This is a genomic window from Actinoplanes sp. NPDC049316 (genome assembly GCF_040677315.1).
GTDB lineage: Bacteria > Actinomycetota > Actinomycetes > Mycobacteriales > Micromonosporaceae > Actinoplanes.
Map to the genome: position 1 here is coordinate 338448 of NZ_JBFAQM010000004.1, position 57035 is coordinate 395482.

General features: G+C 72.7%; 54 protein-coding genes (2 of these 54 cut by a window edge). 19 read left to right on the plus strand and 35 right to left on the minus strand.

The genetic code is table 11. From position 1 onward, the window contains the following. Positions 1-788, plus strand: partial view of an MFS transporter gene (locus AB0K03_RS08905; RefSeq protein WP_364682279.1) — the 3' portion only. 586 nt of this gene lie to the left of the window's left edge; only the last 788 of its 1374 coding nucleotides appear in the window; its start codon lies beyond the left edge, outside the window; its stop codon occupies positions 786-788. Here the strand turns inward: AB0K03_RS08905 and AB0K03_RS08910 are convergent, their stop codons facing one another. From AB0K03_RS08910 to AB0K03_RS08930, 5 genes are all read right to left on the minus strand, one after another. Next, complete coding sequence (locus AB0K03_RS08910; RefSeq protein ID WP_364682281.1) at positions 789-1793, minus strand: branched-chain amino acid ABC transporter permease; 1005 nt, start codon at positions 1791-1793, stop codon at positions 789-791. Next, on the minus strand, positions 1790-2653 hold the full coding sequence (locus AB0K03_RS08915) for a branched-chain amino acid ABC transporter permease (protein ID WP_364682283.1): 864 nt from the start codon (positions 2651-2653) through the stop codon (positions 1790-1792). Before AB0K03_RS08915 ends, AB0K03_RS08910 begins: the two co-directional genes overlap by 4 nt. Next, complete coding sequence (locus tag AB0K03_RS08920; protein ID WP_364682285.1) at positions 2654-3358, minus strand: ATP-binding cassette domain-containing protein; 705 nt, start codon at positions 3356-3358, stop codon at positions 2654-2656. Further along, a complete protein-coding gene (locus AB0K03_RS08925) occupies positions 3355-4092 on the minus strand; it encodes an ABC transporter ATP-binding protein (protein ID WP_364682454.1) in 738 nt (245 codons plus the stop codon). The genes AB0K03_RS08920 and AB0K03_RS08925 overlap by 4 nt, the downstream gene beginning before the upstream one ends. Positions 4093-4170: 78 nt before the next feature. After that, entirely contained in the window at positions 4171-5373 is a 1203-nt protein-coding gene (locus AB0K03_RS08930; RefSeq protein ID WP_364682287.1) for a substrate-binding domain-containing protein, read from the minus strand. Positions 5374-5527: 154 nt separating this feature from the next. Between AB0K03_RS08930 and AB0K03_RS08935 the strand changes: the two genes are divergently transcribed. The 6 genes from AB0K03_RS08935 to AB0K03_RS08960 all read left to right on the plus strand — a co-directional run bounded on the left by AB0K03_RS08935 (position 5528) and on the right by AB0K03_RS08960 (position 13032). Continuing rightward, entirely contained in the window at positions 5528-6295 is a 768-nt protein-coding gene (locus tag AB0K03_RS08935) for a 3-hydroxybutyrate dehydrogenase (RefSeq protein ID WP_364682289.1), read from the plus strand. A gap of 24 nt (positions 6296-6319) precedes the next feature. Further along, on the plus strand, positions 6320-8242 hold the full coding sequence (locus tag AB0K03_RS08940) for a helix-turn-helix domain-containing protein (protein WP_364682291.1): 1923 nt from the start codon (positions 6320-6322) through the stop codon (positions 8240-8242). 75 nt (positions 8243-8317) lie between these two features. Then, positions 8318-9925, plus strand: a complete 1608-nt coding sequence (locus tag AB0K03_RS08945; protein ID WP_364682293.1) for a class I adenylate-forming enzyme family protein — start codon at positions 8318-8320, stop codon at positions 9923-9925. Beyond that, a complete protein-coding gene (locus AB0K03_RS08950) occupies positions 9922-10818 on the plus strand; it encodes an alpha/beta hydrolase (protein ID WP_364682294.1) in 897 nt (298 codons plus the stop codon). The genes AB0K03_RS08945 and AB0K03_RS08950 overlap by 4 nt, the downstream gene beginning before the upstream one ends. A 23-nt stretch (positions 10819-10841) precedes the next feature. After that, positions 10842-11792: a PHB depolymerase family esterase gene (locus tag AB0K03_RS08955; RefSeq protein ID WP_364682296.1), complete on the plus strand. Its 951-nt coding sequence runs from the start codon at positions 10842-10844 to the stop codon at positions 11790-11792. 31 nt (positions 11793-11823) lie between these two features. Next, the gene (locus tag AB0K03_RS08960; protein WP_364682298.1) at positions 11824-13032 is read left to right on the plus strand and encodes a pyridoxal phosphate-dependent aminotransferase; all 1209 of its coding nucleotides are present in this window, start codon (positions 11824-11826) and stop codon (positions 13030-13032) included. A 235-nt stretch (positions 13033-13267) separates the two neighbouring features. Here AB0K03_RS08960 and AB0K03_RS08965 read toward each other — a convergent pair whose 3' ends face one another. The 4 genes from AB0K03_RS08965 to AB0K03_RS08980 form a co-directional block, all read right to left on the minus strand. Continuing rightward, complete coding sequence (locus AB0K03_RS08965; protein ID WP_364682300.1) at positions 13268-14173, minus strand: hypothetical protein; 906 nt, start codon at positions 14171-14173, stop codon at positions 13268-13270. Further along, complete coding sequence (locus AB0K03_RS08970) at positions 14167-14484, minus strand: PadR family transcriptional regulator (RefSeq protein ID WP_364682301.1); 318 nt, start codon at positions 14482-14484, stop codon at positions 14167-14169. Before AB0K03_RS08970 ends, AB0K03_RS08965 begins: the two co-directional genes overlap by 7 nt. A gap of 828 nt (positions 14485-15312) precedes the next feature. Next, positions 15313-15651: a hypothetical protein gene (locus AB0K03_RS08975; protein ID WP_364682303.1), complete on the minus strand. Its 339-nt coding sequence runs from the start codon at positions 15649-15651 to the stop codon at positions 15313-15315. A gap of 63 nt (positions 15652-15714) precedes the next feature. After that, the gene (locus AB0K03_RS08980) at positions 15715-16608 is read right to left on the minus strand and encodes a phosphotransferase (RefSeq protein ID WP_364682305.1); all 894 of its coding nucleotides are present in this window, start codon (positions 16606-16608) and stop codon (positions 15715-15717) included. A gap of 122 nt (positions 16609-16730) precedes the next feature. On the opposite strand from AB0K03_RS08980, the gene AB0K03_RS08985 reads away from it, so the two are divergent. After that, positions 16731-17075 carry a barstar family protein gene (locus AB0K03_RS08985; RefSeq protein ID WP_364679599.1) on the plus strand — a complete coding sequence of 115 codons (345 nt, stop codon included), beginning with the start codon at positions 16731-16733 and terminating at the stop codon, positions 17073-17075. A 224-nt stretch (positions 17076-17299) separates the two neighbouring features. On the opposite strand, the gene AB0K03_RS08990 is transcribed toward AB0K03_RS08985, so the two are convergent. From AB0K03_RS08990 to AB0K03_RS09015, 6 genes are all read right to left on the minus strand, one after another. After that, entirely contained in the window at positions 17300-17596 is a 297-nt protein-coding gene (locus tag AB0K03_RS08990; RefSeq protein ID WP_364682307.1) for a hypothetical protein, read from the minus strand. 145 nt (positions 17597-17741) lie between these two features. Continuing rightward, entirely contained in the window at positions 17742-19046 is a 1305-nt protein-coding gene (locus tag AB0K03_RS08995) for a hypothetical protein (RefSeq protein WP_364682309.1), read from the minus strand. Positions 19047-19166: 120 nt separating this feature from the next. Beyond that, on the minus strand, positions 19167-19556 hold the full coding sequence (locus AB0K03_RS09000; protein ID WP_364682311.1) for a hypothetical protein: 390 nt from the start codon (positions 19554-19556) through the stop codon (positions 19167-19169). Between the two features lie 146 nt (positions 19557-19702). Beyond that, entirely contained in the window at positions 19703-20140 is a 438-nt protein-coding gene (locus AB0K03_RS09005) for a DUF7674 family protein (protein WP_364682312.1), read from the minus strand. A 101-nt stretch (positions 20141-20241) separates the two neighbouring features. After that, positions 20242-20661 (minus strand): hypothetical protein, encoded by a 420-nt coding sequence (locus tag AB0K03_RS09010; RefSeq protein ID WP_364682314.1) that lies wholly within the window; start codon positions 20659-20661, stop codon positions 20242-20244. Positions 20662-20684: 23 nt separating this feature from the next. Further along, positions 20685-20963 (minus strand): SCO0607 family lipoprotein, encoded by a 279-nt coding sequence (locus AB0K03_RS09015; RefSeq protein WP_364682316.1) that lies wholly within the window; start codon positions 20961-20963, stop codon positions 20685-20687. A 146-nt stretch (positions 20964-21109) separates the two neighbouring features. On the opposite strand from AB0K03_RS09015, the gene AB0K03_RS09020 reads away from it, so the two are divergent. Continuing rightward, complete coding sequence (locus tag AB0K03_RS09020; protein WP_364682318.1) at positions 21110-22876, plus strand: M4 family metallopeptidase; 1767 nt, start codon at positions 21110-21112, stop codon at positions 22874-22876. Between the two features lie 14 nt (positions 22877-22890). Here the strand turns inward: AB0K03_RS09020 and AB0K03_RS09025 are convergent, their stop codons facing one another. Genes AB0K03_RS09025 through AB0K03_RS09040 form a run of 4 tightly spaced genes read right to left on the minus strand, consistent with a single transcriptional unit; the run spans position 22891 to position 28070 of the window. Beyond that, the gene (locus tag AB0K03_RS09025; protein WP_364682320.1) at positions 22891-24567 is read right to left on the minus strand and encodes a glycoside hydrolase family 13 protein; all 1677 of its coding nucleotides are present in this window, start codon (positions 24565-24567) and stop codon (positions 22891-22893) included. A gap of 32 nt (positions 24568-24599) precedes the next feature. Next, positions 24600-25640: a LacI family DNA-binding transcriptional regulator gene (locus AB0K03_RS09030; RefSeq protein ID WP_364682322.1), complete on the minus strand. Its 1041-nt coding sequence runs from the start codon at positions 25638-25640 to the stop codon at positions 24600-24602. A 47-nt stretch (positions 25641-25687) separates the two neighbouring features. Then, complete coding sequence (locus tag AB0K03_RS09035) at positions 25688-27679, minus strand: ATP-binding protein (protein ID WP_364682324.1); 1992 nt, start codon at positions 27677-27679, stop codon at positions 25688-25690. Positions 27680-27695: 16 nt separating this feature from the next. Continuing rightward, positions 27696-28070 carry a response regulator gene (locus AB0K03_RS09040; RefSeq protein ID WP_364682456.1) on the minus strand — a complete coding sequence of 125 codons (375 nt, stop codon included), beginning with the start codon at positions 28068-28070 and terminating at the stop codon, positions 27696-27698. A gap of 164 nt (positions 28071-28234) precedes the next feature. Here AB0K03_RS09040 and AB0K03_RS09045 point away from each other — a divergent pair, with 164 nt between their 5' ends. The 4 genes from AB0K03_RS09045 (at position 28235) to AB0K03_RS09060 (ending at position 32311) form a co-directional block, all read left to right on the plus strand. Then, positions 28235-28474, plus strand: a complete 240-nt coding sequence (locus AB0K03_RS09045) for a hypothetical protein (RefSeq protein WP_364682326.1) — start codon at positions 28235-28237, stop codon at positions 28472-28474. Positions 28475-28535: 61 nt separating this feature from the next. Beyond that, entirely contained in the window at positions 28536-29156 is a 621-nt protein-coding gene (locus AB0K03_RS09050) for a hypothetical protein (protein WP_364682328.1), read from the plus strand. Positions 29157-29319: 163 nt separating this feature from the next. Further along, positions 29320-31125 (plus strand): anthranilate synthase family protein, encoded by a 1806-nt coding sequence (locus AB0K03_RS09055; protein ID WP_364682330.1) that lies wholly within the window; start codon positions 29320-29322, stop codon positions 31123-31125. Between the two features lie 865 nt (positions 31126-31990). Further along, positions 31991-32311 (plus strand): hypothetical protein, encoded by a 321-nt coding sequence (locus AB0K03_RS09060; RefSeq protein ID WP_364682332.1) that lies wholly within the window; start codon positions 31991-31993, stop codon positions 32309-32311. On the opposite strand, the gene AB0K03_RS09065 is transcribed toward AB0K03_RS09060, so the two are convergent. Next, the gene (locus tag AB0K03_RS09065) at positions 32308-33129 is read right to left on the minus strand and encodes a poly-gamma-glutamate hydrolase family protein (protein ID WP_364682334.1); all 822 of its coding nucleotides are present in this window, start codon (positions 33127-33129) and stop codon (positions 32308-32310) included. The genes AB0K03_RS09060 and AB0K03_RS09065 overlap by 4 nt on opposite strands. Positions 33130-33213: 84 nt before the next feature. On the opposite strand from AB0K03_RS09065, the gene AB0K03_RS09070 reads away from it, so the two are divergent. Continuing rightward, positions 33214-34236, plus strand: a complete 1023-nt coding sequence (locus AB0K03_RS09070) for an aldo/keto reductase (RefSeq protein WP_364682335.1) — start codon at positions 33214-33216, stop codon at positions 34234-34236. 3 nt (positions 34237-34239) lie between these two features. On the opposite strand, the gene AB0K03_RS09075 is transcribed toward AB0K03_RS09070, so the two are convergent. Further along, positions 34240-34581: a cytoplasmic protein gene (locus AB0K03_RS09075; protein WP_364682337.1), complete on the minus strand. Its 342-nt coding sequence runs from the start codon at positions 34579-34581 to the stop codon at positions 34240-34242. Between the two features lie 67 nt (positions 34582-34648). On the opposite strand from AB0K03_RS09075, the gene AB0K03_RS09080 reads away from it, so the two are divergent. The 3 genes from AB0K03_RS09080 (at position 34649) to AB0K03_RS09090 (ending at position 36215) form a co-directional block, all read left to right on the plus strand. Then, complete coding sequence (locus AB0K03_RS09080) at positions 34649-35287, plus strand: TetR family transcriptional regulator (protein ID WP_364682339.1); 639 nt, start codon at positions 34649-34651, stop codon at positions 35285-35287. 9 nt (positions 35288-35296) lie between these two features. Next, positions 35297-35875 (plus strand): DsbA family protein, encoded by a 579-nt coding sequence (locus tag AB0K03_RS09085; RefSeq protein ID WP_364682341.1) that lies wholly within the window; start codon positions 35297-35299, stop codon positions 35873-35875. A 70-nt stretch (positions 35876-35945) separates the two neighbouring features. Beyond that, entirely contained in the window at positions 35946-36215 is a 270-nt protein-coding gene (locus tag AB0K03_RS09090) for a hypothetical protein (protein WP_364682343.1), read from the plus strand. 3 nt (positions 36216-36218) lie between these two features. Here the strand turns inward: AB0K03_RS09090 and AB0K03_RS09095 are convergent, their stop codons facing one another. The 10 genes from AB0K03_RS09095 to AB0K03_RS09140 all read right to left on the minus strand — a co-directional run bounded on the left by AB0K03_RS09095 (position 36219) and on the right by AB0K03_RS09140 (position 49663). Continuing rightward, on the minus strand, positions 36219-39101 hold the full coding sequence (locus AB0K03_RS09095; protein WP_364682345.1) for an SCO7613 C-terminal domain-containing membrane protein: 2883 nt from the start codon (positions 39099-39101) through the stop codon (positions 36219-36221). A 58-nt stretch (positions 39102-39159) separates the two neighbouring features. Then, the gene (locus AB0K03_RS09100; RefSeq protein ID WP_364682347.1) at positions 39160-40752 is read right to left on the minus strand and encodes a glycoside hydrolase family 13 protein; all 1593 of its coding nucleotides are present in this window, start codon (positions 40750-40752) and stop codon (positions 39160-39162) included. A gap of 33 nt (positions 40753-40785) precedes the next feature. Then, positions 40786-41955: a sn-glycerol-3-phosphate ABC transporter ATP-binding protein UgpC gene (ugpC, locus tag AB0K03_RS09105; protein WP_364682349.1), complete on the minus strand. Its 1170-nt coding sequence runs from the start codon at positions 41953-41955 to the stop codon at positions 40786-40788. Between the two features lie 10 nt (positions 41956-41965). Then, complete coding sequence (locus AB0K03_RS09110; protein WP_364682458.1) at positions 41966-42769, minus strand: carbohydrate ABC transporter permease; 804 nt, start codon at positions 42767-42769, stop codon at positions 41966-41968. 32 nt (positions 42770-42801) lie between these two features. Beyond that, positions 42802-43713, minus strand: coding sequence for a sugar ABC transporter permease (locus tag AB0K03_RS09115; RefSeq protein WP_364682460.1), 912 nt, complete (start codon positions 43711-43713; stop codon positions 42802-42804). A 133-nt stretch (positions 43714-43846) separates the two neighbouring features. After that, positions 43847-45049 carry an ABC transporter substrate-binding protein gene (locus tag AB0K03_RS09120; protein ID WP_364682351.1) on the minus strand — a complete coding sequence of 401 codons (1203 nt, stop codon included), beginning with the start codon at positions 45047-45049 and terminating at the stop codon, positions 43847-43849. Between the two features lie 204 nt (positions 45050-45253). Continuing rightward, positions 45254-45643, minus strand: a complete 390-nt coding sequence (locus AB0K03_RS09125; RefSeq protein WP_364682353.1) for a TIGR03668 family PPOX class F420-dependent oxidoreductase — start codon at positions 45641-45643, stop codon at positions 45254-45256. Beyond that, the gene (locus AB0K03_RS09130; RefSeq protein ID WP_364682355.1) at positions 45640-48264 is read right to left on the minus strand and encodes an MGH1-like glycoside hydrolase domain-containing protein; all 2625 of its coding nucleotides are present in this window, start codon (positions 48262-48264) and stop codon (positions 45640-45642) included. Before AB0K03_RS09130 ends, AB0K03_RS09125 begins: the two co-directional genes overlap by 4 nt. A gap of 19 nt (positions 48265-48283) precedes the next feature. Next, positions 48284-49105 (minus strand): metal-dependent hydrolase, encoded by an 822-nt coding sequence (locus AB0K03_RS09135; protein WP_364682357.1) that lies wholly within the window; start codon positions 49103-49105, stop codon positions 48284-48286. Positions 49106-49198: 93 nt separating this feature from the next. Beyond that, complete coding sequence (locus AB0K03_RS09140) at positions 49199-49663, minus strand: DUF1707 domain-containing protein (protein ID WP_364682359.1); 465 nt, start codon at positions 49661-49663, stop codon at positions 49199-49201. A gap of 221 nt (positions 49664-49884) precedes the next feature. On the opposite strand from AB0K03_RS09140, the gene AB0K03_RS09145 reads away from it, so the two are divergent. Both AB0K03_RS09145 and AB0K03_RS09150 read left to right on the plus strand, forming a co-directional pair. Continuing rightward, positions 49885-51093, plus strand: a complete 1209-nt coding sequence (locus AB0K03_RS09145; RefSeq protein WP_364682462.1) for a sensor histidine kinase — start codon at positions 49885-49887, stop codon at positions 51091-51093. Beyond that, positions 51090-51776 carry a response regulator transcription factor gene (locus tag AB0K03_RS09150; RefSeq protein WP_364682361.1) on the plus strand — a complete coding sequence of 229 codons (687 nt, stop codon included), beginning with the start codon at positions 51090-51092 and terminating at the stop codon, positions 51774-51776. The genes AB0K03_RS09145 and AB0K03_RS09150 overlap by 4 nt, the downstream gene beginning before the upstream one ends. 8 nt (positions 51777-51784) lie before the next feature. Here AB0K03_RS09150 and AB0K03_RS09155 read toward each other — a convergent pair whose 3' ends face one another. The 4 genes from AB0K03_RS09155 to AB0K03_RS09170 all read right to left on the minus strand — a co-directional run. Further along, positions 51785-52327 (minus strand): NUDIX domain-containing protein, encoded by a 543-nt coding sequence (locus tag AB0K03_RS09155; protein WP_364682362.1) that lies wholly within the window; start codon positions 52325-52327, stop codon positions 51785-51787. Positions 52328-52350: 23 nt separating this feature from the next. Then, positions 52351-54261, minus strand: coding sequence for an amylo-alpha-1,6-glucosidase (locus AB0K03_RS09160; protein WP_364682364.1), 1911 nt, complete (start codon positions 54259-54261; stop codon positions 52351-52353). 160 nt (positions 54262-54421) lie between these two features. Continuing rightward, the gene (locus AB0K03_RS09165; protein ID WP_364682366.1) at positions 54422-56317 is read right to left on the minus strand and encodes a bifunctional 3'-5' exonuclease/DNA polymerase; all 1896 of its coding nucleotides are present in this window, start codon (positions 56315-56317) and stop codon (positions 54422-54424) included. An 84-nt stretch (positions 56318-56401) separates the two neighbouring features. Beyond that, positions 56402-57035, minus strand: the 3' portion of a protein-coding gene (locus tag AB0K03_RS09170) for a carbohydrate ABC transporter permease (RefSeq protein ID WP_364682368.1). It continues 299 nt past the right edge of the window; 634 of the gene's 933 nt are visible here — the last part of the coding sequence; the start codon falls outside the window, past its right edge; it ends in the stop codon at positions 56402-56404.

The window sequence follows — 57035 nt, forward strand, 5'->3', positions numbered from 1 at the left end:
AGTCCTGGGGCTGGCGCATCCCGTTCCTGCTCAGCGCGGTCCTCGTCGGCGTCGGCCTGTGGGTACGCCTGTCCATCGAGGAGTCTCCGGTCTTCCGGGAAGCCCGGGCGCAGCTCGCCGAGCAGGACGCCGCCGAACGGCACCAGCCGCTGCTCGAGGTCATCCGCCGGTACCCGCGCGAGGTGTTCATCGCGATGGGCATGCGCCTGGCGGAGAACATCTCGTACTACCTGTTCACCGTCATCTCGATCACCTTCCTCACCACGTACGCGGGCAGCACCGGCGACAAGAGCATGATCCTGACCGCGCTGCTGCTCGGCTCGGTCGTGCAGTTCCTGGTCATCCCCGCCTTCGGCGCGCTCTCCGACCGGGTGGGCCGCCGGCCGCTGTACCTGGTCGGCGCGGTCGGCGTGGCGGTGTGGTCGTTCGTCTTCTTCGACCTCGTCGGAAGCCGCAAGGAACCACTGATCATTCTCGCCGTCGTGGTCGGCCTCGTCCTGCACGCGCTGATGTACTCGCCGCAGGCGGCCTTCTTCTCGGAGCTGTTCGGCACGTCGGTGCGCTACACCGGCGCGTCGGTCGGCTACCAGCTCGCCTCGATCTTCGCCGGGGCGCTCGCCCCGATCATCGCGCTGAAGCTGCTGGGCACCGTCGAGGAGTCGAACACGACCGCGGTGGCGATCTACATGACGGTCGCCTCGGTCCTGACCATCATCGCGGTGGTGGCCGCCCGGGAGACCGCCCGGTCGTCGCTGCGCCACGACCGGGTCACCGCGCCGCGGCCCTAGTCACCGCCGGGCCGGCCGGCTTCTCCAGAAAACCGCCAGCCCGGCCAGGCCACCCGGGGCGAAGTACACCGCCAGGACGAACAACGTCCCCAGCACGAACAGCGGCTGACCCAGCGGCCCGCTCAGGCTTCCGCCGACCTGGGTGAGCCGCTGGTCCAGGTAGGCGTACACGACACCGCCGAGCACGGCGCCCCAGCGGGTGCCGGCGCCGCCCAGCACCGCCATGACGATCAGCGACAGCGTCAGATCGGCGGAGGCCAGATGCGGCGACGCCCCGCCGACGACCAGCCCGTGGACGGCGCCGCCGAGCGCCGCGAGGGCGCCGGCCAGGACGAAGGTGGCCAGCTTGAGCCGGTACGGCGACAGCCCCAGCACCGCGACCCGGCGCTCGTCGTCGCGCAGCCCGGTCAGCACCCGGCCCAGCGGCGCCCGGTCGATGCCCTGCACCACCACGACGACCACGAGCAGGAACCCGAGCGCCAGCCAGTACAGGTTCACCGTGTTCGCCACGCCCACGAGGGCCGGCGGCAGGGCGGCGCTCACCAGCGGGAGCCCCTCCTCGCCGCCGGTCAGGCCGCCCGGGTCGCGGTTCACGACGATCCAGCCCACCTGCGCGAAGGCCAGGGTCACCATCGCGAACCCGATGCCGGTCGTCCGCAATGCCACCGAGCCGAGCAGCGCCGAGAGGACGGCGACGGCCACCACGGTCACCGCCACGGCGGCACCCAGCGGCCAGTGCAGACGGCCGGTCAGGATGCCGGTGCCGTACGCACCCGCCGCGATGGGCAGCGCGTGCCCGAACGACAGCAGCCCCGCCCGGCCGAACAGCAGGTCGTAGCCGAGCGCCAGGCCACCGAAGACGAGGCACACCGCGAGCAGCTGCAACGTCCCCGGAGCGTTGAGCGGCCCCTCGAACAGGCCGGGGATCGCCGCGGTGGAGTACGGCAGCAGCACGAGGAGCACGAGCACGAGCACCGGCACCACCCGGAGGATCTTCTTGTTCATGCCGTCGCCGTCCCCACCAGTCCGGCCGGGCGCAGCAGCAGCACGGCCGCCAGCAGCACGACCACGCTGACGTCGCCCGCCCCGGCGGTGCCGTAGTAGTTGAGGAACTGCTGCAGCAGGCCGACCGCCACCGCGGCGACGGCCGAGCCGGTGACCGAGCCGAGCCCGCCGATGACCACCACGATGAACGCGAAGATCAGCAGCGAGGCGCCCTGCCCCGGCGACACCGAGCCGAAGTACATGCCGCCGAGCACGCCCGCCGTGCCGGCCAGCGCCCCGCCGATCGCGAAGACGAGCGTGAACGCCCGGCGGACGTCGATGCCCAGCGCGCTGACCATGGCCCGGTTCTCCACGCCGGCGCGGATCACCAGGCCGTACCGGGTGCGGTGCAGGAACAGCAGCAGGGCGAGCAGCACGGCCACCGCCGCGCCGATGAGCAGGAACCGGTCGTCGGGCACCTGGGCGCCTCCCACACTCGTGATCTCGGACGCCCAGGACGGGCGCGGGTACGGCAAAGCGTCGGCGCCCCACACCGACTGCAGCAGGGCGACGCCGGCCAGCGAGAGGCCGACGGTCACCAGCACCTGCTCGGTCGGGCGCCGGTACAGCGGGCGGATGAGGACGAGCTCGGTGAGCGCGCCGGTGAGCGCGCCGGCCGCGATGCCCACCGGTACGGCGGCGGCCAGGCCCCAGCGCGGCGCAGCCCACCAGGTCGCGTACGCGCCCACGGACAGGAACAGGCCGTGCGCGAAGTTCAGCACCCCGGCCAGCCCGAAGACCAGGGACAGACCCGAGGCGATCAGGAAGTACAGCGCGGCCAGGCCGAGGCCGGTGAGGGTCAGCAGGATGACGGTGGACATTCAGTGGCTCCTCGCGGTCGAGCCGACGCCGAGCAACGCCCGGGTCCGGCCGGCGTCCCCCAGCAGGTCGGCGGCCGTGCCCCGCCAGGCGACCCGGCCCGCGGCCAGCACGACGGCGTCGCGGGCCAGCCGCCGCACCACGGCCAGGTTCTGCTCGACCAGCAGCACCGGTACGCGCTCGGCGACGCGTTCCAGCACCGCCGCCACCGAGGAGACCACCGCGGGCGCCAGGCCCTTGGTCGGCTCGTCGACGAGCAGCAGCCGGTTGCGGTTGAGCAGCACCCGGGCCAGCGCCACCATTTGCTGCTGGCCGCCGGAGAGGGTGCCGGCGCGCTGCCCGGCCCGGTCGCGCAGCTCCGGGAAGAGCGTGTGCACGGTGTCGTAGTCGGGATCGGGATCGCGCTCGGCCAGCCGCAGGTTCTCCGCCACGGTCAGCCCGGCGAAGACGCAGCGATCCTCCGGCACGTACCCGAGGCCGGAGCGCACCAGCCGGTGGGTGGGGCGGCCCAGCACCGGTTCGCCGCCGAGCTCGACGGTCCCGGCCGCGGGCACCTCGCCGAGGATCGCCCGCAGGGTGGTCGTCTTGCCGACGCCGTTGCGGCCCAGCAGGGCCGTCACCCCGGTCTCCGGTACGCCGAAGCTGACGCCCTGCAGGATGTGCGAGCCACCCAGGCGTACGGACAGGTCGTGCAGCCGCAGGATCACAGCTCCTCCCCCAGGTACGCCTGCTGCACGGTCGGCTCGGCCATCACCGCGGCCGGCGTGTCGCAGGCGAGCACGGCGCCGTGGTGCAGCACCGCCACCCGGTCGGCCAGGTCGAGCACCACCTCGAGGTGGTGCTCGACCATGAGCACGCTGCGCGCGCCCTCGGCGGTCAGCTCGCGGATCACCTCGACCAGGGCGGGCACGTCCTCAGCGCTCACCCCCGCCATCGGCTCGTCGAGCAGCAGCACGCTCGGCGAGCCGGCCAGCACCAGGGCGAGTTCGAGCTTGCGTTTCTCGCCGTGGGCCAGCGCCCCGGCCGCGGCGTCCGCGCGGTCGCCGAGGCGTACCCGGGTGAGGATGTCGCCGGCCGCCCGGGCGACCTCGCGGTCACCGCGGCGCCGCCACGGGCGCATCGCCCCGCCGAGCCGGGCCTGCACCGCCAGCGCGACGTTCTCGGCCACCGTCAGCGAGCCGAAGACGGCCGAGGTCTGGAACGTCCGGCCCAGCCCGAGCCGCGCCCGCCGGTACGGGTCCAGCCGGGTCACCTCCGTCCCGCCCAGCACGACGCGCCCGGCGCTGGGCCGGCGCAGTCCGCTGACGAGGTTGAACAGCGACGTCTTGCCCGCACCGTTGGGCCCGATGAGGGCGAGGAACTCCCCCGGCCGCAGGTGCAGGCTCACGTCGTCGACGATCGGCACGGCTCCCACACGCCACGACACGCCCTCGATCGCCAGGGCGGCGGCCGGTCCACCGCGGTCCCCGCCCAGCTCGTCCACCGGCGTCGCGCCGCCCTCCGCAAGGCTGCGCACCGGTCAGCCCTTCATCGCCGCGACCGGCGGGGCCGCGTCGTCCGGAGCCACCGTGGCCACGACGGTCGCGGAGGTGGCGGCGCCGGAGCCGGTCAGCTTCGCCTGGAACATGGGCTGCAGCAGCGCGTGGTCCTGCGCCCGCACGGTCAGCCGCCCCTTGACCGAGTCGAAGCCGTACCCCTCCAGGGCGGTGACCATCTTCTCCACGTCGGAGCCGCCCGCCTGCAACGCGTGCACGATCATCTGCGCGGCGGCGAAGCCGTCGGGATGGAACAGGTCCGTCCGGCCGCCGGGCACCGCCTGCCGCAGCGCACGCACGGCGTCGTTGTCCACGGCCCCGTCGAAGTAGTGGGCCAGCAGGTGCAGCTTCGCGCCGGCCTTGCCGAACACCGGCCAGGCCGCGCGGATGTCCAGCCCGGTCACGACCGTGGTCGAGGACAGCACGCCCTGCTGGTCCAGGGACTGCCACAGGGCGGACGCGGTGGCCCCGGCCCAGGCGACGAAGACCAGGTCGGGACGGGCGGCCTTGACCTGCCCGGCGAACGGCGTGAAGTCGGTCGCCGTGGCCGGCACCGCGATGCTCGTGACGCTCGCCCCGGCCCCGCCGATCACCGCGGTCACGGCATCGACGTTGGAGCGGCCGAAGGCGGAGTCGGGCGCCAGCACCAGCACCTTGCGCCCGCTGCCCAGATAGGCCTTGGCCGTCTGCACGTCCTGGTAGGACTGCCGACCGGAACGGAACGTGTAGCGGTTGACACCGGTGATCGCATCCGTGGCGGCCGGCCCGGAGACGAACAGCACCTTGTTGCTCGCCGCGAGCGGCGCCACCTGCAGCGCCACCCCGGAGGCCGTGGAGCCCGCGAGCACCTTGTAGCCCTTGCCGATCAGATCCTTCGCCGCGGCGACCGCCTTGACCGGGTCTCCGGCGTCGTCGGCGTAGCTCACGTTCACGGCGCGCTCGCCGATCTTGCCGGTGCCGCCGGTCGCGTACGCGAGACCCGCCTTGAAGCCCTCGACGTACTGCTGGCCGTAGCTGGCGAGCGGGCCGCTCTGCGAGTAGACGACCCCGACGTTCAACGGCGCGGACGCGTCGTCGTCGCCGTTCGCCGCCTCCTGCGGGCTGCCGCAGCCCGCCGCCGCGACGGCCACCGCCGTCACCACCCAGCCGGCGAGCAGCGCCCGCCGGGATGTCGCCGATCCACTCATCGCCAACCCTCTCATCACATCGACGTTCCGCGTTGGCTCACGCTACGAACGGCGATGACGGCACAGCCATGTGCGCGGTCCCCACAGGACGCGCGGGGACTGTGTGACAGTCGCCCATGGGTACGCGCGGCCCGCGGCCCGTAGGTTCGGCGGTATGACGACGGCAGAGGTGGTCCGGCTGGACCTGTCGGGGCGTACGGCGCTGGTCACCGGCGCGGGGAGCGGTATCGGGCGGGCGTGCGCCGTCCGGCTGGCGGCCGCGGGCGCGCAAGTGATCGCGGTGGACGTCGACGAGCCGGCCGCCAAGGAGGTCGCGACGGCCGTCGGAGGCCGGGCCGTCGCCGCGGACCTGTCCGACCCGGACGCGGTCGACGGCCTGGACGCGGACGTCGACGTGCTCGTCAACAACGCCGGGCTGCAGTTCGTCGCGCCGCTGCCGGAATTCCCCGCCGACCGGTTCCGGCACCTGCAGGCGGTCATGCTGGAGGCGCCGTTCCGGCTGGTGCGCCGGGCGCTGCCGCACATGTACGACCGCGGCTGGGGCCGGGTCGTCAACATCTCCTCGGTGCACGGGCTGATCGCCTCGCCGTACAAGGCCGCGTACGTCGCCGCCAAGCACGGGCTCGAAGGGCTGTCGAAGGTCGTGGCGCTCGAGGGGGCCGGCCGCGGCGTCACCTCGAACTGCATCGACCCGGCGTTCGTCCGCACGCCGCTGGTCGACCGGCAGATCGCCGACCAGGCCGCGCTGCACGGCATCCCGGAGTCCGAGGTCGTCGAGACGATCATGCTGGAGCGGGCGGCGATCAAGCGCCTGGTGGAGCCCGAGGAGGTCGCGGAGCTCGCCGCGTACCTGTGCACGCCGGCGGCCGGCCTGATCACCGGGGCCTCGATCCCGATCGACGGCGGCTGGACCGCACACTGACGCCGGAGCGCCGGCGGCGGCACAATGCCTGACATGCCCTCCCCGCTGGAGTTCCTCGCCCTGCTGGCGCGCGAGGCCGCCCCGGTGGAGTTCGAGCGCCCGCTGATCGCGGCCCGCGACGCCGGGCTCTCCGGCGCGGAGCTCGCCGAGCTGGAACGCGCCAAGATCATCGCCCTGCGGGTCCGGGCGCTGCTGGAGCGGCGGCGCCGGCGGGAGGAGGAGCTGTCCGGGCTGTACGACACCGCCGGCGACCTGGCCGGGCTGCGCGACGTGGACGCGGTTTTGCGCGCCATCGTCCGGCGGGCGCGCACGCTGCTCAACGCGGACGTGTCGTACATGACGCTCAACGACGCCGACCGTGGCGACACGTACATGCGCATCACCGACGGCTCGGTGGCCGCCAGCTTCCAGGGCCTGCGCCTGCCGCCGGGCGCGGGGCTCGGCGGGCTGGTCGCGCTGACCGGCACGCCGTACGCGACCGCGAACTACGCCGCCGATCCCCGCTTCGAGCACACCGACGAGATCGACGCCGGGGTCACCGACGAGGGGCTCGTGGCGATCCTCGGGGTGCCGCTGCGGCTGGGGGCCGCGGTGATCGGCGTGCTGTTCGCGGCCAACCGTACGGAGCGGCCGTTCGCCCGCGAGGAGGTGGCGCTGCTGGTGTCGCTCGCCGCGCACGCCGCCGTCGCGATCGACGCCGCCCGGCTGCTCACCGAGACCCGGTCCGCGCTGGCCGAGCTGTCCGCCGCGAACGCCGTGATCCAGGCGCACAGCGAGTCGGTGGAACGGGCCGCCGCCGCGCACGACCGGATGACCGCGCTGGTGCTGCGCGGCGGCGGGGTGGACGACGTGGCCGGAGATCTGGTCGACGTGCTGGACGGCGCCCTGCTGGTGCTCGACGCGCACGGCCGGGAGCTGGCCACCGCCAAGTCGGCGTCGTGGGCCGCCGGCCTGCCGGTCCTGGACCCCACGGCGGTGGAGGAGGCGGTCGCCGCCTCCCGCGGCGAGGGGCGCAGCGTGCGCCGCGGCGAGCTGTACGTCGCCGCCGTGGTCGCCGGCGCGGACAACCTCGGCGCGCTGGTGTTCCATCCGGCCCGCGAGCTGGCCGGCGCGGACCAGCGCATCCTCGAACGGGCCGCGCAGATCACCGCGCTGCTGCTGCTCTTCCGCCGTACGGTGGCCGACGCCGAGGCGCAGGTCCGCGGCGAGCTGCTCGACGACCTGATCAGCCGCCCGGTCCGCGACCCGGACGCGCTGCGCTCCCGAGCCCGGCGCATCGGCGTGGACCTGGACGCCCCGCACATCGTGGTGGTCGCGGCCGACGACACCGGCGAGGGCTCCCGGCAGGCGGTGTCCTGGGCCCGGTCGTTCGCCGCCGCCCGCAGCGGGCTCACCATGACCCGGGACGGCCGCACCACGCTGCTGCTGCCCGGCGAGGACGCGGGCGCGGCGGCCCGGCTGGTCGCCCGCGAGCTCGGCCGCGTGCTGGGCCGGCCCGTCGTCGCCGGCGGTGGCGGCCCGGCCGGCGGACCCGAAACGGTGGTGGCGGCCCACCGCGAGGCGGAACGATGCGCGGCGGCGCTGCGCGCGCTCGGGCGTACGGGAACCGGCGCGGGCACCGCCGAACTCGGCTACGTCGGCCTCCTGCTCGGCGAACGGCACGACGTGACCGGCTTCGTCCGGCACATCCTCGGCGCCGTGCTCGACTACGACCAGCGCCGCGGCACCGCGCTGGTGCAGACGCTGGAGGCGTACTTCGGCACCGGCGGCAGCCTCGCTCGCGCCGCCGAGCAGCTGCACGTGCACGTCAACACGGTCACCCAGCGGCTGGACCGGATCACCCGACTGCTGGGCGTGGACTGGCACGACCCGGACCGGGCCCTCGACCTGCAGCTCGCCCTGCGCCTGCACCGGCTGCGCGGCCCGCTCGGCCCCGACATGGGCTGAACCACCACGCCGCGGCCCGCAACGGTGGGTCGCCGGCCCATCGGCACGCCGCCCGGTTCTTCCTACGCTGACCACGTGCCCACAGCTGATCCCCGCTCCCCCGTCGACGATCACCGCCCGCCGTGGCCGGACCTCGAGCAGTTCCTGCGCCACCGGCCCGCCCCGGCGCCGTACCTGACCGAGCTGTGCCACGCCCGTGGCACCCGTCGCGAGTGGACCACCGAGCGATGGCGGGCCTGGGTCGGCGCGGTCGCCGCGGACCTGCACGAACGGGGCGCCGGACCGGGTGCCGCCGTGGCGGCGCTGGCCGGCAACAGCGCGGAGGCGCTCGTCGTGGCGTACGCGTGCTGGTGGCTCGGCGCGTGCTACGTACCGCTCGGCCCGCAGGAGACGGCGGCCCGGCAGCGGTTCATCCTTGCCGACGCCGACGTGGTCCTGCTGGTGCACACCGGCGAGCAGAGCGTACGGGCGCAGGAGCTGGCCGCCGGCTCGCCCGTGGCGCTGTGCCGCACCGATGAGCTGCCGGAGCCCGGCCCCGGCCAGGTCCCGGCGGCGGCCGGCGTCGATCGGCCCGCGGTACGCCTCTACACCAGCGGCACCACCGGCGAGCCGAAGGGCGTGGTGCTCACCCTCGCCAACCTCTGGACCGACCTCGACGGCCTGCAACGCGTGTACGGCTGGGACGCCGGCACCCGGGTGCTGACCGTCCTGCCCGTGCACCACGCGAACGCGCTGGTCATCTCCAGCCTGCTGGCCTGGTCGTCGGGCGCCTCGACGGTCCTGTGCGACCGGTTCCGCGGCGACCGCTTCTGGGCCGACGCGGCGGCCGAGGGCGCGACCACCGCCAGCCTCGTGCCCACGCTGCTGGAGTTCCTGCTCGCCGCGGACGGGTCGCCGCCGCCGGGTTTCCGCGAGGTGCTCTGCGGGGCCGGGCCGCTGGCCGCGGACACCGCGCTGCGCTTCGAGGACCGCTTCGGCTTGCCCGTCCGGCACCTGTACGGCCTGTCCGAGACGACCTGCGTCGCGGCCGCCATGCCCGCGCTGGCCGCCGCGGACCGCCGGCACTGGCACACCGCGTACGGCTTCCCGAGCATCGGCGCCGCCCTGCCGCACGCCGAGCTGGCCGTGCTGGCCCCCGACGGCACGAGCCTGCCCGCCGGGGTCCGCGGCGAGATCGGCGTCCGCGGCGGCATGGTCATGCGCGAGTACGCCGGCCGCCCCGACGCCACCGCCGAGGCCTTCCGGCACGGCTGGTTCCACACCGGCGACGAGGGCTTCTGGCAGCCCGGCCCGCACGGCGAGCCCGCGTACTTCGTCACCGGCCGGCTCAAGGAGCTGATCATCCGGGGTGGGCACAACATCTCGCCCTTCGAGATCGACGAGGTGCTGCAGGGCCATCCCCGGGTCCGGTTCGGCCTGGCCGTGCCCTTCGAGCACCGCCTGTACGGCGACGAGGTGGCCGCCTACGTCGTGCCCGACGGCGAGGTCAGCGAGGGCGAGGTGCTCGCCTGGTGCGCCGAGCGCCTCGACTTCGCCCTGCAGCCGAAGGTGGTGGTGTTCGGCGAGGACGTGCCGTTCACCGCCACCGGCAAGGCGAAGCGGCTGGAACTCGCGGGCCGGCTGGCACCCGTGCTGGCAGCGCACCGCGAGACATCGTTCCGGCGGCCGAGGGCGGAGGCGTGAGCGCCGTGGCCGATCCGTTGCACCCCGAGGAGTTCGACGTGCCGGTGGCCGGTGGCGCCCTGCGCGTGTGCCGGTGGCCGGGCACCGGGCCGGTCGTGCTGGCGGCCCACGGGATCACCGCCAACGCGCTCGCGTTCGCCGGCCTGGCCGAGGCGCTGGACGGCCGGGTCCGCCTGGTCGCCCCGGACCTGCGCGGCCGCGCCGGCAGCAGCGGCCTGCCGGGCCCGTACGGCATGGCCGCGCACGCCGCCGATCTGATCGCGGTGGCCGACCACCTGGGGCTCGACCGGGTGCCGCTGGCCGGGCACTCCATGGGCGGGTTCGCGGTCGCCGCGACGGCCGCCGCGTACCCGGACCGGGTCAGCGCCGCGCTGCTGATCGACGGCGGGGTGGCGCTGCCGGTGCCGGACACCGTGGACGTGGACGAGGTGCTGACGGCGGTGATCGGGCCGGCGATGCGGCGGCTGTCCATGACCTTCGCCGGGCCCGAGGACTACCTGGCGTTCTTCCGCGAACACCCGGCGCTGGGGCCGTACTGGACGCCCGCGGTGGAGGCGTACGTCCTGCGCGACCTCACCGGGACGCCGCCGGAGCTGCGTTCGTCCTGTGCGCTGGCCGCGGTCCGGGCCGACGCTTCCGACACGCTGATCACCCGGGACACCGTCACCGCCGTGCACCGGCTGGGCTGCCCGGCCCGGCTGATGTGGGCGCCCCGTGGCCTGCTCGACGAGGACCAGGGCCTGTACGACCCCGACCGCCTCGCCGCGGCAGCGCTCGATCCCGCGCGGATCGCCGTCGAGCGGGTGCCCGGCGTCAACCACTACACGATCCTGTTCGACCCCGACGGCGTGCAACGCGTCGCCGAGCGAGTTCTGGAGTTGGTCACGACCTAGTTCCCCCATCTAGGAGGCAGGCCATGCGGATCCGAGCGGCACTGACAGTTCTGGCGGCGTGCGCCGCCCTCATCCCGGGGCTCGCCCCACCCGCGCAGGCCGCGGCCGGCCTGACCCAGGTCACCGGCTTCGGCAGCAACCCGGGCGCGCTGCGGATGTACAGCTACGTCCCGGCCGGGTTGCCCGCCGGCCGCCCGCTGATCGTGGCCCTGCACGGCTGCACCCAGAGCGCGTCGGCGTACTACGGCAACTCGGGCTGGTCCAAGTACGCCGACCTGTACGCCGCCGCCCTGGTCTTCCCCGAGCAGACGTCGGCGAACAACGCGCTGTCCTGCTTCAACTGGTTCAACGCCGGCGACATCGCCCGCGGCCGCGGCGAGGCGCTCTCGATCAAGCAGATGGTCGACTTCGCCGTCGCCCGATACGGCTCGGACCCGCGGCGGGTGTACGTGACCGGGCTGTCCGCGGGCGGCGCGATGACGACCGTGATGCTCGCCGCGTACCCGGATGTCTTCGCCGGCGGGGCGGTCGTCGCCGGGCTGCCGTACAACTGCGGGGTCATCTGCCAGTATCTGCCGCAGAGCAAGACCCCGGCGCAGTGGGGCCAGCTCGTGCGCGCCGCCAACCCCGGGTACACCGGCCCGTGGCCCCGCGTCGCGATCTGGCACGGCACCGCCGACACGACCGTGGTGCCGGCCAATGCGACCGAGCTGCGCGACCAGTGGACGAACGTCTGGGGCATCGGCCAGACCCCGGCGGCCACGACCACCCTGCCCGGCGGCACCGTACGCGAGAGCTACGCCACCGCGGACGGCCGGGTGGCCGTGGAGCTCGACCGGGTGCCGGGGCTCGGCCACGGCGCTCCCGTCGACCCGGGCGGCGCGACCGACCAGTGCGGGGCCACCGGCGCGTACTTCCTGGACTCGATCTGCTCGTCGTACCACATCGCCTCGTTCTGGGGCCTGAACGCCTGACGGACCGCTCGCCCGACCTATGCTCGACGGCATGGTGGCCCAGGCGAGCAGGCTCAAGAACGTCCGGTACGACATCCGCGGCCCGGTGCTGCGGCGGGCTCAGGAGCTCGAGAGCGCCGGGCACCGGATCCTCAAACTGAACCTCGGCAACCCCGCGCCCTGGGGGCTGGCCACGCCGGAGCCGATCGTCGCGGACATGGTGCACAACCTCGCCGACGCCGAGGGCTACAGCGACGCGCGGGGCATCTACTCGGCCCGGGTCGCCGTCGCGCAGTATTACCAGACCCTCGGCGTGGAGAGCGTCCAGCCCGACGACGTGTTCCTGGGCAACGGCGTCTCCGAGCTCATCGTGATGTCGCTGCAGGCGCTGCTCAACACCGGCGACGAGGTGCTCGTGCCGAGCCCGGACTACCCGCTCTGGACCGGCGCGGTGACGCTGTGCGGCGGCCGCCCGGTGCACTACCGCTGCGAGGAGTCGCTGGGCTGGGAGCCGGACCTGGAGCACGTCGCGGCGCAGATCACGCCGAACACCCGGGCCATCGTGATCATCAACCCGAACAACCCGACCGGCGCGGTCTACTCCCGCGAGACGCTGCTCGGCCTGCTCGACATCGCCCGCCGGCACGAGCTCCTCGTGCTGGCCGACGAGATCTACGACAAGATCCTGTACGACGACGCGCGCCACGAGTGCGCGGCGGCGCTCGCCCCGGACCTGCTGGTGCTGACCATGAGCGGGCTGTCGAAGACGTACCGTGCGGCGGGCTTCCGCTCGGGCTGGATGGCGCTCAGCGGCCCGCTGCACCGCGCAAGCGAGTACGTCGAGGGCCTGCAACTGCTGGCCAACATGCGGCTGTGCCCCAACGTCCCCGCGCAGCACGCCGTGCAGACGGCGCTCGGCGGCTTCCAGAGCATCAAAACGCTGATCCGGCCGGGCGGGCGCCTCTACGAACAGCGCAACCACGCCTGGCAGAAGATCAACGAGATCCCCGGCGTGGACTGCGTCAAGCCCGACGGCGCGCTCTACCTCTTCGCCCGCCTCGACCCCGAGGTCCACAAGATCCGCGACGACCAGCGCCTCATCATCGACCTGCTGGAGCAGCAACTGATGCTGCTCTCCCACGGCACCGGCTTCAACCTGCCCACCCCGGACCACATCCGGATGGTGTTCCTCGCGCCGGTGGACGTGCTCGACGACGCCACCGACCGCCTGCGCCGCTTCCTGGAGACGTACACCCAGTAGGGTCTCCGGTTCGGTCCTCGCCGGTCGGCGAGCGTTGCGGGCATGACCGTTTCGATCGCCCACGACACGTCGGCATCCCCCGACGCCGCCGCTTAGGTGAGCGAGCATGGCGCCTTAGGTGAGCGTGCATGGCGCCGCCACCGGGCGGCGCACCGCCTTCCCTACCGGCAACGTCGGCACGATCATCGAGCTCAGCGGGCCCGGGGTTGCATTGACCAGCCCGGGCATCGACGGATCAACCCTCCGTAGCCTGCCGGCCGGGTGCCGCGAGCGCCCGGCCGGCGCGCTTGTGCATGATCACGCCGAGGGCGAGCCCGCTGGAGAGCAAGAAGATCTGCGGGTCCAGCTCCGTCGCGTCGAGGACGGTGAAGATCTCCCACCCGGCCGGGCTCGGCAGGCCGAAGCCGCTGTTCGTGAACGCGGTGAACAGCCACACCGGCGCCGAGGCCGGATCCGGCGTGGCGGAGGCCAGGAACACCGGCACCGTCACCGCGACGTCGGCGAGGACCAGCGCGCCGAGCCCACCGATCCACCAGGCCCGGGTGCGGTTACCGGCGGCGGCCGCCCGGTCGACGGCGTACAGCAGCCCGGCCAGCCCGCCGAAGAAGGCCAGGTACGCCGGCGCGTGCACCGCCAGCTTCGAGGAACTGCTGGAGATCGCGTACTGCAGACAACCGAGCACGAAGCCGGGCACCGTGACGGCCAGCACCAGAGTGGTCGTCCCGGCACCGCCGACCGTCCACCAGCGACCGAGCCGGGCCAACCCGACGGCGCCGGCGACCAGCAGCACGGTCATGACCCCGTACTGCAGGTTCTCGGTCGCACTGGGCAGCAGCGCGCTGATCACAGTGACGACGATCAGGGCGGCGATGAACACGGCGACCGCGGCCAGCGGCGCGACGACGGTCAGGCGCAGGGCCCGCCACATCGCCGCGGCGCGTGCCACGGCGGTGACGGGTTCGCGCACCGGCCGGGCGGCGGCGAGGCTTGCGGCGTATTTCAGCATCGCCCAGGGGCGGCCCTCGGCGGCCAGGACGTGCAGCTCGGCGGCCCACTCCCGGTGGACCTGCTCTCGCAGGTGGGTGGGCCAGCGACGGCCGGCCAGGTGGAGCAGCGCCGCAGCGATCCGCCGGCTCACCATGCCGGACTCGCCTTGCCGGTCGCGGCCGGGACGGTGGTCTGCGTGCGCAGCTCGGCGAGGGCCTGCCGCGCCTGCACGACCCCGTCCGGGGTCAGCCGGTAGAACCGGCGGGCCGGTCGCCCTTCGGCCGCAGGGTCGATCTCTTCCCACCGCGCACTGAGCCAGCCCGCCTCCTGCAGCCGGTGCAGGATCGGGTAGAGGCTGCCGCTGCTCAGGCCGGTAGCCCGCATGAGGTCCAACCCGTACCGGTCGGCTTCCGGCTCGGTGAGCAGCACGGCGAGAACCCGGGCCGTCGTTACTGTCATCCGCATCGGCGCACTATATCTAAGGTCTACATAGGGTTCCAGTCCCTACCCGAACCACAACCGGCCCGACGCCGACTGCGCCAGCCGGTTTCACATCCATCGACGGTCGCGTGGCCTCCACCGGCCAGCGGCAGCACGAGCTTGCGACCGCCTGGTGGTCCATGTCACCGCTGTTCCCGGCGAACGACGACCGGCCGCGGGCATGCTGGCATCGCTGTTGACCGCAGTGGCCCGGGCGGTGGTTGGGGGAACCGCCGACCGAGGCGGGGGTTACGGTGGATCAATAGCAACCCGAGGATGAGGCTGCAGATGATTGACATGCAGGAGTTCGCGCGGCGGCTGAGCACTCTCGGAGCTGATGCGGTCACCAGCGACGACGTCGTGGACCTGGCGACCGCCGCCGATATCCGTATCAGCGCTGACCTCGAGATCGACGCCTCTATGGCCCAGCGCTTGCTCGACCAGATCTCGCCCCCGCCGCCCGTCACCGCAGCGCAGATCACGGCGTCGCAATGGCCACCACCTGCGTCGTCCCGGCCTGCGGCGCCGTCGGTGTCATTCTCCAGTCCGGGTGCCGTCGACGGCCCGGCTGATCAGCCGTCGCGACCCCGCAAGTCCGGACCCGGGCGTAGCAATCGGCGACCGGGACCTCGACGACCTGGAAGATGAAACCACCGGCCCGCTCCGGATGGCGGCGAGTGGCCGACACCGCACGAGTACCGATCTTGTGCTCGAAGCCGGCTGGACTGCACCTCGCTACGGCCGAGGTCACGGCGCTGCTTGTGCTGAGCGGCTGACGGTATGGCAGGCCAGCAGCGCGGATCGGCCGGGTGGTCAGTCTCCTACGAACCGAAGCGCCAGGTTACGGTCGGCGCGGCGCCGAACAGCCAGGCGATGCACCGCCTCGAGCACCTCGCGTTCCCGGTCGATGGAGGCTTCCAGCATCTGGTTCAGCTCGTCCAGAAGCTGTGCCATCTCGTCTGATGACAGTTCCAGCGTCCCGTAGAGGTCGATGCGGTCGAGCATCGGCGTCGACCCCATGTGTTGCGCACGTTCGACCGCCCCCGCGAACCGGAATCCCGTGTCGGCGACCACCGCCACCTCGACTGACTGCCGTCGCCGTGGGCACGTGCCCGTCTGCTCGATCCGCAATAGTTCAACGTCGAGGCCCACGGGTTGAGCCTATCGGGCACGCAGAACTGCCTCGAGCTCGCGGTGGATGGCCAGCCTGGCCACTTACTCAAGCATGGCCCGGCGGATCGTGTTGCGGTTCCGGGCGATCCACGAGGCGCTTCGCGCTCGCCAGGTGATGCCCCACAAGATCGGGTACCCGTCGTCGGCAATCGCCGCGGTGCTGTCGATGGTCACGCCTTGGGCGACCGCCTCGTGGCGTGCGTTGTGAATCGCGACGTCGGCAAGTCGATCGACGAGTTCGTCTCGTGCGGCTCGGGGCAGGCCGTAGCCGTCAACGATGGCTCGAGCGTGACGAGCCCTGGTCAGCGCGTCGGGTAGACCCTGCATTTCTGCGACGTCGTCGTCGGCGAGCTGAGCGTTCAGCCAAACCGTCTCGGCGAGTTCCCATAGGCGATCCACCGGGCCGGCGAACTCCCAGTCGATGAACGCGTCTGGTCGCCCGTGTTCGCCGACGATGTTCCACGGCCCAGGATCGCAATGACCGATCACGATGTCGTCGCCGCCAAGCTGGCGCAGCCAGTTCGCCTGCCACACGGCATCGCCGGGCGGCGTGAACGTCGCGGTGGCGTCGTGCAGTCCACGCAGCAGCGTGCCTACCGCGCTCACGGCCTCGTCTGACCAAGCGTGTGGATGCGGAGACTCGCCCGGAACGAAGCTGTACCCGTCGCCGACCACACGCGGCGCTCCGGCGAAACCGACCTGCTCAAGGTGCCTGAGCAAGGCGAACACCGCAGGTGTCCAAGGCCCGGCCGTCTTGCGTACGACTCCGCCGAGCAGAACCGCATCCGCAACGTGCGTGCCGGAGCCCCAAGAGCCGAGCTGCTCAGAAGATCCCACCACGTGCCCTTCGTCGCTCACCGGCCCCAGACAGAGGGCAAGCATCACCACGATGAAGTCGCGTCGCAAGCGAGTTTGGCCGACTGCGACCGCGCCCACGTGAGCCCCGCCACCAGCACGCACGAACGGCGGCAGATCCGGATATCGAGTTGGGGCCCCGCGCGCCGCTGCGTCATTGTGGACGCCATCAGTGAATCTCCAAGGTGAGGTGGGGTGGGAACGTGGCCGATGATCTCGTCGTCGACTTGAGGGGCAGGAGGATGGAGACGCTCGACGACTTCTGGGATGCGGTGTCTGTTCCTTGCGGCCTCCCAGCGTGGTTCGGGAGGAACATTGAGGCCTGGCGTGACACGATCCAGGTCAGAGGTATCTCGGATCTCATCGATCGCCACGATGCGGTCGTCGTTCATGTCGATCGAGTGGGTCTTTTCTCCCGGCGGAACCGCGAGGCTCGGGCGTTGAGAGAGACCTTCGCCGGCCGCGGCTCGCGACTCGTGGTCCATCAGCCGGCGCCGGAGGCGGGGAGAGATCCGAGCGGCGATGAGACGCGGCAAGCCCCGGACTGATCCATAGGAGTGCGCCCGCTCATCGGCGGATCCGCGCACTCGCTTCCCTAAGCGGCTTCATGATTCCTTGCACACAGCGTGAACGGGCTCGGGAGTGCCCGTCGGCGTCACCGGGTGGTCAAGATCCGCGAGTGGTGCCGGTACCCACGAACATCCATGGCGCGCGTTGCCGGCGAGCTGCACCTGCTCCGCCCGGAGGAGAACGAACGGCACGGCGGGCCGCGTCACCGAGCTCGTCGCTGATCCAGGCCACGTCGGCGCCGCCCGCGAAGGTCCACACCAGCCCCCCACAGCATCTGGATCGTCACCAGCGGCAGGAAGCTCGTGACCAGGCCGGCGGCCATCATGGCGACACCCATGAGCAGGTGGGAGACCACCACCGACCATTTGCGGCCGAGGATGTCGGCTACGACCCCGGCCCGGATCTCGGCCACGACCACGACGGCCGCCTGCGCGACGCCGATCAGCACCCGCCCGGACGCCGGCAACCGCGCATCGACCACCAGGTAGACGCTGGTCACCAGCCACCAGCCACCAGCCGCGGTGCAGCACCGCGCGGCATCCGACCCACCACACGTACGCGGTGCCGAGGGGCATTCGCCCGACCGTACGGATGCGCCAGCCGACCGCGCGAATAGCAACGCCGCGCGTGTCAGGATGACGTCGTCACGTCACCTTGGCCCGGATCCACGTCACGCAGGCCTTGTCGACCGTGTCGAACGACCGGCCATACGCGGCGCGCGCGGCCTTGTCAATTCTCTCCCCTCGCCGCAGCACACCGTCGGTGAAAGCGAAGAGCTTGCGTTGGCCGTACTTCTCGGCCATGCACGTGGCGGCGAAATGCCCCATGGCGTAGAGCCGGTCGACGGTACGGTCGTCGGCGGCGCCGGTGAGCGATGTCGTGGCGATCGTCACCGGGGCATCTCGGCGCCGGAATTCCGCTGCGACAACGTCCCAGTTGCCGGTGGTGGCGAGCTTCCGCGGGTACGCGCCGATGTATTCGGCGATGCCTTCGGACAGCCATTGGTGCTCGGAACGCTCCTTGGTGGTGCCGGACAGCGTGACCACGTGACCGAGTTCGTGCTGAACGGTGAAGGCGAGCTGGCGGCGGCTCTTGAGCACCTTGCCAGCCCGCAGCACCACGTCGGCGCCGGACGCGTTCAGCCGCAGCTGGTAGCCGATGAACCACGTCGGCCGGCGTCCGCCGTACCAGCTGTGCCAGGCCCGGTCGTCGGCGAGGTAGACGCGGTAATGCGGCTGCGGATTGTTCACGTACGCGGCAAAGCCGTCGGCGACAACTGCCGCCTTCTCGGCAGCCGCCAGCACCGTCCGCACGTTCTTCTTCTGGCTGCGCGGCGCAGCGACAGTGACCCGCTTGCCGCGCGCAATGATCAGTTCGTCGCCGTCCCACGGCGCCGCCTGCACCTTGTTGCCACCGGCGCCCATGCCGGCCGCCAGATCGGTGATCGTGTACCGGCCGCCGATCATCTCGAACGTGACCAGCTGTGTCGTCTTCGGCGGCCCCTGGTCGAACTCGCTGCGCCAGCCGGGACAGGCCCCGCCGCCGAGGCAGTAGCCCAGCACCGCATTGGCGGTCACCGCGCCGGGCTTGCCGTCCTGCCGCTCGAAGGCGTGGTACTCGACATGGCGCACGTCCAGCCCGCGCAGATTCCGGAAGATCCCCCGGTATCGCTTCAGCAGCGCTGGCCGCTTGGGGTCGACCGGGGCGAGCCAGCCCCTCTCGTCACCCGCGAGCAGGGCCGCCGCCTGGTGGTCCAGAATGGCGACGACCTGCGCGAACGGTGTCGGCGGCGGGCTAGCCGTGTCCTGCTGCAGGTGCACCACCGCCGCCGGCCGGCCGGACGGCCAGAACGCCACGGCACCCGCAGTGACCGCGACCACCGCCGCCGCCAGCCCGGCGACGACCGCAACCGCACGGCGGCGGCGCCGCGAAGCTGAAATATCTTTCACGATCGTGGATCCAAGCATCCCCACGCCGCCAAGACCAATTCGCGCAGCTCAGAAGGTCTCGTAGTCGCCGAGCATGTGGTCCAGCGTGGTCTTGGACGCGCGTCCGCGGACGAGCTCGGTTTAGTCGAGGTCGTCGAGCACCGCCTCTGCCGCCGCTTCCGGCATCGCCAGCAACCGGCGCCGCATCGCTCGAAGCGCCTTGTGACGCGGCAGGCCGCGGGCCTCGGCGCGTCTTTCGAGCCGCCATGTCGTCGTGACGAGGAATTCGCGCAGCCACAGCGGAAGGTTGTCCGCCGGCAAGCCCGACACCAGCTCCAGCATTTCCGTGAGCGCGCGCTCGCTGTCGTCCGACGGGATATCAAGCCGGTGTTCATATCTGACAGCCTGAAGCGCGACCAGACGCACCGCCGCGTCGATGTCGTTCGCCGGCTCGGCTCGTTCGAGGATCGGCTGCGCATCTTCCGATTTCCTCGAGCGCGTAGATATCCGTGCTTCACGTGCGGCACTCACATCGGCGGGATCCGTGGCTCGGACGGGATGCGGTTGTGCTGGCGCTGGCGCGCCCAAACCAGCCCGGCGCCGATCACGCCGCGTGCCTGCTCTCGGTGGCCGGCGCGCACGCTCGGCGGCATGACCGGACGTCGCATCCCAAACATTCAGCCAGGCTGAATGTTTGGGATGGGGGTACCGAGTTCCCAGAACCTGTTGATCGCTTCCCAGTACTTCGCCGACAGCGGGCGGAGCCAAGGCCGGAACGCCTCTGGGTCAACGCCACGCGAGGTGACGGTGTGCATCTGCATGCCTTCGAGATAGCCGATCACGCCCAGCTCAGAGACGTACGGGTCGCCATGAGAGATCAGATGCTCGATGTAGTCGAAGGCGGCATCGAACTCGCTCGTGTCGCCGGCTGCGAGGCGGTCGGCGAGGTGGCCGACCACCCATGCCGCGTCCAGGTAGCCAAGACGACCACCGGGAGAACCCGGGTCGGCGTTGTCGTCAGCAACCTCGCCCCACTCCTCCGACAGTGACGGAAGCGCAGCGAGCAAGAGCGCAGGAACCTGGTCGGCGGTGACGTGTGCTCCGGTAGACCCCACGCCGCCAGCCTAATTAAGGAGCCCTTCGCCCCTTGATCGGATATCCGTACATCGGCAAATCAGTGCGCTGCCCGTTCTGCGTCCGCCGGCGACCGCTCCCGTCAGAACCAAGTCCGCGGGCGGACCAGACGCCACAAACGACCACGCCAACGCGCACGCCGCGGATGCAGGAAGGTCTCGATGTCCTCAAGCGCGTTTCCGGCAGTTCCGCTCACATGTGGCCTGGCGCGTGCCCGGCGGAGCGCTGCGACAACCCGCCGTTCGTCGAGTCGGCCGTAAACTCGTGCCAGATGCCCCAGGCAGGTGGCCGACAGCGCCTGCACCTGGTGGTCATTGTGGTCGAGCAGCGTCAGGTAGAGCTCCTGCGATTCTTTCCAGTCCCCGTCGCCGTACAGCGCGCAGCCCACCATGGCATTCAAAGCGGCCACGATGTCGTCGCGGTCGAGTGCCGCCCGCACGTCGGACGGCGTCGCAGACGGCGGGTTGTGGAAGGTGTGGTGCCGGTGGTCCATGCCTTCCATCTTCGATCATCGGGGCCGCCTTCTCATTGGGCGATCTCGTTGCCCTTCTCGTCGAGCATGTGCTCCGACCAGTACTTGTCCCACTTGTCGTCCACGTGCTGGGGGACCTTGCCCGCGGGGTAGCGGACGTAGCCGGCCGGCGGCTCCTGACCGTCCGGCACGCATGCGCCGCCGGTCGTGCTGCGGACCGCTTTGACCGGGTACTCGCCCGAGGAGCACATCGCGTCCTGGGCGCAGCCGCCGAGCAGGAACAGCGCGGACAGGCCGGCCACGGACATCATCGCCATCATTCGGGTACGCATGCAGCAGAGTCTTGTCACCGTCACGGCGGCGGCCATCCGTACGCGTACTCATAAAGGTCTGGTGTCCGCTGCCCGACGCGGCGGTATCCGGGCGACCCCTTCGTGTTTCTCCCTGGCCGGCAGGACGACACGAGGAGTGGGTTCGCATGGCTGCTGCCCTGGAGGAGTTTCACTACCACGCCACCGACGACGCGGACACCGGCCGGGGGCCGGGCGCCCGGACACCGGCTTCGTTCGGGTCCGGCCCGCCGGAGGCCGCGGATCTGGACCTGGCGGCGCTGGGGCCCGCGTTCACCAGCAACGAGGCCGCCGCTCGCTTCTACCTGGACGCGCTGCTGAGCCGCGACGAGCGGACGGCGATGCAGTCGGTGGTCGCGCCCGAGCGCCCCGAGCGGGTCCCCGGGCTGGTGGTCAAGAAGGACGAGGAGCTGAAGTCGCTGGGTACGCAGCAGGTGCGTTTCGCGCAGACGCACCGCACCGTACCGATCTTCGGGGCCGGCGCAGTGGTCGAGCTGACCGGCGACCGTGACCTGGTCAGCGTCAGCGCCCAGCTGGACGAGGTCACCGGCGTCGACCCGGTGGAGTCGCTGAGCCGCGCCGACGCGCTGGCGCGGGTGGCGGCGTTCACGGGCGCCTCGATGCCGGCCGACGCCGCGGTCGGCGGCAAGCTCATGTACTACAAGGACGAGCGGAGCGGCGCCTGGCACCTGGTGTGGTTCTTCAAGGCGCTGCCCGCTGAGCCGCCCGCGCCGGCGGACAGCCCGCGCGGCCCGGACCGCGGGCACGGGCTGGGCCCCCGCCCGGTGCGCGCCAGCGTCAACTACCTGGTGGACGCGCACGACGGGGAGATTCTGTTCTTCTACAGCAACGTCGCCATGGCCGCGCCGCTCCCCCAGCCGACGAAGTGCACGGGCGTGGACGAGAACGACATGAAGCAGACGTTCTTCGGACTGCTGGATCCCGGCGGCGCCGCCTGTCAGATGGACGACCCGCTGCGGTCGGTGCGGACGTACGACATCCAGTTCGCCGACATCTTCGAGGATCCGCCGGTGCCCGAGCGTGCGGTCGTGGCCACCGGCAGCGACTACGGCACCACGAACCGGGCCGCGGTCTCCGCGCACCTCAACGCCTCGCGGGTGCAGGACTACTACAAGGCGGTGCTGCAGCGCGACGGCATCGACGGGCAGGGCATGGTGCTCGTGTCGATGGTCAACACGACGGCGAGCGGGTTCGGCGCTCCCCCGGTGCTCAAGAACGCCTTCTGGTCGCAGGGCCGCATGTGGTACGGCCAGGTCCGCGCGGCCGACGGCCGGCTGGTGAGCCTGTCGCGCTTCCTCGACGTCATCGGTCACGAGCTCACCCACGGCGTGATCGAGACGACGTCCAACCTGGTGTACGCGACCCAGTCCGGCGCGCTCAACGAGTCGTTCGCCGACATCGCGGGCGTGATCATCAACAACTGGTACACCGCGCCGGACCGCGACGACGTCGGCACCTGGACGTGGGAGATCGGCGCGGGCCTGGGTCCGGACGGGGAGCCGCTGCGCGACTTCGCCGACCCGAAACGCCTGGGCGACCCGGCGCACATGGACGACTTCCGCGCGCTGGGCCCGGGCGAGGCGCCGCACCCGCGGCTCAACGACTCCGGCTGGGTGCACGCGAACAGCAACATCCACAACAAGGCGGTGCACAACCTGCTGACGATGACCGAGGGCGGCCACCGGGTCTTCACCGTGCAGGACGTGGCCGTGCTGACGTACCTGGGCATGGCCCGGCTCGTTCCGCTCGCCACGTTCTCGCAGGCGTTGCAGGCGATCGTGGACGTGGCGCTGACGTACTTCGGCGGGAGCCCGGACCGCGACACGAAGGTGGCCGCGATCCGGAGCGCCTACGCCGCGGTCGGGATCAGCTGAGAGCTGCGGGCCCGCTAACGGGACCACCAGACGGTGGTGTCCGGCGGCAGGGTCACCGTGTCCGGGTCGGCGTCGATCGGGCCGCTCGCGAGCAGCACCTCGCCGGCTCGGTCGACGCGTACGGGCGCCGTGCCCATGTTGACCGTGCACCGGAAGCCGTCGCGGTCGAACGTCAGCACGCCGGCGGGCGCGTCCACCCAGCGCAGGTTGTCCGGCGCGCCGAGGCCCGGGTGCGACCGGCGGATCGCCAGCGCGGCCCGGTACAGCGACAGGGTCGAGCCGGGGGTGTTCTCCTGCGCCGCCACGCTGAGCTGGGCCCAGGTGTCCGGCTGCGGCAGCCAGCTCGGGCCGCCGTCGGGGCCGAAGCCGTACGGGGCCCGGTCGCCGTGCCACGGGATCGGGACGCGGCAGCCGTCGCGGTAGCCGTCCTGCCCGGTGGCCCGGTGGAACGCCGGGTCCTGGCGTACCTCCGGCGGCAGGTCGACGACCTCGGGCAGGCCCAGCTCCTCGCCCTGGTAGAGGTACGCCGAGCCGGGCAGCGCGAGCAGCAGCAGGGAGGCGGCGCGGGCCCGGCGCAGCCCGGAGACCGGGTCGACGGCGGTCGGACGGCGGCCGGCGACGTCGCCCTCGTTCTCCTGCAGCAGGCGGTTGGTGTGCCGGACCACGTCGTGGTTCGACAGCGTCCAGGTGGCGGGGGCGCCGACCGCGCGCATGGCCGCCAGCGAGGCGTCGATCATCCGGCGCTGGTCCTCGACGTCCCAGGCGGTGCCGAGGTAGCTGAAGTTGAACGCCTGGTGCAGCTCGTCGGGGCGCACGTACGCGGCCACCCGCTCCAGCGTCGGCGCCCACGCCTCGGCGACGGCGATGCGCTCGCCGGGGTACTCGTCGAGGATCCGCCGCCAGCTGCGGTAGATCTCGTGCACGCCGTCGCGGTCGAAGCAGGGGCTGACGCCGACGTCGAGCAGGTGCCACTGCGTCTCGACGCCGAGGTCCGGCAGGCCCTGGGCCTTGACGAGCCCGTGCGCGACGTCGATGCGGAAACCGTCGACGCCGAGGTCGAGCCAGAACCGCAGGATCGTGCGGAACTCGTCGGCGACCGCGGGGTGGTCCCAGTTGAAGTCGGGCTGCTCGGGGGCGAACAGGTGCAGGTACCACTCGCCCGGCGTGCCGTCGGGGTTCGTGGTCCGGGTCCAGGCCGGCCCGCCGAAGATGGACGGCCAGTCGTTGGGCGGCAGCTCGCCGCCGGCGCCGCGGCCGGGACGGAAGTGGTAGCGGTCCCGGAACGGCGAGCCGGGGCCCTCGGCGACGGCGCGCCGGAACCACTCGTGCCGGTCGGAGGAGTGGTTGGGGACGAGGTCGACGATGACCCGCAGCCCGAGGTCGTGGGCGTCGGCGATGAGCCCCTGAGCGTCGGCGAGGGTGCCGAACACCGGGTCGACGGTGCGGTAGTCCGCGACGTCGTAGCCGGCGTCCGCCTGCGGGGAGGCGTAGAAGGGCGACAGCCACACCGCGTCGACGCCGAGGTCCCGCAGGTACGGCAGCCGGCCGCGGATGCCGGGCAGGTCGCCGATGCCGTCGCCGTTCGAGTCGGCGAAGCTGCGCGGGTAGATCTGGTAGATGACCGCGTCCCGCCACCAGGAGACGGACGCGGCGACGGCGGAGTCCCGCCGGTCGATCAGCTGATCGGTCATGGCGGAGCACGCTAGCACGTTACTAACACGTGTTACATGGGTGTGGCCGTGGAATCCCGGACGACGAGCGACGTGCCCAGCACCTGATGCGGGTGCTGGTCCTCGCCCCGGATGGCGGAGATCAGGAAGTCGGCCGCGGTCCGGCCCTTGGTCACGATCGGCTGGCGTACGGTGGTCAGCCGCGGCCGGAACCACGCGGACTCGGCGAGGTCGTCGAAGCCCGTGACGGAGACCTGCCCCGGCACGTCGATGCCCAGCTCCTGGCAGGCGTCGATCGCGCCGTACGCGAGCACGTCGGACAGCGCCAGGATCGCCGTCGGCCGGGTCCCCTCCATCATCCGGCGGGCCGCGCGGTAGCCGTCCGTACGGGTCACCGGCACCTCGGCGAGCGTCACGTCGGCCATGCTCAGCCCGGCCTCCGCGAGGGCCTCGGCGATGCCGGACATCCGCCGCGCCAGCGGTCCCCGGTACCCGCGCTCGGCGGCGTCCGGGCCGGGATCCATGGAGAGCACGCCCAGCCGCCGGTGCCCCAGCTCCAGCAGGTGCCGGGTGACGTCGCGCGCGCCGGCGTGGTCGTCGACGTCCACACTGGGCGCGCCCTCGTACCGGTCGCTGTCGATGAGCACGAACGGGATGCCGCGTCGCTCCAGCTCGGCCACCTCGCCGCGGTCGGTCTCCAGCCCGCACACGACGAAGCCGTCGACCGCCGCGTACGGGATGGCCTTGAGCACCGAGTCCTGCAGCGGCGGGCTCAGCAGCAGCGTGTAGCCCTCCTGGTCGCAGATCTGCCCGACACCCATGAGGAATCGCGAGTAGTACGGGTTCTCGAGGATCCGCGCCAGCCGTTGCGGCAGCAGCACGCCGAGCGAGTTCGTCGTGCCCGCCTGCAGCATGCGCGCGAGGGTGTTCGGGGTGTAGCCGATCTCCTCGGCCACCGCGAGGATGCGCTCGCGGGTCGCGGCGGAGATGCGGTGCGGATTGTTGAACGCGAACGACACCGCGGAGCGGGAGACCCCGGCCGCGGCGGCGACATCGCTGGACGTCGGCTTGCCGCCGGCCCGTCTCGACGGCATGGGCTCACAAACCTCGCAGTCGTGGGTGGGCGCCTACGATATCCCAGCTACTCCGCGGGCAGCCGGACCGTGACGGTGGTTCCCTCGCCCACGGTGGACGCCACCTCGATGCGCCCGCCGTGGTTCTCCACGATGGTCCGGACGATCGCGAGGCCCAGGCCGGTGCCGGGGATGGCCTGGTGGATCGCGTTGCTGGCACGGAAGAAACGGGCGAACAGCGAGTGCTGCTCGCCGGGCGGGATGCCGATCCCGGTGTCGGCCACGGCGAGCCGGACCTCGTCGCCCTCCCGGCGGGCCGTCAGCGTGACGGCTCCCCCGGCCGGGGTGAACTTCACGGCGTTGGAGAGCAGGTTCATCAGGACCCGGTCGAGCTGTTCGGCGTCCGCGGACAGCTCCAGCGGCCGGTCCACCTCGGTACGCAGCTCGACCTGGGACTTCGCCGCCGCCGGGGCGACCGCGGCGAGCGCCTGCTCCGCGACGGCGACGAGGTCGACCGGGCCGCGCGTGGTCCGGAACGCGCCCGACTCGATCTTGGAGAGGATCAGCATGTCCTCGATGAGCTCGCGCAGCCGGCGGGTGTTGCGCCCGATGACCTCGAGCATCCGCCGCTGCGGCGGGCCGAGCTCGCCGGCCTCGGCGTCCAGCAGCAGCTCGACATAGCCGGCGATGCTGGTCAGTGGCGTGCGCAGCTCGTGCGACACGGTCGACATGAAGTCGTTCTTGGCGGTGTCGAGCTCCTGCAGCCGGGCCACGAGGTGCCGCTCGCGTTCGAACAGCCGGGCGTGGTGCACCCCGCGGCCCAGGTCCGCGGCGATGCTCTCGACCAGCCGGATGTCGACCGGCGTCCAGCCCGGCCCGGCGTCGCGGATCAGCGTGAGCGCACCGAGGCGTTCGTCGCCGCCGTTGACCGCGACGGTGAGCACCGGGCCGTCGCCGACCGCGGCCCAGGCCCGCTGCTCGGCCTCCGGCGGATGGACGTCCCGGCCCGGTGACGGGTCGTCGGTGGCCCACACGTCGCCGAGGTTCAGCCAGCCGGCGTCGCAGTCGGCGAGCTCCTTCAGGACCCCGCCGACGTGCTCGTCGTGCAGGCTGACCAGCGGCGGCACGTCGGTCTGCCCGGGCGCCATCCGTACCAGCACGTGATCGGCCCCGATGATCTGCGCCAGCCCCTGCACGGCCTCGCGGATCGCGTCCTCGACCTTGAGGTGCGCACGGATCCGGTAGCCGAGCCGGCGGACCTCCCCGCGCAGCCGGGCCACGTCCTGCTCGGCGCTGCGGATCAGGTCGCCCCGCTCGGCCATCTCGTTGACGGCCTGCGCGACGGCTCGGATCTCGGTGGGGCCCGCGCTCGCGTCGGCGCGCAGGTCGAGCTCGCCGGAGCGGCGCCGGTCGATGACCGAGACGACGCGCGCCAGCGGCCGGGTGATGCGCCCGGCGACGAGGACTGCCGCGAGGGCCGCGGTGATCGCCGCCAGCAGGGTCAGCGCCACCACCACCGCGGTCGTCACGACGCTCAGCCGGGAGCTGCGCTCCTGCAGGTCGGCCACCCGGCCGGCCAGGTCCGTGTCGAACGCCCGGTTCTGCGCCACGAACTCCTGGAACAGCTGCTTGCCCTCGGTCACGTACCCGGCCGCGGCCTCGCTGCGCGGCGGGGCGTCACGTTGCCGCTCGGCCAGCGCCCACCACGCGTCGGCGCGTTCCAGCTGGCGGTGGACCGCGTCGGCCTCCCGCTGCTCCGCGAGCTCGCGCAGCTTCCGGCCGGTGACCCCGAAGGCGCTGCGCGCGACGTGGTACGTGTCCAGCAGCTGCCCGTCACCGGTGAGCAGATATCCCCGCAGGCTGCGCTGCGCGTCGGCCAGCACGCTGTGCATCTCGGCGTTGGCCAGCTCGAGCGGCTGCACGTGCCTCGACAGCTCGTCCACCACGCGATGCTGCATGATCAGGGCGGTCGTCTCGGCGGCGCCGGAGAGCACGATCAACGCCACCAGCGCGGCGAAGGCCCGGGTGAGCAGGCGGCCGACGGACCGGTCGCGGCGCATCGGCGTCGGCCCGTTGTCAGGCCCGCGCCCGGCTGAGCAGCGCCTGGATCCGCGACACCAGCTCGCGCGGGCTGAACGGCTTGGTCACGTAGTCGTCGGCGCCCGCGCTGAAGCCGCCCTCGACGTCCTGCTCCTGCACCCGGGCAGTGAGCATGATGATCAGCATCCCGGCGGTGGCCGGGTCGGCCCGCAGCATCCGGCACACGTCGATGCCCGACAGGCCGGGCATGGAGACGTCCAGCACGGCGAGCACGGGCCGGTGCGCGCGGGCCTGCTCGAGGGCGGCCTGCCCGTCCTCCACCGCGACCACCTCGAGCCCGGCCTGTTCGAGCTTGAACGCGACCAGGTCACGGATGTCGGCGTCGTCGTCGGCGACCAGGACCACCGTCACGGCTGTTCCCCCCATGATTTGCAACTTCTACGAACAATATCCGGTTGATCCCCTCTGCGGCGGCGGCTCGGCGCAACCGCACGGCAACTGCCGCGCAGCTTTGCCTGCAGCCCCGGCCCGGTGTGCTGGTCACAGACGCCCGACCGGCACGACAGGAGGACTCCATGACCGCCGTGGAACCGGACGACATTCGCATCGAGGCCTTGTTCGTCTCGGAGTTGCAGCGCTCGGACCAGCCGACTCCGGAGCTCATCCGCGCCGTGGTGAACGAGACCGTCGAGCGCCTCGGTGCCGGCGGATGCGCGGCGCTGGTGGCGCAGGAGTTCGGCGAGCACCCCGACTGCGCGCTCGGCCGGATGCGCTGGGCCCGCCGGGCGGTACGGACGGCGTACGAGGCCGCCTGAACGTCTGACGTCGCACCCCCGCCAGGCGATTACCGTGGGTGAGGTTTCCGACCGGTAACCCATGCCCCAGGGAGGTGCGGCCGTCGTGGTCGAGCAGGTCACCGGTCGGCACAGGGCGCCCGGAACGATCCGGCTCAGCATCGGCACCACTACACCGCGTCACCTGTTCACCGCGTCGAGAGGCCGGCGCTGGCCCTGGGCCGTCGTCGCCGCGGCGCTGCTGGCACTGGCCGCCACGGTCCCCCCGCTGCTGCACGACGCCCCCGGTACGCCGCAGGCCGCCGTACCGTTGCCGGCGATCTCTCTCCCGCGGCTCGAACCCACCGCCGTACCGGATCCGTCGCCGACGGCGACCCGGCGGCCGCTGCGTGCCGTCGCCCAGGTCCGCAAGTCCTCGTCCCCCTCGGCGGAGCCGACGCCGAGCGCGGCTCCCGTCCTCCTCGGCCCGGCGGACCCCGCGCAGTTGCCCCAGCTGCTCACCGACTACTGCCGCGCGACCGTCGGCAGGCACACCCTCGCGGTCTCCACCGCCGGCGGCTGGGTCTGCGGGCGGCTGGCGCGTGAGCCCGTGCCGATCGACATGGACGCCATGTGCCGCCGGCGCTACGGCGCCGCCGCGTGGGCGGATCTGCCCGGCGGCGCGGGCCCGGGAGGGTGGCGCTGCTACCGCGACGGGCCGTAAGCTGCCTGCCATGCACGCGCGATTGAGCATGTGGTGGCGCGCCGACCCGGCGGCCACAACCTTCCGCGCGTAACCCACCCACCGCGGCCGCCTCCGACGAGGCGGCCTTCTTCGTGTGGCCCGGTTCCTCGGCAGGCGGTCCCAGCCCGAATCGGGGACCCGCATGACACCGTTCGCCCTGCTCCACCGCGACGGCGCCGACCACGTCGAGATCCTGCACGGCGATGTCGTCACCGCCGCGACGCTCGCCGACATCCCGCTCCCAGCCGGCGCCGGCCCGCGGACCCTCGCGCTGGTCCCGTACCGGCAGGTCGCCGAGCGCGGCTTCGCCTGCGTGGACGACGCCGCCCCGCTGGAATGCCTGCGGATCGCCTCCTGCGAGACCGTGCCGCTCGCCGAGATGATCGCCTCCTTGCCCACGACGCCGCTGCGGCTGCGCGACGCCGGTTTCGACATCTCCGACGAGGCGTACGGGGAGGTGGTCGGCGACGTGCTGCGCGACGAGATCGGCCACGGTGAGGGCGCCAACTTCGTCATCCACCGCGTCTTCGAGGCCACCGTCGAGGGCGATCCGGTCGAGGCGGCGCGTGCGGCGTTCCGCAATCTGCTCACCGGCGAGCGCGGCGCGTACTGGACGTTCCTGGTGCACACCGGCACCCGTACGCTCGTCGGCGCCACCCCGGAACGGCACGTCAGCGTCGACGACGGGCTCACCATGATGAACCCGATCAGCGGCACGTTCCGCCACGACGGCGACCGCGACCTCGCCGAGTTCCTCGCCGACCGCAAGGAGACCGAAGAGCTCTACATGGTGCTGGACGAGGAGCTCAAGATGATGGCCGCGGTGGCCGAGCACGGCGGGCAGGTCGTCGGCCCGTACCTCAAGCAGATGGCCCACCTGACCCACACCGAGTACCTGCTCGCCGGGCGCGGCTCCCTGGACGTGCGCGACGTGCTGCGCGAGACGATGTTCGCGCCCACGGTCACCGGCAGCCCGATCGAGAACGCCTGCCGGGTCATCGCCCGCCACGAGCGCCGCGGCCGCGGCTACTACGCCGGCGTGCTGGCCCTGCTCGGCCACGACGACGCCGGACGGCAGACGCTCGACGCGCCGATCCTCATCCGGACCGCGGAGATCTCCGCCGCCGGCGCGCTGCGGGTGCCGGTCGGCGCGACCCTGGTGCGGCACTCGACCGCCGAGGGCGAGGTCGCCGAGACCCACACCAAGGCGGCGGGCGTGCTGGCCGCGCTGGGCGCGTCCCCGGCCCGGCCCGCACCGGTACGCCCGCAGCACACGGGCCCGCACATCGAGGCCGCCCTCGCCGCCCGCAACGACGGCCTCGCCCGCTTCTGGCTCGACCAGCGCCGCCCCGGCGCCCTGACCGTGCCGGCGCTCGACGGGCGCACCGCGGTGATCGTGGACGCCGAGGACACCTTCACCGCCATGCTGGCGCACCAGCTGCGCGCCCTCGGCCTGCGGGTGAGCGTGGTGTCCTGGACGATGTCCGCCGTGCCGGAGGCGGACCTCGTGATCGCGGGGCCCGGCCCGGGCGACCCGGCGTCCGCCGACCCGAAGATGGTGCTGCTGCGCGGGCTGGTCGCCGACCGTCTCGCCGCGCGCAGGCCGGTGCTGGGCGTGTGCCTCGGGCATCAGATCCTCTGCGCGGCGCTCGGGCTGCGCCTGCACCGGCGGGACGCGCCGTACCAGGGGGTCGCGCGGGACATCGACCTGTTCGGCACGACCCGGCGGGTGGGTTTCTACTCCAGCTTCACCGCCCTGGCCGCCCCGATCGACGGTGTGCAGATCGCCGCCGACGCGGACGGGACCGTCCACGCCGTACGCGGGCCGGGCTTCGCCGGGGTGCAGTTCCACCCCGAATCGGTGCTCAGCGCGGACGGCGTCACCGTGCTCGCGGAACTTCTCCCGCCTCTTCTCGATCCGGTGATTAGCCCGGCGATGAGGGGGTAGCGAAAGGGACGTCGGTGGTTCAAGCGGATCGAGAGCCTCCGCTTGGACCACCGGCCCTTTCCCCCGTCTCGTAGACTCTGCGCCGGTGGCAGCGTGTCCCGAGCAGGCCGCCGGATCGCCGACGGTCTCTCCGGGGCACCCCCGTGGGCGAGCACCATGAGCCACGCAGCGCATCGCCGGCGCGCCGCCGCGCTCCGCGCGAGACAGCGCAGGCACGACCGGGCATCGTCGGGGCACGCTGTTCCACCGGTACGCGTCAGCGCCGCGCTGGCCGACGCCTTCCTGACCTGCCGCTGGCGCCGTACCCACCTGATGCGCACGGGACGCCGGGTCCTCGGTGCCCGGCCGCCGTGGCTGCCGCCCGCGGTGGCCGCCGTGCTGCGGGCGTACCGGAATCCCCCGGCCGACCGGCCCCGCGAGCTCGCCGCCTTCCTCGCGGCCCTGCCCGGCACCGGCGGATGGCCGCTCGTCCACCGGCACCGGATCCGGGTCCGCCTCGCGACCGCCGTCCGCGTCGTACGGATGCGCTGGGACACGCCGCGCCTCGACGACCTCACCGCGCTGGCGGACTTCCTCGGGCTCGACGGCGACGAGCTCGACTGGTACGCCGACCGCAAGGAGTTCAACCGCCACGCGCGCGACGAAAGCCTGCGCCACTACCGCTACACCTGGCTGCCCCGCCGCCTCATCGAAGCCCCGCCGCGCACCCACCTCGCCGGCGCTGGCCAACCTGCTCGCGTACCGGCTGGACCGCAGGCTGACCGGCCTCGCCGAACGCTTCGGCGCCGCGTACTCCCGCTACGCCGACGACCTGGCGTTCTCGGGCCCGCTGTCCGGTGGCACGGCCGGCCGCCTCGTGGCGGCGGTGACCACTGTGGTCACCGCGGAGGGCTTCCGCGTGCATCCGGGCAAGACCCGGGTCCGGGGCCGCGCCGACCGGCAGCTGCTCACCGGTCTGGTCGTCAACGACCACCCGGCGGTGCCCCGCGCCGAGTACGACCACCTGCGCGCCGTCCTGCACGACGCCGCCCGCAACGGGTTGGCCGCCGCCGACCGCGAGGGGCACCGGGACTTCGCCGCGTACCTGAGGGGCCGGGTCGCCTGGGTCGCGCACGGCCACCCGTCCCGGGCCGGGAAACTGCACCGCCTGCTCGAAGCCGCCCTGGCCGGCGCCTCCGGGCCCTAGGCGAGCGCCTGCCGCACCGCCGTCACGAAGCTCCAGAACAGCGGCGTGGTGGTGTTCTTGCGCTGAGCCGCGGTGTTGGTGCCGAACATCGCCGCGCGCAGCGGCGTGGTCAGCTCCAGCTGGGCGCCGCCGTTGCTGTAGGTGCGGTTCACGATGTTGGCGGGGTCGTCGCCGTCGAGCGCGGGCCGGGTGGCGCCGTCGACGACCGCGACCGGCACCTCGCGGCCGCCGGCGGTCACCGTCAGCCCGGCAGCGGCGATGGTGGCCGTCAGCCGGGCCTTGAGCGCGGTGTCGCGGCCGCCGACCACCACGCCCGGGGCGTCGCCGGAGGGCAGGCCGGCCTGCGCCGGCGTGCACCCGTGCAGGGAGACCGCCCGCCGCGCGCCCGCCACGAGCAGCTCGGCCACCGGGTCGTCGCAGTGGACGGAGGTGACGTGCAGCTCGGCGTTGCCCTGGGCGCGCAGGCCCTCGAACATCCAGTAGTCGTGCAGCGACGCCGTGCCGGCCATCGTCGCCGGGTGGTAGCCGGCGACGGCCAGGCACAACTCGGACGTGCCCGGCTCGATGCCGCCGCCGTGCAGCGCCATGATCACCGTCTCGGGCAGCGCGACCGCGGCTGCCTGGCTGTCGTCGAACGCGGCATGGCGCCGGTAGCGCCGGCCGTAGTCGACACCTTCCGTCTCCGCCGCGTAGAGCTCAGTGTTCGATCCGTACGTATCCGCCGCCGCGGCCGGGCGCGGCCGCGTCTCCAGCAGACCGAGCACCGCCGCCGATCCGCCCAGAGCCACCAATGCCTGCCGCCGTGAGATAGCACCCATGGCAGTCATCCTGGTCCATGCGCCCCGATCCCGTTGTCCCTTCGTCGCCCAGCGGACGGCACCGACCCGGCGTACGTTGCGGAGATGGAATACCGGACCCTGGGGCGCAGCGGCTGCGCCGTCTCGAATCTCTGCTTGGGCACCATGACGTTCGGCGCCGAGTCCGACGAACAGGTGTCGCATGCGCAGCTGGACCGCTTCGTCGAGGCGGGCGGCACCTTCGTCGACACCGCCGACGTGTACGCGAAGGGCGAGTCCGAGCGCATCATCGGGCGGTGGTTCGCCGCGCGCGGGTCCGAGGTCACCGACCGGGTCGTGCTCGCCACGAAGGGCCGCTTCCCGATGGCCGGCGACCCGAATGGGCTGGGGCTGTCGGCGCGGCACCTGACCCGCGCCCTCGACGACTCGCTGGGCCGGCTCGGACTGGACAGCGTGGACCTGTACCAGGCGCACTCCTGGGATCCGGTGACGCCGATCGAGGAGACGCTGCTGACCCTCGACGGGTTCGTCAAGGCCGGGAAGATCCGCTACTACGGCTTCTCCAACTTCACCGGATGGCAGCTCACGAAGGCCGTCCACGTGGCACGCGAGCTGCGGGTCGCCGCGCCGGTCACCCTGCAGCCGCAGTACAGCCTGCTGGTCCGGGAGATCGAGTGGGAGATCGTGCCCGCCGCGCGGGACGCCGGGATGGGGCTGCTGCCGTGGAGCCCGCTGGGCGGTGGCTGGCTGTCCGGCAAGTACAAGCGCGACCAGCGCCCGTCCGGCGCGACCCGGCTGGGCGAGGACCCGGGCCGGGGCATGGAGGCGTGGGAGCGGCGCGGCACGCAACGTACGTGGGACGTGATCGACGCGGTCCAGCGCATCGCCGAGGCGCGCGGGGTGTCGATGGCCGAGGTGGCGCTGGCCTGGGTCACCGACCGGCCCGCCGTCACGTCGACGATCCTCGGCGCCCGTACGGTCGAGCAGCTCGAGACCAACCTGCGGGCCGCGGACCTGCACCTCGACGAGGCGGAGACCGCGGCCCTCGACGAGGCGAGCGACCTGCAGGCGAGCGACTACCCGTACGGCCCGCTGGGGGTGGATCAGCGCAGCCGCACCCTCGGCTGACGGTCACGCCGCGCTGGGGCCGAGTGCCGGTCCGGACGACGGCCCCGGCTCCTTCAGCTCGATGAAGACGGAGTGCGTACGGCTGTCGCCGATGTTCTCCCCGACGTGCTGCTGCGCGCCCAGCCACCGGGCCTCCCCCGCGCGCAGCTCGACGTCCACGCTCTGATCGCCGGCGGTGACCCGCCGCCGGAAATCGGTGAGCGTCACCATCACGCTGTCCGGGTGCCGGTGCATGTGCGTCCGGTCGCCGGGCTCGTCGCGGTACTGCAGAACGCGCACGCGCTCGTTCTCGAAGAGGACCGAGTAGAGGTCCGGGTCTGTCACGGTCGGGTCGTCGTGGCTCATGGCGGACACCCCCTGACGGGCTTCATGGGACTGAAGTCCCATAATGAAACGACGGTACCATGAAAGGGTGAGCGTGCCCTACGAGTCGAGCGGCCGGACCGCGCAGAAGTCGCGAACCCGTCAGGCGCTGCTCGCCGCCGCCCGCGAGCTCCTGCTCGCCGGCCTCAGCCCGAAGGTCGAGGACGCCGCGGAGCACGCCGGCATCTCCCGGACCACGGCGTACCGGTATTTCCCCAGCCAACGCAGCCTGCTCCTGGCCGCGCAGCCCACCATCGCGCCCGAGACGCTGCTGCCGGCCGACGCGCCCACCGATCTCCGGGGCCGCCTCGACGCGCTCATGACCGCGTTCACGGACTACAACTTCACCTGGGAGCCCCAGCTGCGTACCGCTCTGCGGCTCTCCCTGGAACCGGGCGCCGACCGGCCGGTGCTCCGCCGGGGCCGGGCGATCGGCTGGATCGCGCAAGCCCTGACGCCACTGCGGGAGACCCGTCCGGACCTCGACGTCGAGCGGCTCGCGACCGCGATCCGCTCCGCGACCGGCATCGAGACGCTGATCTGGCTCGTCGACATCGCCGGCTACACCCGGGAAGAAGCCGCCGCCACCGTACGCGCCACCGCCCGGGCGCTGCTGGACGCCGCGCTGACCGGCGCGGCCGAGGCGGGCGTGGCGAGCGACCGGCGGCGGGGGCGGAGATCGGCATAGGATCGCCGCATGGAGGCCACCTATTTCTTCGATCCGGCCTGCCCGTTCACCTGGCGCACCTCGCGGTGGCTGGTGAGCGTGGCCCCGGAGCGCGACGTGACGCTGCGCTGGCGCGCGTTCAGCCTGTCCATCCTCAGCGGCGGCAACGCCCCCGAGCAGTACAAGCCGATGATGGCCGCGTCCAGCAAGGCGCTGCGACTGGTGGAGGCGCTGCGGGCCGATCGCCGCGACGGCGACATCGCCGCGTTCTACACCGAGCTGGGCAACCGGACGCACGAGGCCGGCGTGCCGCTGAGTGACGACATCGTGGTGCAGGCGGCCGAGGCCGCCGGGGTGGTGGATCCCAAGACCATTCTGGACGACGCCTCCTGGGACGAGGCGGTCCGCGAGTCGCACGAGCTGGCGTTCGGCTCGGCCGGCCCGGACATCGGCTCACCCGTGCTGATGGTGGAGGGCGCCGGGCGGGGCGTGCACGGGCCGATCATCGGCGAGGTGCCCGGCCGCGACGAGGCCCTGGCCATCTGGGACGCGGTGGTGCCGCTCGCCCGCAGCGGCACCTTCTTCGAGCTCAAGCGTGGACGGTCTTGATTCCTCGGTTTGCGGTGACGGCGCGACGGGGTAAAGGCGTCGCGCCGTCAGCCGTCACAGGGAGCCCGTCATGAACGAACCGCACGTCACTCTGGACCCGACCACCCTGAGCCCGGTGACGGAGAAGCTTCGCGGGCCGCTCGAGCAGCAACTGACCTCCGCGCTGCAGGCGGCGACCGAGCGCGTCGCGCACGACTACTCCGGCGAGCCCGCTGAGGAGGTCGCGCACGAGCTGCTCGACGAGACGAAGGCCGGCCTGCACCAGGACATCGCCGCCGGCTTCGTCCCGGACCAGGGCGAGCTGCGCCGGGTCGCGGAGGCCATCGTCCACGAGAACTGACGGTCAGCTCATCCGGTGGAGCGCCGACCGCAGCCGGGCCACGTCGCGGCGGCGGCGCTCCAGGGTGGTCGCCAGGCCGAGCAGCAGTAGCCCGGCGACCGCGAGCGGGATCCACCGCGGCAGCAGGTCCCAGACCAGGATTCCCTCGTGCAGGGCGACCAGGATCAGCACCGAGCCGCCCGCCACGACGGGCGCCTGCAGCCGGGCGTGCGCCCCGGCGACGACCACGGCGAGCGCCGCGACGCCGAGCAGCAGCCGGCGGATCGGTTCGCCGTCGCCCGTCAGCACCGAGGCGAGCGTGGGCAGCAGCGCCGCGGCCAGCGCCGGGCCGTAGGCGGCCCAGCTCGACAACCCGGCCCGGTGCCGGCGGGCCAGCCATCCGGCCAGCACCGCGACGGCCGCCGCCGGGATCGTGTACGCCTCGACGACCGCGACCTGCTCCGCGGCGAGCAGCAGCCACCAGCCGCCCACCTCCGCCGCCGCGGCCGCCACCACATGGGTCCGGCGGCCGGCCGCGTCGCGGATCAGCGCGCGCAGGCCGAGCGCGACGCCCCACAGGGTGCAGACGGCTGCGGCGTACCGCGGGGAGCCGGCGGTCAGCAGCAGGGCGACGATCGCGCCACCGTGGGCGGCGGCCTGCAGCATCCAGCCTTCGGCCGTACGCCGCCGCAGGAGCACACCGGTCGCGAGGACCACGGCCGCCGCGCCGAGCACCACGAAGGCCGTACCGGTCAGCGGCAGGCCGGCCGTTCGCCCGGCGGTGGCGGCGACCACGTACGCCGACGCCGCCGCACCGAGCCATCCCGCGATCCGCACCGCGGCCGCGCGACCACCGGCGCCGATCACCACACCCGCGACGAGCGTCGCGCCGAAGGCCACCAACGTGGTCACGTCCGTGGCGGGCGACGCCGCGAGCGCCGCGCCGAGCAGCGCGGCCGAGACGACCGCCAGTGCGGCGGACCGGAGGGCGTCGCCGCGCAGTGCGGCGATGAGCAGGCCGGCCAGGCCGGCGACGAGGCTCGCCGCCCCCGTCCACGGCCAGGGCGCGCCGGCCGCCGCGGTGGTGAGGACGGCGGTGAGCGCGACGACCGGGGCGGCCGCCCAGAACGCGTTCCGGCGGGCGTGGATCCCGGCGGCGACCGCGAGGATCCCCATCGCGACCACGTTCGCGACCGGCACGTCAGCGGTCCACCGGGCGCCCGAGTGCAGCCACGGCCCGGCGAGGACGAGCAGGAGGCTCTCGGCCGAGGCGGCGAGGAAGGCGAGCCCGAGAACCGCGGCGGCGGCGCCGGCGAGGACGCGGTGCATCGGGGCGGTGAGCGCGACGAGCAGCAGCCCGGCCGCCGCGTAGACGGCCGCGGAGTCGCCGGCGGCCTGCGCCCACACCGGCGTGGTCACGAGCACGGCCAGCGCCACGCCCGCGGGGAAGCCACGACCGATCCGGTACGCCGCCACGACCAGCACCGCCGCCACGCCCAGGATCACGCGGCTCTGCACCACCGGCGACCAGGGCAGGGCCGCCGGGGCCGCCAGCGTCAGCAGCCCCACCGAGACCATCGTCACGGGCAGCCACGGCAGCAGGGCCGCAGCCCCCGCCGCGAGGATCACGATCATCGTGGGCAGCCGCCAGTCGGCGTCCCCGTTCACCCTCGCCACCAAGGTGGCCAGCACGGCGACCACGGCCGGCACGCCGAGAGACGCCAGCGCGGCGAGCCGCGGTCCCCGCCGTACCGTTGCCGGCAGCAGCCGGACCCCGCCGGCCAGGACCGCCACGACCAGCGCGATCAGCACCGGTGAGAGGCGCTCACCACCGGCGACCGCGGCGAACCGCCCGGCCACGATCGCGACCGCCACCACGACGATCGCCGACGCCCACCCGGTCGCGGTACGCGCGAGCACCGCCGCCGCCAGCAGCACACCCGCCGCGGCGACGAGCGACGTCCCCGCCGTCGCCACCCGGGCCGGATCGTCCGTCAGCACCAGGCCGGCCAGCGCGCAGATCCCGGACACCGCCACGGCCAGGCCCCCGAGCACGTACGCGGCGACGGCCAGCGGCGTCATCGCCCCGCGACGCAGGTGGACGACCGCGAGGTTCACGACCGCCACGGCGGCCCACGTGTACGCCCACCCCGCCGCGCCCGGGTGGAACGGCGCGACCAGCAGCGGCAGCACCGGCTGGGCCACGAGCAGCGCGGCGAACCGTGGCGTGGTCAGGCCGGTGACGTGCTCGTACCCGGCGGCCACCGCGGCGGTCACCGCGCACACCGCCCCGGCGTATCCGAGCGCCGAGTAGTCCGCGACGCCGAACAGGTTGACGTACCAGGCGGCGTACCCGTCGAGCAGGATCAGCAGCAGGCCCACCGCGGCGACGGTCTCGGCGGTGGCCTTGAGCCGGCGGCGCAGCGCGGCCAGCGGCGCGGCGAGGGCCACGACGGTGACCACCGCGAGCAGGCCGGCGCGGCCCCGCACCCCGAACTGCGACCACGCCACCGCGGTGAAGACGATCGCGGCGACCGCCAGCAGCAGGCCGCCGAGCACGAACAGCGAGTTCTGCACGAGCCGGGTCGAGGCCTCGGCGGTCGCGGTGGTCATCGGGGCGGTCATCGCCGGCGCGTGCGCGGGCCGCGGCGCGACCCGGGCCGCGGCGGCCACGGCGGCCCGCACCCGGGACGCGGCCGCCTCGCGCCGGGTCCAGGCCCGGCGCAGCGCGCCGTCGGCCGCGGTCACCGCGTCCCGGGCGGCGGTGAGCCGGGCCGTCAGCACGGAGATCTCGGCGTCGAGGCGGACGACCTCCACGGCGTCGGCGTCCGGGCCGCGGCCGCAGCCGGGGCAGCCGGTGGTCGAGGACGCTTCGGTACGGCAGTACGGGCACGGGTACGAGGTCACGCGGTTGATCCTTGTGGTGGCGGCCGCCGGCTTCCTGAGTCGTCGTACTCAGCCGGGGCTAGGTGGTGTACCAGGCAGCAGTGTCCGGCGGGAGGGTCCCGTCGTCGCCGACCGGCCCGCTGGCCAGCAGCAGCCGGGCGTCCCGGACGCCGGGAGGCGCCGCGGCAGGCCGGTCGCCGGCGTTCACCACGCAGACGAAGCCGGGGTCGCGGCCGAAGGCGAGCACGTCCCCGCCGGCCGGCAGCCAGGTCAGCGTGCCGGCGCCGAGAGCGGGCAGGGCGGCCCGGTGGCGCAGCGCCTCCCGGTAGAGCGACAGCATCGACGACGGGTCGCCGGCCTGCCGTTCGACGGTCAGCTCCGCCCACCCGGCCGGCTGCGGCAGCCAGGACGCGGCGCCCGGGCCGAAACCGTACGAGGGTTCGGTGCCGGACCAGGGCAGCGGCACCCGGCAGCCGTCGCGGCCGGGCTCGATGCCACCCGTACGGTGGAAGGTCGGGTCCTGGCGCACCTCGCCGGGCAGGTCCTCGACCTCGGGCAGGCCGAGCTCCTCGCCCTGGTAGACGTACGCCCCGCCGGGCAGGGCGAGCATGAGCAGCGCCGCGGCCCGGGCCCGCCGCACGCCGACGGCGCCGCCGCCGTAGCGGGTGACGTGCCGGGTGACATCGTGGTTCGACAGCACCCAGGTCGCCGGGGCGCCGACCTCGGCGAGCTCGGTCATGCTCTCGTCGACGGCGGCCCGCAGCGCGCCGGCCTCCCACGGCGCCACGAGGAAGGTGAAGTTGAACGCGGTGTGCAGCTCGTCGGGGCGCAGGTAGCGGGCGAGCCGCGCCGGGTCCGCCACCCAGATCTCGCCGACGAAGGTCCGGTCCCCCGGGTACGCGTCGGCGATCCGCCGCCAGCCGCGGTAGACGTCGTGCACCTCGTCGAGGTCCCAGTGCGGGTGTCCCTCGACGGCCTGGCCGCCGGTGGCGTACCCGGCGCCGAGGTCCGGCATCTCGGGGTCCTTGGCCAGGCCGTGGGCGACGTCGATGCGGAACCCGTCGACGCCCCGGTCGAGCCAGAACCGCAGGATGTCGTGGAACTCGGCACGCACCTCGTCGTTGGTCCAGTCCAGGTCGGGCTGCTCCGGGGCGAACAGGTGCAGGTACCACTGCCCCGGGCTGCCGTCGGCCTCGGTGACCCGGGTCCAGGCCCGCCCGCCGAAGTTGCTCATCCAGTTGTTGGGCGGCGCTGAGCCGTCCGGCCCGCCGCCGTCGCGGAACAGGTAGCGGGCCCGTTCCCGGCTGCCGGGCGGCGCGGCCAGCGCGGCCCGGAACCAGGGATGCCGGTCGGAGGTGTGGTTGGGCACCAGGTCGACGATGATCCGCAGGCCGTGCGCGTGGGCGTCGGCGATGAGCGCGTCGGCGTCCGCGAGGGTGCCGAAGCGGGGGTCGACGTCACGGTAGTCCGAGACGTCGTACCCCGCGTCGGCCTGCGGCGACGGGTAGAACGGGTTCAGCCACAGCGCGTCGACGCCCAGGTCTCGCAGGTACGCCAGCCGGGACCGGACGCCGGGCAGGTCGCCGATCCCGTCGCCGTCGGAGTCGGCGAAGCTGCGGACGTACACCTGGTAGATCACCGCGTGGCGCCACCACGGGCCGTCCGGGCTCATGGGTCCTCCCGTCCCTGGGATGGGTACCGGCCGTCAGTCGGTGGCGAGCAGGTTCTTGCCGGACGACGGGTCGAACAGCTGCATCTTCGCCGTGTCGTACCAGAGCCGCGCGGTGGTGCCGCGCCGGACGTCGGACGCGGCGTCCAGGCGGGCGGTGATGGACATGCCACCGCCGCGCAGGTCGTTGCCGGTGTCCTTGGCCAGATCCTCGAGGTCGGCCGAGTGCGCCGCCTCGCCCGTGACCGTGAAGTACGCGTAGACGTCCGACCCCATCGCCTCGACGATGTCGATCGGCGCGTCGAAGGTCGCCCCCGGCTTGTCGCCGACCATGGCGGCGTCCTCGAAGTGCTCCGGCCGGATGCCGACGATCAGGTCGCGTTCGGCGGTCGTGCTCTCCAGCGCCTGCCGGACCCGGGCGGGAAGCTCCGCCTCGCCGAGGGCGGTCACCACGGCTCCGCCGCGCAGCTGCCCGGGCAGGAAATTCATCGACGGGCTGCCGATGAAGCCGGCCACGAACAGGTTGGCGGGTTTGGCGTACAGGTGGGCCGGGGTGCCGACCTGCTGCACCACGCCGGCGCGCATGACCACGACCCGGTCGCCGAGGGTCATGGCCTCGGTCTGGTCGTGCGTCACGTACAGCGTCGTGGTGCCCAGCGATTTCTGGATCCGGGCGATCTGCGTGCGCATCTGGACCCGCAGCTTGGCGTCCAGGTTGGACAAGGGCTCGTCCATGAGGAAGGCCTTCGGCGAACGGACGATGGCGCGACCCATGGCGACGCGCTGCCGCTGCCCGCCGGACAGGTTCGCCGGCTTGCGTTCCAGATGGTCGGTCAGCTCCAGCATCTCCGCGGCCGCGTCGACCTTCTGCCGGATCGTCGCCTTGTCCATGCCGGCCAGCCGCAGCGGGAAACCCATGTTCTCCCGTACGGACATGTGCGGGTACAGCGCGTACGACTGGAAGACCATGGCGATGTCACGGTCCTTGGGCGCCTTGTCGTTGACCACCTGCCCGTCGATCAGCAGCTTGCCGGCGGTGATGTCCTCCAGGCCGGCCACCATGTTGAGGGTCGTGGACTTCCCGCAGCCGGACGGGCCGACCAGGATGATGAACTCGCCGTCGGCGATGTCGAGGTTGAAGTCGTCCACGGCCAGCGCCCCGTCGGGGTACCGCTTGACGACATGGTCCAGAACGATCTCGGCCACTTTCCGCTCCTCAGCCTTTTACCGCGCCGGAGGTCAGCCCGGCGACGATGCGCCGCTGGAAGACCAGCACGAACAGAACGATGGGGATGGTGATGACCACGGCGGCGGCCGCGATCGGTCCGGTCGGTTTCTCGAAGGTGGTGGCGCCGGTGAAGTAGCTCATCGCGGCCGGCACCGTGCGTGCCTGCGACGTCGAGGTCAGCGACAGGGCGAACAGGAAGTCGTTCCAGCACGCGATGAAAACCAGGATCGCCGTGGTGAACACGCCCGGCATCGCCAGCGGGGTGATCACCTGACGGAAGGCCTGGTACGGCGTGGCGCCGTCCATCTTCGCCGCCTTCTCCAGGTCCCACGGGATCTCCCGGAAGAACGCGGAGAGCGTGTAGATCGCCAGCGGCAGCGCGAAGGTGATGTACGGGATGATCAGCCCGGGCCACGTGTCGAACAGCCCCAGCGCCGTCTCGATCTTGAACAGCGGGGTGACCAGCGCGATCTGCGGGAACATCGAGACCAGCAGCGCCATCGCCACGATCGCCTTCTTGCCCGGGAACTGCAGGCGGGCGATCGCGTACGCGCTCATGGTGCCGAGCACGATGGCCACCAGGGTCGCGATCAGGCAGATGCCGATCGAGTTGATCAGCGCCCGGATGAAGTCCTCGTTGCGGAAGATCGCCGAGTAGCTGGCGCCGGTGGGCGACGTCGGGAAGTAGTTGCCGTCGTTGAGCGTCTCGCTGTCCTTGAGCGACAGCGAGACCAGCCAGAACACCGGGATGAACGCGTACAGCAGGACGATGGTGTTGATCCCCCACCACATCAGCTTGCGGTTGGTCGTCACGGGTTGCACGGCTACCGCCTCCCCTCGGTGTCGGCTCCCGGTGCCGCCGCGCCGAAGAGCTTGATGAACAGGAACGCGATGATGCCGGTCGTGATGAAGATCAGCACCGACATGGCGGAGCCGATGCCCAGGTTCAGCCCGCGGATCAGGTTGCTGTACGTCACCATCGACACCGAGCTGGTCTCGTTGGACCCGCTGGTCAGGATGAAGATGTTGTCGAAGATCCGGAACGCGTCGAGCGTGCGGAACAGCAGCGCCACCAGGATGGCCGGCTTGATCAGCGGCACGGTGACCAGCCAGAACCGTTTCCACGCCGAGGCGCCGTCCATCGACGCGGCCTTGAGCAGGTCCTCGGGCACCAGCGCGAGCCCGGCCATGAGCAGCAGCGCCATGAACGGGACTGTCTTCCACACCTCGGCCAGAATGATGATCATGACCGAGGTGCCGAACTTGGTCAGCGGCGCCGACCCGGTCGGGGCCAGCCAGCCCAGGTCCGCGGTCCAGGCGAAGCGCCAGGAGAACGCGGCGACCACGGTCACGATCGCGTACGGGATCAGCGCGGACGTGCGTACCAGCCCGCGCCCGACCAGCGTGCGGTGCATGACGACCGCCAGTGCCATGCCCAGGACCAGCTCGAGGGCCGCGCTGACCACGGTGATGAGCGCGGTCACGCCGAAGGCGGTCCACCAGATCGGGCTGGACAGCACGGTCACGTAGTTCTCGAACCAGATGAACTGGTTGTCGCCGGGCCGGCGCAGGTCCGCCCGGTTGAGCGACAGCCAGAACGCGTACAGCACCGGGTAGGCGGTCACGGCCAGCATCAGGATGACCGCGGGCGCCACCAGCAGCAGCCCCAGCTTGCGTTCGGCCCGCTTGGCCTCGGTGAATCGCTGACGGGCGATCTGGGTGGTCTCGTCCTCGATGGAGACGGAAGCGGCCTCCGCGGCCGCCGAGGTCGGCGTGGCGGTCACGGCTGAGCCTCCTTAGCCATGCCCTTCTGGCCTTCGCCTGCGGCCGGGGTAGGCAACTTACGGAAATGCCGCTCGGTGCAGGCGGTCATGGCAGGATCCCCTTGCCCTCGATCGCGGCCCGGATCGCCTTGCGCAGCTCGTCGGCGGACTTCTGCGGGTCGATGTCCCGGGGCGGCGACAATGTGGTGGAGACGATCGTGGAGATGTTCTGGTAGACCGGCGACACCGGCCGTGGCACGGCGTTCTTCAGCTCGGCGAGCATGACGTCCTTCATCGGGTACGCCTTCGTGAACTCGGGCGTGTCGAAGACGGTCGCCAGAGCCGGCACGTCACCCGCATCCAGCGCGGCACTCAGCGCGTTCTTCTCGTTGCGCAGGCACATCCCCGCCTCGAAGGCCTCGGCCGGGTGCTTGCTGTACTTGCTGATCGCGTAGTTCATCCCGCCGAGCGTCACCCGCGGCGGCCCGCCGTCGATCGAGGGGTACGGCGCGAAGCCCAGGTCGGGGACGAGGTCCGGGTTCGCGTCGCGCATGGCGCTGAGCACGTACGGCCAGTTGAGCGAGAACGCCGACCGGCCCGCCTGCAGGTCGGCGAAGACCTCCGGCTCCTGCGCGTTCGACAACGACGAGCTGGTGACGCCGGAGGTGGCGAGCCGTTTCATCAGCGCCAGGGCCTGCACCACCTTCTCGTCGATGGTCGGCGCCGTACTGTCCTCGTTGACGAGCGTGCCGCCGGACATGGTGACCAGGTTGTTGATGTTGACGACGTAGCCCTCGTACTGGGCGGCGGTCAGGCCGATCTCGTACGGCTTGCCCTGCGCCTTGAGCTGCTCGGCCATCGAGATCATCTCGTCGAAGGTCTTCGGCGGGGTGGGCACCAGCGACTTGCGGTACCACAGCAGCTGGACGTTGGTGGTCCGGGGAATCCCGTAGAGCTTGTCCTTCCACGTGGCCGTGTCGATCGGCGGCTGCAGCGTGTCCTTGGTGGCCTGGGCCTTCTGGTCGCCGGTCAGCTCCCGGATCCAGCCCGCCTCGGCGAACTCGGCGGTCCAGGTCACGTCCATGCCGAGCAGGTCCATGCCGTCGTCGTGCGCGGCGAGCCGGCGGACGAACTGGTCGCGCTGGCCGTCGGCGTCGCTGGGCAGCAGGTTGCCGACGATCGTGTACCGCCCGGCGGCCGCCTTGTTGCAGTCGGCGATGATCTTGTCGAAGCCGGTGCCGCTCGCCCCGCCGTACAGGTTGACCACGGTCCCCCCGGGACCGCTCGAGCAGGCCGCCATCGATGTCATCAGAACGGCCGCACCGAGGGCCGCTGTCCATCGTGACGGGTGTCCGCGTACCGCTGTCGGATGGTGAAGCCTCATCGAGCCCTCCGTCCGTCACACGCCGTTATGACGTAGATCACAGTTACCTCAGCCTGCCAGATTCCCCACCGAACCGCGAGTCAGGAACCGGTCACGCGTCGAACAATCTGCAGGTACGGCTGCTGGACACTATGACGATTTAGCCGCCCAGCCGGTCCAGCGCCGCACGGCGATCCGAAGGAACGGCCCCGGCGGAGTCGCTTCCCGGTATTGCGGATACTTGGCGATCAGCGCGGGCTCCGGCTCGGCGACGACGGTGGCGACGCCATCGGCGCGGACCCACCACAACAGCGACCAGTCCTCGTCGTAGTGGTCGGCGAGCACGCTCACCCGCGGCTCGTGGGCGATGTTGACCAGCCGCTGCAGCGCGCGGTGCCGTTTCGGTTTCGCGTCGACCGCGGTGTGCACGACGTCGCCTGCGAGGGCGAAGACGATCGGTACGAGATGCGGGGCGCCGTCCGGGGTGACCGTCGCAAGCCGGGCGACCCGGGCGGCGGCGAAGCGCTGCTGCGGGGTCACCGGTGCAGGTCGAGGATCAGGTCGACGACCAGGGCCGTCCAGCCGGTCTGGTGCCAGGCGCCCAGGCCGGCGCCGTTGTCGCCGTGGAAGTACTCGGGGAAGCTGACCAGGTCCTTCCAGTCCGGGTGGGTCTGGAAGAGACCGCAGGCGCCGTAGATGGGGCGGCGGCCGCCGGCGTCCGGCAGGAAGAGCGAGACCAGGCGGCGGGAGAGGTCGTCGGCGACACGGCCCAGGGGCATCTTGGTCTGCGCGCCGGTCGGGTATTCGACCAGCAGGTCGTCGCCGAAGAAGGCGGCGAACTCGCGCAGCGCCTCGATGAGCAGGTAGTTGACCGGCATCCAGACCGGGCCGCGCCAGTTGGAGTTGCCGCCGAACAGGCCGCTGGTGCTCTCCGCCGGCTCGTAGCCGACCGTGAAGTCCGAGCCGCCCAGCGACACCGTGAACGGCTTCTCCAGGTGGGCGCGCGACAGCGTGCGCAGGCCGTACGGGGAGAGGAACTCCTCCGGGTCGAGCATCCGGGCGAGGATGCGCAGCAGCTGGTCCTGGCCGACCATCGACAGCAGGCGCTGCTGGCCGCCCGCCCGGGACAGCCTGCGCGCGCTGATCACGTCGGCGTGGTCGGGCTGATCGGCGATCAGCCAGCGCAGCCGGGCGGCCAGCTCCGGCAGGCGGTTGAGGGTCGCCGCGGTGAGCCGGGTGGTCGCCGCGAGCGGGAGCAGGCCGACGATCGAGCGGGCCTTGAGCGGCATCCGGTGGCCGTCGGGCAGCCGCAGCACGTCGTAGAAGAAGCAGTCCTCGTCGTCCCACAGCCCCTGCCGGTACGCGGCCTCCGCGATGTACGCGAAGTGCTCGAAGAACTTGGTCGCCATGTCCTCGTACGTGCGGTCGTGCAGGGCGAGGCGGATCGACATGTCGAGCAGGTTGAGGGCGTACATGGCCATCCAGCCGGTGCCGTCGGACTGCTCGAGGACGCCGGCGACGGGCAGGGCCGCGGAGCGGTCGAACGGGCCGACATTGTCCAGGCCCAGGAAGCCGCCCTCGAACACGTTGTTGCCGCCGACGTCCTTGCGGTTGACCCACCAGGTGAAGTTGAGCAGCAGCTTGTGCATGACACGAGCGAGGAAGTCGTGGTCGCGGCCGCCGTCGATCTCGAACACCCGCAGCGCCGCCCACGCGTGCACCGGCGGGTTCACGTCGCCGAACGCCCACTCGTACGCCGGGATCTGGCCGTTGGGGTGCATGTACCACTCGCGCAGCAACAGCAGCAGCTGCGCCTTGGCGAAGCCGGGGTCGACGCGGGCGATGGTGACGCAGTGGAACGCCAGGTCCCAGGCCGCGTACCAGGGGTACTCCCAGGGGTCGGGCATGGAGATGACGTCGAAGCTGTTCATGTGCCACCAGGCGTTGTTGCGCCCGTAGCGCCGGCCCGGCGGCGGTGGCGCGGAGCCCGGGTCGCCGTGCAGCCACTGCTTGACGTCGAAGTGGTAGAACTGCTTGCCCCACATCAACCCGGCGATGCCCTGCCGGGCGACGGCGGCCTCCTCGGCCGTCGCCGACGCGGGGATCAGCTCGGCGAAGTACGCGTCGGCCTCGGCCCGGCGGGCGGCGACGACCGCCGCGAAGCCGTCGCCGAGGTCGGGCTCGATCGGCTCGTCGCTCTCGGTGAGGCGCAGCCGGATCTGCCGCGTCTCCCCCGGCCCCAGCGTGACCCGGTAGTGCAGGGCGCCCTTGGTGCCGGTGCCGGCCGGGTTGACCGTGGGCGCGCCGGACACGAGGAAGTCGTTGATGCCGTCCTTGGGGAACATGCTCGTGCCGGGCAGGCCCCACAGCCGCTGCGAGTTCGTCTCGTTGTCGCACATCAGCGCCGGGGCATCGGCCTCGCCGGCCAGCGTCAGGTGCCCGAGGCTGCGGTGCTCACCGGCGATCCGGCCCGGCGTACCCGTCAGGACCGGGACGTGCCGGTTGGGCAGGCCCCACGACCAGGTGTTTCGGAACCACAGAGTGGGCAGCACGTGCAGGGTGGCCTCGTCGGGACCACGGTTGGACACGGTGACCACGATGCACAGGTCCCGCGGGGCGGCCTTGGCGTAGTCGACGGTCACGGCCCAAAACCGGTCGTCGTCGAAGACGCCGGTGTCGACCAGCTCGTACTCCGGCTCGTCGCGCGAGCGGCGGCCGTTGACCGCGACCAGCTCGTCGTACGGGAAGGCGGCCTGCGGGTAGTGGTAGCGCCAGCTCATCCACGAGTGGGTGGGCGTGGAGTCCCGGTACCACCAGTACTCCTTGACGTCCTCGCCGTGGTTGCCGCCGTCGCCGCCGAGCCCGAACATGCGTTCCTTGAGGATCGGGTCCTTGCCGTTCCAGAGGGCCAGGGCGAAGCAGAACGTCTGCCGGTCGTCGCAGACGCCGGCCATGCCGTCGTCGTTCCACCGGTACGCCCGCGAGCGCGCGTGGTCGTGCGGGAAGTAGTCCCAGGCGGTGCCGTGCTCGCTGTAGTCCTCGCGCACGGTCCCCCAGGCCCGCTCGGCGACGTACGGGCCCCAGGCACGCCACGGCTGCTCCCCGGAGTCCGCCTGCGCCAGGCGCTCGCGCTCCGCCGCCCCGCCGTCGCTCACCCCCACACCCGAACCCTAGCCGACGTCAGCCTCCGGCCCATTTCTCCAGGTCCAGCTCCCGCAGCGCGTGCGGCGCGAACATGCCGAGCACCGCGAGCACGGCCACCACCGTGAAGATCGACCGCAGCACCATCGTCTCGCCGCGGCCGCCGACCTTGACCGCCATGCCGTTCGGCACGCCCACCATGCGCCACATGCGCCGGCCCATCGGGATCGGCCAGAGGATCGGCACCCCGTTCTTGGTGATCATGTCGCCGAAGAGGTGCACCACGCAGCCCACGCCGACCGCGAAGCCGAGCATCGGATACCCGCGGTCGCCGGGCAGGTTGGCGCCGGTGAACCAGGCGATCACCCCGGCCGACAGCGTGACGATCACCCAGCCGGCGCGCTCGGCCCACGAGTCGAACAGCCCGCGCAGGGCCAGGCCGGCCATGAAGAAGACGATCGCGACGACCGCCCATTTCCCGTACGCCGCGCACAGCGTCGTCGTGCCCCACCCCACGAGGCCCGCGAACGGCAGCGTGTGGGTCAGCGTCCGGTGCCCGTTGGTACGCCGGGGATCGCGGCTCAGCTTCGTCGCGGTGTAGACGCCCAGCGAGACCTTCTCGACCACCTCGGCGACGAACAGCGAGAACACCCCGAACGTCCGGGCCACGGTGGCGCCGCCCTGGTTCCGGGTGACCTTGCCGGACAGGTCGAGGTCAGGCAGCAGGGCGCCGCCCGCGCACACCGTGGCGCCGACGGCCACGGCCAGCGGGCTCTGGGCGTACCCCGCGAAGTGATCGAGGGCCCAGCTCCCGGCCAGCCAGACCGACGCGCCCGACAGCGCGTGCGACGGACCCATCATGATCTTTGCCCACCCCTCCCCGTAGGCCGATCACTGTCGCATCGGCGGGAGGGGCGGGCAACGACCGCCACGTCTACTGTGGAGTGGTCAAGATCACCGATAGCCGGGAGAGTTCCACGGCGCGACCCGGTGCCGGTAGTAGTGCTCGTGCCGGACGTCGCCGTAGCGCGCGTGCCGGATCAGGCCGATGACCAGGAACGCGAGCGGGATCGCCGGCCAGAAGAACGGCGCGCCGGAGAGCGCCCAGAGGCCGGTCAGCAGCAGCGCCACGGCCGCGACGAAACCGGCGTGGCGGCGTACGCCCCGGCGTGTCGCGGCCTGCGCCTGCGGGGTGCGCGCCAGGGCGTCGCGGCCGCCGTCGGGCAGGTCGGCGGTCAGCGGGTACAGCTCGTCGCGGTACTTGGCCGCGTACACCTGGCCCAGCCGTTCCTCACCCTCCTCCAGGGTGAGCCGGCCCTCGGCCATCGCGGCCCGCAGGATCTCGGCGACCTGCTCCCGCTCCGAGTCGGAGGTCCGGAGCCGGGCTGAGCCGGACCGGACGGCGTCGTTCGGATACATGGTGACCTCCCGTCGTGGTCCCTCCAGCGTCGCCGCCGCGGCGCCGCGGCACGTCGGCCCGGCGGAGCATCCGGTACGCGGCGAGCGGAGCACCCGGCCCCGGCGGCGTACGCCCGGCGGAGTACACGCCGACGCGCACCTGCTCCCCCGGTAGCAGCCCGGACCGCCCCGCGCGTGGATGCCCCGCCGCCGCGGGGTGCCGTAGCGTCGACCACGTGCACATGCAGCGCCGTGACCTGCCGCCCTGGCGAGCCGGCCGGGCCCGCCACGGCACCGGGCCCGGCGCGGTCATCGCCGCCTTCTGCTTCCACGTGTTCGGCAACTGGTCGCACGCCGCGGCGTACCCCCGGCCGACCGCGGCCCTCGCCTGCGCGCTGCTGCTCGCCGGCCCGATCGCGCTCGTCTGGCGCCGGCGCGCGCCACTGCGGGTGCTGGGGGTCGCGGCCGCGGCGAGCATCGCGTACGCCCCGCTGTCGGCGCCGTCGTGGACGTTCGCCGTCGCGCCGATCATCGCCCTGTTCACCGCGGTCAAGGCGGGCCGCAGCCGGCCGGCCGCCGTGATCACGAGCGCCGCGTACGCCGCGTACCTGGCACTGACCTGGGTCTTCGCGGACCCGCTCGGCGTGGACGAGGCGGCCCGGCCCGGCGTCCGCGTGGCCGTGCTGACCGCGATCGTGCTCGCGATGACCATGTTCCTCGGCGGAGCCGCCCGGGCCCGCAGCGCGTACCTCGCCGAGATGACCAAGGTGAACGCCGAACGGGCCCGCGCGCGCGAGGAGCAGGAGCGCCGCCAGGCCGCCGATGAGCGCCTCCGCATCGCCCGCGAGCTGCACGACGTCCTCGGCCACCACCTCTCCTTGATCAACGTCCAGGCCGGCGTCGGGCTGCATCTCATGGACAACCGGCCCGAACAGGCCCGCGAGGCGCTCACCGCGATCAAGACCGCGTCCGCCGAGGCGCTGCGGGAGGTACGGTCCGTGCTCAGCGCGCTGCGCCCCGACGAGGAGGCCGCGCCCCGCCAGCCCGCCCTGGGCCTGGACCGGCTCGCCGACCTCACCGCGGACGCCGGCCTGCCCGTCACCACAGCGACGTCCGGGACACGGCGGCCGCTGCCGGCGGAGGTCGACCGGGCCGCGTACCGGATCGTGCAGGAAGCCCTCACGAACGTCCGCCGCCACGCCGCGGCGGGCTCCGCCGAGGTCGCGATCGAGTACGCCCCGGCCGAGCTGCGCCTGACCATCCGCAACGACGGCCCGCCCGCGCCCCCGCCAGACCTACCGGCCGACGGGTCGGGGATCGCGGGGATGCGGGCGCGGGCGGAGAGCCTCGGTGGCACGCTCACCGCCGGCCCGCTGCCCGAGGGCGGCTACCTCGTCTCCGCCGTCCTGCCCACCACCACCGCCGCCGCGCCTGTCGGAGGAAATGCATGATCAAGGTCCTGCTCGCCGACGATCAGGCGCTGGTCCGCGCCGGTTTCCGGGCGCTCATCGACGCCGAACCGGATCTCGAGGTCGTCGGCGAGGCCGGCGACGGCCTGGCCGCGGTCCAGCTCGCCCGGCAGACCCGCCCCGACGTGGTGCTCATGGACATCCGCATGCCCGGCGTCGACGGCCTCGAGGCCACCCGCCGCATCGCCGCCGAGCCGGACCTCGCGGCCACCCGGGTGGTCATCCTGACCACCTTCGAACTCGACGAGTACGTGTTCGAGGCGCTGCGCACCGGCGCGTCGGGCTTCCTGGTCAAGGACACCGAACCGGTCGACCTGCTCCGCGGCGTCCGCGCCGTGGCCGCCGGCGACGCCCTGCTCTCGCCCAGCGTCACCCGCCGGGTGATCGGCGAGTTCGCCACGCCCGGCGGCCGCGGCCGGCCCATCCGTCCCCCCGAGGACGCCGAGCGGCGGCTGCACCAGCTCACCGACCGCGAACGCGAGGTGATGGTGCTGGTCGGCGAGGGCCTGTCCAACGACGAGATCGCGGCCCGCCTGGTGATCAGCCCGGCGACGGCGAAGACCCACGTCAGCCGCACCATGGTCAAGCTCGGCGCGCGCGACCGGGCGCAGCTGGTGGTGCTCGCCTACGAGGCGGGCCTCATCCGGCCCGGCTGGCTGGCCTGACCTGCGTTTCACCCGGGCAGCTGGTCCTGGCCGTCCCCGCCGCCGATGCGGCCCGGCTGGGCCTGGCCGCCGTCGACGGTCTCGCCCGGCTGGGCGAACCACGCCGGCGCGTCCTCCAGGGCGGTCCGGATCCGCTGGTGCGCGAACGGCGTCAGCTCCGGCAGCGCGTCCAGCGCGAACCAGCCGACCGCGACGGACTCCGCGTCGTTCACCCGCGCCTCGCCGCCGACCGCCCGGCAGCGGAACCACGAGTTGACCATGTGGCAGTGGTCGCCGTTCGGATACGTGACCTCGTGCAGCGCGACCCCGGCCAGTCGCTCGACCTTGACGTGGACGCCGGTCTCCTCCAGCACCTCCCGGACCACCGCGTCGGCGGGCTGCTCCCCCGGATCCATCATCCCGGCGATCAACGCCCACCGGTGGTTGTCGCTGCGCTGCCCGAGCAGCACCTCGCCGCGGTCGTTGAGCACCACGGCGCTGACGGTCGGGAACATGAGCAGCTCGTGACCGACCTTGGCACGAAGACGCTTCACATAGTCGGATGCAGGCACGCACCGACCCTACGGTGATCCGTCTAGAGCCGGCGGGCGCGGAGGAGCTCCGCGACCGACCACGCCTGGAAGGGGCATCCCGTGGCGCCGTGCGGCGCGTCGCCGTCCGCGGTCTCCGAGACCGAGCCGAGGCCGTACTCGCCGAGGTGGCCGTCGGCGTCCGACAGCGTCTGCTCCGCCGACACGCCCAGCCGGTTCCAAGCCGTCACGTACGGGCCGATCAGCCACGGCCACGCCGTCCCCGTGTGGTACGCCGAGTCCCGCTCCGCGGGCGTGCCCCGATGCCGCCCCCGGTACCCCGGCGAACCCGGCGCCTGGCTGCGCAGGCCCAGCGGCGTCATCAGCGCCGCCCCGATCGTCTGCAACGCGGCCGGCTCGGGACGCAGCGGCGCGTACGGCAGCGACCACGCGAGCAGCTGATTGGGCCGCAACGTCGAGTCGTCCCCGGACGGACCGTCCACGACGTCCTGCAACAGCCCCGCGCCGGCCGGCTCGGGGAAGCGCTTGGCGAAGGATGTCAGCGCCGCGGGGTGGGCGCGAACCGCTGCGCCGGCGTCCGCGCGGGCCTGCCACGCCAGCTTGATCACCATGGCCAGGCCGTTGATCCACAACGCGTTGACCTCGACGGGCTTGCCGGCGCGCGGGGTCACCGGCACCCCGTCCACGCGCGCGTCCATCCAGGTCAGCGCCGCGCCGGGAGCGCCCTGGCGGAGCAGGCCGTCGGCCGGGTCGGCGCCGATGCCGTACCGGGTGCCGGCCAGATGTGCGTCGACGATCCCGCGCAGCGCCGGCAGCAGCTCCGCGGCCAGGTCGGTGTCGCCGGTCAGCGCCACATGCCGGCCCACCGCGTGCAGGAACCACAGGGTGCCGTCGACCGTGTTGTACTCCACCGTGCCCGTGTCGGCGGTGTTGGCGAGCATGCCCTGCGACAGCGTGGCCGCGTACCCCTGCAGCAGCGACCGGCCCGGCGACTCCCGCCCGGTCGCCAGGAACAACCCCTCGTAACTGATCATCGTGTCGCGGGACCACGCACCGAACCACGGGTATCCGGCCACGACGTCCGGCCCGGCCGCGGTCCGCACGACGAACGCGTCGGCGGCCAGCGCCAGCGTGGCCTGCGCTTCGTCGGCCGGCTCGGCCGCCGCCACGACGGCCCTGTTCCGGGTACGCGCGGCAGCGACCACCTGGTCGGCGGGCTCGGGTACGACGCCGAGATCACCGGCCCACGCCGACACGCACGCCGTGGCCCCGGCCTGCCGCAGCTCGGCGTGGAAGCTCCCGGCGTACCAGAGGTCCTCCGTGGGGGTGAGCCCGCGCGCCGCCTCCTCGCGGTGCCGCACGCCGCGGAACCACTGCCCCGCGCCGCGGAAGTCCGGCCCCCGCAACCGGTACGCGCCCTCCACCAGGCACCCGCCGTCCACCTCGGTCACGACGGGTACGGTGCTTCCGGCGGTCCGCTCGCCGTGCACGTCACGCCACGTGCACAGCGCCTCCAGACGCAGGCTGACCGGCCCACCCGTCAACAACCGGTGCACGACGGCCACATTGCTACGCCCGTACGCCATGGCGATCTCGCGTTCCAGCACCACGTCGCCGATCCGCCACCGCCACCGGGGCAGCCCGTCGACCAGCTCGAACCCGGAGAGGAACCGGTGCCCCTCCGGCGACACGGCCCCGTCGGCCCACTCGTGCGTGCCCAGCCGGACGACCGCCCCGGAGGCGAGCGTGACGACCGCGTCCAAAGAGGCCAGCCCGAGCTGCCGCGCGGCCGGCGTGGCGCCGGCGACGACGAGCAAACCGTGATACCGCCGGGTCCGCAGCCCGCTGACGGTGCCCATCGCATACCCGCCGAGCCCGTCGGTGACCAGCCACTCCCGGGCGGCGCCCTCGTCGAGACGCCCGCACACCTGCGACCCGAACGCGATGCGATGCATGATCCCCCGTTCTGGGTTGAGCCGCGCGGCCTGGCGCACGGACCCGATCCGTGGTGCCGCTGTCCCTGCCCCGGCACGCTATCGGGTGGCGTCCGGCTACGGCGAGTGACGCCCCGCGCCGCCGGCGTACACCACCCATCCGCAGCCCCCGGGCCGGGCATCACGCCGCGTCCGCATAGCACTCGACCACCGACACATCGAGTGGAAAGCGCACCTCCGTCTCTCCGAACAGCAACTCCCCCGCCCGCGCCGCGCTCTCCCGCACCGCTTGCACCACGCGCTCCGTCTCCTCCATCGGGCAGTGGACCCCCACCTCGTCGTGCACGAAGAGCACGATCTCGGCGCGCAGGCCGGTCAGGGCCGTGCGCAGGGTCGCCAGGAGGGCCAGGGCCCATTCCGCCGCCGTCGCCTGGATGACGAAGTTGCGGGTGAAGCGGCCGCGGGCCCGGCCCTGAGGTCCGCCCTGCGGGGCTTCGGCGGAGCCGGCTTCCTCGGGTGGGTCGAGGCCGGCGTCGCGCCAGGCGGTGGAGGCGGGCGGGCAGGTGCGGCCCAGCCAGGAGCGCACCAGGCCGCCGGCCTCGCCTGTGCGGGCGGCGGCTTCCACGTACTCGAAGGCGGTCGGGTAGCTCTGACGCAGCACCGCGAGGGCGGGGATGGCCGCGCCGCCGGTCTGGCCGTACATGGCGCCGAGGAGGGCGACCTTGGCGCGGGGGCGGTCGCCGGCGAACGCGTCGGCGGCGAGGGCCGCGTACAGGTCGTCGGCCTCCCCGGCGGCCGCGAGACGCGAGTCCCCGGAGACCGCCGCGAGCACGCGGGGCTCCAGCTGGCCGGCGTCGGCGACGACGAAGCGCCAGCCGGGGTCGGCCACCACGGCGCGGCGGACCACCTTGGGGACCTGCAGCGCGCCGCCGCCGCGGGTGGCCCAGCGCCCCGAGACCACGCCACCGGGCACGTATTCCGGGCGGAACCGGCCGCCGCTGACCCAGGCATCGAGCCAGGCCCAGCCGTGCGCCGTCCAGATGCGGTAGAGCTCCTTGTATTCCAGGAGCGGTTTGACGGCGGGGTGTTCCACGCGGCGCAGCACCCAGGCGCGGGTGTTCGGCACGTCGATGCCGGCCTTGGCGAACGCGCGCAGCACCTCGGCGGGCGAGTCGGGATGCAGGCCGCGCACGCCGAAGGCCGCGTTGACCTCGGCGGTCAGCTCGGCGAGCCGGCGCGGCGGCCCGACCGGCTGCGGCGCGCCGAGCAGGTCTCGAAGCACCTGGTCGTGCACGTCGGCGCGCCAGGGCAGGCCGGTGTGCCCCATCTCGGCGGCGAGCAGCGCGCCCGCGCTCTCGGCCGCCACGAGCAGGGCGAAGCGCCCCGGGTGGACGGTCGCGCCGGCCCGCCGGTGCTGATCCGCATAGACCCGGACGAGCGCATCCAGCACGACGGCCCCCGCGGCAGCGGAACCGCCCGACGACGACGAGGCAGCAACCGCCGCGGCCGACGGCGAAGCTGCAGCCGACGACGGAATCGCGGCCGACGCCGACCGCGCAGCAGCAGCCGACGACGGGATCGCGGCCGAAGCCGACCGCGCAGCAGCAGCCGACGAGGTAGCAGCGGTGGATGAGGAGGCTGCGACGGCCAGAACGGCCGCGTGCCCGCCGCCCGGGCCGGCGCCGGTGTCGAACAGCGCCGCCTGCGTCAGCCCGGGCGGCTCGGGCATCCGCGGCGGCGGGTCCGGGGGCACCGCGACGCCGGTCAGCCGGGCATACGCCGCGGCCAGCGAGCGGGGCTCGCCCCAGCGTCCGGCGTGGCCCAGCAGCAGCGCCTCGGTCAGCTCGACGTCGTGGCACCGGGCGACGCGCACGCCGGCGCGCAGCAGCGCGGGATATGCGTCCGCGGTTGAGGCCCACAGCCAGCGCGGGTGGTCGGCGGCCTCGCGGTCGGCGATCGCCGCGGGCAGGTCGGCGACGCGGCACGCCTCGGACGCGGGCGTGCCGTCGGGGCGCAGGGTCTGCAGCCACCCGGGCCCCCGCGCGCCGTCGTCGTCGAACACCACCGCCACCAGCACGGACTCATTCTGGAACAGGGGTACGACAAAAAAAGCGGGCGGCGCCGGTCCCCGTGGAACGGCGCCGCCCGAGAAGTGCTGGGGTTACTTGGTCGCGCCCGCGGTCAGGCCGGACTGGATCTGCCGCTGGAAGAACGCGTACACCAGGATCATCGGCAGGATCGAGAGCGTGAGCGCCGCGAAGAGCGCGGCCCAGTTGGCCTGGTAGCCCGCCGAGACGGAGATGTTCGCGATGCCCTGGGTGAGGACCCATTTCTGGTCGGCGCCCTGGCCCTGCATGATCGCGACCGGCAGCAGGTACTGGTTCCACTGGCCGACCACGTTGAAGATCGTGATGCTGACCAGGCCGGACTTCGCCATCGGCAGCATCACCTGGAAGAACAGGCGGGTGTGCGAGGCGCCGTCGACGATCGCCGCCTCCGCGACCTGCTCCGGCAGCGTCTTGAAGAACGCCGTCATGAAGAAGACGGTGAACGGCAGGGAGTAGGCGATGTAGACCAGGATCAGACCGGTGTACGTGTTCAGCAGGTTGAGGTTCTGCAGGATCAGGAACAGCGGCACGATGGCCATGAAGACCGGGAACGCCAGCCCCGACACGAACAAGTAGTAGATGAAGCGGTTGCCGACGAACTTGTAGCGGGCCAGCACGTAGGCGGCCATCGAGCCGAAGATCATCGTGCCGGTGGTGCTCAGCGCGACCACGAAGACGCTGTTGAAG

Bases quoted from the DNA above. Each gene is read 5' to 3' on its own strand.
- AB0K03_RS08910 (WP_364682281.1), bottom strand. From the start codon at position 1,793: ATGAACAAGAAGATCCTCCGGGTGGTGCCGGTGCTCGTGCTCGTGCTC.
- AB0K03_RS08915 (WP_364682283.1), bottom strand. From the start codon at position 2,653: ATGTCCACCGTCATCCTGCTGACCCTCACCGGCCTCGGCCTGGCCGCG.
- AB0K03_RS08930 (WP_364682287.1), bottom strand. From the start codon at position 5,373: ATGAGTGGATCGGCGACATCCCGGCGGGCGCTGCTCGCCGGCTGGGTG.
- AB0K03_RS08935 (WP_364682289.1), top strand. From the start codon at position 5,528: ATGACGACGGCAGAGGTGGTCCGGCTGGACCTGTCGGGGCGTACGGCG.
- AB0K03_RS08940 (WP_364682291.1), top strand. From the start codon at position 6,320: ATGCCTGACATGCCCTCCCCGCTGGAGTTCCTCGCCCTGCTGGCGCGC.
- AB0K03_RS08955 (WP_364682296.1), top strand. From the start codon at position 10,842: ATGCGGATCCGAGCGGCACTGACAGTTCTGGCGGCGTGCGCCGCCCTC.
- AB0K03_RS08960 (WP_364682298.1), top strand. From the start codon at position 11,824: ATGGTGGCCCAGGCGAGCAGGCTCAAGAACGTCCGGTACGACATCCGC.
- AB0K03_RS08965 (WP_364682300.1), bottom strand. From the start codon at position 14,173: ATGGTGAGCCGGCGGATCGCTGCGGCGCTGCTCCACCTGGCCGGCCGT.
- AB0K03_RS08970 (WP_364682301.1), bottom strand. From the start codon at position 14,484: ATGCGGATGACAGTAACGACGGCCCGGGTTCTCGCCGTGCTGCTCACC.
- AB0K03_RS09010 (WP_364682314.1), bottom strand. From the start codon at position 20,661: ATGGAAGGCATGGACCACCGGCACCACACCTTCCACAACCCGCCGTCT.
- AB0K03_RS09015 (WP_364682316.1), bottom strand. From the start codon at position 20,963: ATGCGTACCCGAATGATGGCGATGATGTCCGTGGCCGGCCTGTCCGCG.
- AB0K03_RS09020 (WP_364682318.1), top strand. From the start codon at position 21,110: ATGGCTGCTGCCCTGGAGGAGTTTCACTACCACGCCACCGACGACGCG.
- AB0K03_RS09025 (WP_364682320.1), bottom strand. From the start codon at position 24,567: ATGACCGATCAGCTGATCGACCGGCGGGACTCCGCCGTCGCCGCGTCC.
- AB0K03_RS09030 (WP_364682322.1), bottom strand. From the start codon at position 25,640: ATGCCGTCGAGACGGGCCGGCGGCAAGCCGACGTCCAGCGATGTCGCC.
- AB0K03_RS09035 (WP_364682324.1), bottom strand. From the start codon at position 27,679: ATGCGCCGCGACCGGTCCGTCGGCCGCCTGCTCACCCGGGCCTTCGCC.
- AB0K03_RS09045 (WP_364682326.1), top strand. From the start codon at position 28,235: ATGACCGCCGTGGAACCGGACGACATTCGCATCGAGGCCTTGTTCGTC.
- AB0K03_RS09050 (WP_364682328.1), top strand. From the start codon at position 28,536: ATGCCCCAGGGAGGTGCGGCCGTCGTGGTCGAGCAGGTCACCGGTCGG.
- AB0K03_RS09055 (WP_364682330.1), top strand. From the start codon at position 29,320: ATGACACCGTTCGCCCTGCTCCACCGCGACGGCGCCGACCACGTCGAG.
- AB0K03_RS09065 (WP_364682334.1), bottom strand. From the start codon at position 33,129: ATGGGTGCTATCTCACGGCGGCAGGCATTGGTGGCTCTGGGCGGATCG.
- AB0K03_RS09070 (WP_364682335.1), top strand. From the start codon at position 33,214: ATGGAATACCGGACCCTGGGGCGCAGCGGCTGCGCCGTCTCGAATCTC.
- AB0K03_RS09075 (WP_364682337.1), bottom strand. From the start codon at position 34,581: ATGAGCCACGACGACCCGACCGTGACAGACCCGGACCTCTACTCGGTC.
- AB0K03_RS09085 (WP_364682341.1), top strand. From the start codon at position 35,297: ATGGAGGCCACCTATTTCTTCGATCCGGCCTGCCCGTTCACCTGGCGC.
- AB0K03_RS09090 (WP_364682343.1), top strand. From the start codon at position 35,946: ATGAACGAACCGCACGTCACTCTGGACCCGACCACCCTGAGCCCGGTG.
- AB0K03_RS09100 (WP_364682347.1), bottom strand. From the start codon at position 40,752: ATGAGCCCGGACGGCCCGTGGTGGCGCCACGCGGTGATCTACCAGGTG.
- AB0K03_RS09110 (WP_364682458.1), bottom strand. From the start codon at position 42,769: ATGTGGTGGGGGATCAACACCATCGTCCTGCTGTACGCGTTCATCCCG.
- AB0K03_RS09120 (WP_364682351.1), bottom strand. From the start codon at position 45,049: ATGACATCGATGGCGGCCTGCTCGAGCGGTCCCGGGGGGACCGTGGTC.
- AB0K03_RS09135 (WP_364682357.1), bottom strand. From the start codon at position 49,105: ATGATGGGTCCGTCGCACGCGCTGTCGGGCGCGTCGGTCTGGCTGGCC.
- AB0K03_RS09140 (WP_364682359.1), bottom strand. From the start codon at position 49,663: ATGTATCCGAACGACGCCGTCCGGTCCGGCTCAGCCCGGCTCCGGACC.
- AB0K03_RS09145 (WP_364682462.1), top strand. From the start codon at position 49,885: ATGCAGCGCCGTGACCTGCCGCCCTGGCGAGCCGGCCGGGCCCGCCAC.
- AB0K03_RS09150 (WP_364682361.1), top strand. From the start codon at position 51,090: ATGATCAAGGTCCTGCTCGCCGACGATCAGGCGCTGGTCCGCGCCGGT.
- AB0K03_RS09160 (WP_364682364.1), bottom strand. From the start codon at position 54,261: ATGCATCGCATCGCGTTCGGGTCGCAGGTGTGCGGGCGTCTCGACGAG.